Annotated in this window: 60 protein-coding genes and 1 tRNA gene (2 of these 61 running past the window's edge); 11 read left to right on the top strand and 50 right to left on the bottom strand. The window is 64.8% G+C overall.

What is annotated here, in order from left to right; translation table 11 throughout:
* From AN401_RS04620 to AN401_RS04390, 47 genes are all read right to left on the bottom strand, one after another.
* Positions 1-277: the start of a ParA family protein gene (locus tag AN401_RS04620; protein ID WP_096778658.1), read on the bottom strand. The gene continues 509 nt to the left of window position 1, outside the view; only the first 277 of its 786 coding nucleotides appear in the window; its start codon is at positions 275-277; its stop codon lies beyond the left edge, outside the window.
* 3 nt (positions 278-280) lie between these two features.
* Positions 281-1162 (bottom strand): flagellar motor protein MotB, encoded by an 882-nt coding sequence (locus AN401_RS04615; RefSeq protein WP_096778657.1) that lies wholly within the window; start codon positions 1160-1162, stop codon positions 281-283.
* Positions 1159-1902, bottom strand: a complete 744-nt coding sequence (locus AN401_RS04610) for a flagellar motor protein (protein WP_094039862.1) — start codon at positions 1900-1902, stop codon at positions 1159-1161. Before AN401_RS04610 ends, AN401_RS04615 begins: the two co-directional genes overlap by 4 nt.
* 1 nt (position 1903) lies before the next feature.
* Positions 1904-3007, bottom strand: a complete 1104-nt coding sequence (locus AN401_RS04605; protein WP_096778656.1) for a protein-glutamate methylesterase/protein-glutamine glutaminase — start codon at positions 3005-3007, stop codon at positions 1904-1906.
* Positions 3008-3041: 34 nt separating this feature from the next.
* Positions 3042-5099 carry a chemotaxis protein CheA gene (locus tag AN401_RS04600; RefSeq protein ID WP_096778655.1) on the bottom strand — a complete coding sequence of 686 codons (2058 nt, stop codon included), beginning with the start codon at positions 5097-5099 and terminating at the stop codon, positions 3042-3044.
* Between the two features lie 9 nt (positions 5100-5108).
* A complete protein-coding gene (locus AN401_RS04595) occupies positions 5109-5858 on the bottom strand; it encodes a protein phosphatase CheZ (RefSeq protein ID WP_096778654.1) in 750 nt (249 codons plus the stop codon).
* 12 nt (positions 5859-5870) lie between these two features.
* Positions 5871-6242 carry a chemotaxis response regulator CheY gene (gene cheY, locus AN401_RS04590; RefSeq protein ID WP_438273035.1) on the bottom strand — a complete coding sequence of 124 codons (372 nt, stop codon included), beginning with the start codon at positions 6240-6242 and terminating at the stop codon, positions 5871-5873.
* A 138-nt stretch (positions 6243-6380) separates the two neighbouring features.
* Positions 6381-7106: an RNA polymerase sigma factor FliA gene (locus AN401_RS04585; RefSeq protein ID WP_094039867.1), complete on the bottom strand. Its 726-nt coding sequence runs from the start codon at positions 7104-7106 to the stop codon at positions 6381-6383.
* Positions 7090-7977, bottom strand: a complete 888-nt coding sequence (locus AN401_RS04580) for a MinD/ParA family protein (protein WP_094039868.1) — start codon at positions 7975-7977, stop codon at positions 7090-7092. Before AN401_RS04580 ends, AN401_RS04585 begins: the two co-directional genes overlap by 17 nt.
* Positions 7970-9337 (bottom strand): flagellar biosynthesis protein FlhF, encoded by a 1368-nt coding sequence (gene flhF, locus AN401_RS04575; RefSeq protein ID WP_094039869.1) that lies wholly within the window; start codon positions 9335-9337, stop codon positions 7970-7972. Before flhF ends, AN401_RS04580 begins: the two co-directional genes overlap by 8 nt.
* A gap of 14 nt (positions 9338-9351) precedes the next feature.
* Positions 9352-11454: a flagellar biosynthesis protein FlhA gene (gene flhA / locus AN401_RS04570; RefSeq protein ID WP_094039870.1), complete on the bottom strand. Its 2103-nt coding sequence runs from the start codon at positions 11452-11454 to the stop codon at positions 9352-9354.
* A 175-nt stretch (positions 11455-11629) separates the two neighbouring features.
* Positions 11630-12763 (bottom strand): flagellar biosynthesis protein FlhB, encoded by a 1134-nt coding sequence (flhB, locus tag AN401_RS04565; RefSeq protein WP_096778653.1) that lies wholly within the window; start codon positions 12761-12763, stop codon positions 11630-11632.
* A complete protein-coding gene (gene fliR, locus AN401_RS04560) occupies positions 12764-13552 on the bottom strand; it encodes a flagellar biosynthetic protein FliR (RefSeq protein ID WP_094039872.1) in 789 nt (262 codons plus the stop codon).
* Between the two features lie 221 nt (positions 13553-13773).
* Positions 13774-14043 carry a flagellar biosynthesis protein FliQ gene (gene fliQ, locus AN401_RS04555; protein WP_094039873.1) on the bottom strand — a complete coding sequence of 90 codons (270 nt, stop codon included), beginning with the start codon at positions 14041-14043 and terminating at the stop codon, positions 13774-13776.
* On the bottom strand, positions 14043-14786 hold the full coding sequence (fliP, locus tag AN401_RS04550; protein WP_094039874.1) for a flagellar type III secretion system pore protein FliP: 744 nt from the start codon (positions 14784-14786) through the stop codon (positions 14043-14045). The genes fliQ and fliP overlap by 1 nt, the downstream gene beginning before the upstream one ends.
* Positions 14779-15129 (bottom strand): flagellar biosynthetic protein FliO, encoded by a 351-nt coding sequence (gene fliO, locus AN401_RS04545; protein WP_094039875.1) that lies wholly within the window; start codon positions 15127-15129, stop codon positions 14779-14781. Before fliO ends, fliP begins: the two co-directional genes overlap by 8 nt.
* Positions 15130-15132: 3 nt before the next feature.
* Complete coding sequence (gene fliN / locus AN401_RS04540) at positions 15133-15543, bottom strand: flagellar motor switch protein FliN (protein ID WP_094039876.1); 411 nt, start codon at positions 15541-15543, stop codon at positions 15133-15135.
* Positions 15540-16601: a flagellar motor switch protein FliM gene (fliM, locus tag AN401_RS04535; protein WP_094039877.1), complete on the bottom strand. Its 1062-nt coding sequence runs from the start codon at positions 16599-16601 to the stop codon at positions 15540-15542. Before fliM ends, fliN begins: the two co-directional genes overlap by 4 nt.
* 7 nt (positions 16602-16608) lie before the next feature.
* Complete coding sequence (locus AN401_RS04530; RefSeq protein WP_232513384.1) at positions 16609-17043, bottom strand: flagellar basal body-associated FliL family protein; 435 nt, start codon at positions 17041-17043, stop codon at positions 16609-16611.
* A gap of 89 nt (positions 17044-17132) precedes the next feature.
* Positions 17133-18512, bottom strand: a complete 1380-nt coding sequence (locus AN401_RS04525) for a flagellar hook-length control protein FliK (RefSeq protein WP_096778651.1) — start codon at positions 18510-18512, stop codon at positions 17133-17135.
* A gap of 105 nt (positions 18513-18617) precedes the next feature.
* On the bottom strand, positions 18618-19061 hold the full coding sequence (gene fliJ, locus AN401_RS04520; protein WP_094040916.1) for a flagellar export protein FliJ: 444 nt from the start codon (positions 19059-19061) through the stop codon (positions 18618-18620).
* On the bottom strand, positions 19061-20392 hold the full coding sequence (gene fliI, locus AN401_RS04515; RefSeq protein WP_096778650.1) for a flagellar protein export ATPase FliI: 1332 nt from the start codon (positions 20390-20392) through the stop codon (positions 19061-19063). Before fliI ends, fliJ begins: the two co-directional genes overlap by 1 nt.
* The gene (fliH, locus tag AN401_RS04510; protein ID WP_096778649.1) at positions 20379-21188 is read right to left on the bottom strand and encodes a flagellar assembly protein FliH; all 810 of its coding nucleotides are present in this window, start codon (positions 21186-21188) and stop codon (positions 20379-20381) included. Before fliH ends, fliI begins: the two co-directional genes overlap by 14 nt.
* Positions 21185-22228, bottom strand: coding sequence for a flagellar motor switch protein FliG (fliG, locus tag AN401_RS04505; RefSeq protein WP_094040919.1), 1044 nt, complete (start codon positions 22226-22228; stop codon positions 21185-21187). Before fliG ends, fliH begins: the two co-directional genes overlap by 4 nt.
* Positions 22218-23906 carry a flagellar basal-body MS-ring/collar protein FliF gene (gene fliF / locus AN401_RS04500; RefSeq protein WP_198401877.1) on the bottom strand — a complete coding sequence of 563 codons (1689 nt, stop codon included), beginning with the start codon at positions 23904-23906 and terminating at the stop codon, positions 22218-22220. The genes fliG and fliF overlap by 11 nt, the downstream gene beginning before the upstream one ends.
* A gap of 26 nt (positions 23907-23932) precedes the next feature.
* On the bottom strand, positions 23933-24247 hold the full coding sequence (gene fliE, locus AN401_RS04495; protein ID WP_094040921.1) for a flagellar hook-basal body complex protein FliE: 315 nt from the start codon (positions 24245-24247) through the stop codon (positions 23933-23935).
* A 90-nt stretch (positions 24248-24337) separates the two neighbouring features.
* The gene (locus tag AN401_RS04490; RefSeq protein WP_094040922.1) at positions 24338-25714 is read right to left on the bottom strand and encodes a sigma-54-dependent transcriptional regulator; all 1377 of its coding nucleotides are present in this window, start codon (positions 25712-25714) and stop codon (positions 24338-24340) included.
* Positions 25715-26746, bottom strand: coding sequence for a sensor histidine kinase (locus tag AN401_RS04485; RefSeq protein WP_096778647.1), 1032 nt, complete (start codon positions 26744-26746; stop codon positions 25715-25717). It abuts the gene before it with no gap.
* Between the two features lie 49 nt (positions 26747-26795).
* Complete coding sequence (locus tag AN401_RS04480; RefSeq protein ID WP_096778646.1) at positions 26796-28235, bottom strand: sigma-54 dependent transcriptional regulator; 1440 nt, start codon at positions 28233-28235, stop codon at positions 26796-26798.
* Between the two features lie 509 nt (positions 28236-28744).
* A complete protein-coding gene (fliS, locus tag AN401_RS04475; protein ID WP_096778645.1) occupies positions 28745-29140 on the bottom strand; it encodes a flagellar export chaperone FliS in 396 nt (131 codons plus the stop codon).
* Positions 29141-29142: 2 nt separating this feature from the next.
* Positions 29143-29442, bottom strand: coding sequence for a hypothetical protein (locus tag AN401_RS04470; RefSeq protein WP_096778644.1), 300 nt, complete (start codon positions 29440-29442; stop codon positions 29143-29145).
* Positions 29439-30866, bottom strand: coding sequence for a flagellar filament capping protein FliD (fliD, locus tag AN401_RS04465; protein WP_096778643.1), 1428 nt, complete (start codon positions 30864-30866; stop codon positions 29439-29441). Before fliD ends, AN401_RS04470 begins: the two co-directional genes overlap by 4 nt.
* A 9-nt stretch (positions 30867-30875) precedes the next feature.
* Positions 30876-31247 (bottom strand): flagellar protein FlaG, encoded by a 372-nt coding sequence (locus AN401_RS04460; RefSeq protein WP_094040927.1) that lies wholly within the window; start codon positions 31245-31247, stop codon positions 30876-30878.
* A 132-nt stretch (positions 31248-31379) separates the two neighbouring features.
* Positions 31380-32945, bottom strand: coding sequence for a flagellin (locus tag AN401_RS04455; protein WP_096778642.1), 1566 nt, complete (start codon positions 32943-32945; stop codon positions 31380-31382).
* A 558-nt stretch (positions 32946-33503) separates the two neighbouring features.
* Complete coding sequence (gene flgL, locus AN401_RS04450) at positions 33504-34727, bottom strand: flagellar hook-associated protein FlgL (protein WP_096778641.1); 1224 nt, start codon at positions 34725-34727, stop codon at positions 33504-33506.
* Between the two features lie 9 nt (positions 34728-34736).
* Positions 34737-36662, bottom strand: a complete 1926-nt coding sequence (gene flgK / locus AN401_RS04445) for a flagellar hook-associated protein FlgK (RefSeq protein WP_094041415.1) — start codon at positions 36660-36662, stop codon at positions 34737-34739.
* Positions 36663-36671: 9 nt separating this feature from the next.
* On the bottom strand, positions 36672-37658 hold the full coding sequence (gene flgJ, locus AN401_RS04440; RefSeq protein WP_096778640.1) for a flagellar assembly peptidoglycan hydrolase FlgJ: 987 nt from the start codon (positions 37656-37658) through the stop codon (positions 36672-36674).
* 224 nt (positions 37659-37882) lie between these two features.
* A complete protein-coding gene (locus tag AN401_RS04435) occupies positions 37883-38986 on the bottom strand; it encodes a flagellar basal body P-ring protein FlgI (protein ID WP_408645757.1) in 1104 nt (367 codons plus the stop codon).
* Between the two features lie 159 nt (positions 38987-39145).
* Positions 39146-39820, bottom strand: a complete 675-nt coding sequence (gene flgH, locus AN401_RS04430; RefSeq protein WP_094040599.1) for a flagellar basal body L-ring protein FlgH — start codon at positions 39818-39820, stop codon at positions 39146-39148.
* A 15-nt stretch (positions 39821-39835) separates the two neighbouring features.
* On the bottom strand, positions 39836-40624 hold the full coding sequence (gene flgG / locus AN401_RS04425; protein WP_096778639.1) for a flagellar basal-body rod protein FlgG: 789 nt from the start codon (positions 40622-40624) through the stop codon (positions 39836-39838).
* Between the two features lie 11 nt (positions 40625-40635).
* A complete protein-coding gene (locus tag AN401_RS04420; RefSeq protein WP_094040597.1) occupies positions 40636-41382 on the bottom strand; it encodes a flagellar basal body rod protein FlgF in 747 nt (248 codons plus the stop codon).
* Between the two features lie 283 nt (positions 41383-41665).
* Positions 41666-42916 (bottom strand): flagellar hook protein FlgE, encoded by a 1251-nt coding sequence (flgE, locus tag AN401_RS04415; RefSeq protein ID WP_094040596.1) that lies wholly within the window; start codon positions 42914-42916, stop codon positions 41666-41668.
* 13 nt (positions 42917-42929) lie between these two features.
* Entirely contained in the window at positions 42930-43631 is a 702-nt protein-coding gene (locus tag AN401_RS04410) for a flagellar hook assembly protein FlgD (RefSeq protein ID WP_094040595.1), read from the bottom strand.
* Positions 43632-43637: 6 nt separating this feature from the next.
* Complete coding sequence (gene flgC / locus AN401_RS04405) at positions 43638-44057, bottom strand: flagellar basal body rod protein FlgC (protein WP_094040594.1); 420 nt, start codon at positions 44055-44057, stop codon at positions 43638-43640.
* Complete coding sequence (gene flgB, locus AN401_RS04400; protein ID WP_094040593.1) at positions 44054-44455, bottom strand: flagellar basal body rod protein FlgB; 402 nt, start codon at positions 44453-44455, stop codon at positions 44054-44056. Before flgB ends, flgC begins: the two co-directional genes overlap by 4 nt.
* A gap of 64 nt (positions 44456-44519) precedes the next feature.
* The gene (locus AN401_RS04395; RefSeq protein WP_094040592.1) at positions 44520-45341 is read right to left on the bottom strand and encodes a CheR family methyltransferase; all 822 of its coding nucleotides are present in this window, start codon (positions 45339-45341) and stop codon (positions 44520-44522) included.
* Positions 45342-45361: 20 nt separating this feature from the next.
* Positions 45362-46276, bottom strand: a complete 915-nt coding sequence (locus tag AN401_RS04390; protein ID WP_094040591.1) for a chemotaxis protein CheV — start codon at positions 46274-46276, stop codon at positions 45362-45364.
* Positions 46277-46479: 203 nt separating this feature from the next.
* On the opposite strand from AN401_RS04390, the gene flgA reads away from it, so the two are divergent.
* From flgA to AN401_RS04375, 3 genes are all read left to right on the top strand, one after another.
* Complete coding sequence (gene flgA / locus AN401_RS04385) at positions 46480-47142, top strand: flagellar basal body P-ring formation chaperone FlgA (protein WP_096778638.1); 663 nt, start codon at positions 46480-46482, stop codon at positions 47140-47142.
* Positions 47143-47212: 70 nt separating this feature from the next.
* Entirely contained in the window at positions 47213-47530 is a 318-nt protein-coding gene (gene flgM / locus AN401_RS04380) for a flagellar biosynthesis anti-sigma factor FlgM (RefSeq protein ID WP_094040589.1), read from the top strand.
* Positions 47527-47940, top strand: a complete 414-nt coding sequence (locus tag AN401_RS04375; protein WP_096778637.1) for a flagella synthesis protein FlgN — start codon at positions 47527-47529, stop codon at positions 47938-47940. Before flgM ends, AN401_RS04375 begins: the two co-directional genes overlap by 4 nt.
* A gap of 45 nt (positions 47941-47985) precedes the next feature.
* On the opposite strand, the gene AN401_RS04370 is transcribed toward AN401_RS04375, so the two are convergent.
* Complete coding sequence (locus AN401_RS04370; protein ID WP_094040587.1) at positions 47986-48396, bottom strand: LPP20 family lipoprotein; 411 nt, start codon at positions 48394-48396, stop codon at positions 47986-47988.
* A complete protein-coding gene (locus AN401_RS04365) occupies positions 48386-49126 on the bottom strand; it encodes a FlgO family outer membrane protein (protein WP_094040586.1) in 741 nt (246 codons plus the stop codon). Before AN401_RS04365 ends, AN401_RS04370 begins: the two co-directional genes overlap by 11 nt.
* Positions 49127-49293: 167 nt before the next feature.
* Here AN401_RS04365 and AN401_RS04360 point away from each other — a divergent pair, with 167 nt between their 5' ends.
* From AN401_RS04360 to AN401_RS04350, 3 genes are all read left to right on the top strand, one after another.
* Complete coding sequence (locus AN401_RS04360; protein WP_096778636.1) at positions 49294-50433, top strand: flagellar assembly protein T N-terminal domain-containing protein; 1140 nt, start codon at positions 49294-49296, stop codon at positions 50431-50433.
* 78 nt (positions 50434-50511) lie between these two features.
* A tRNA-Arg gene (locus AN401_RS04355) sits at positions 50512-50587 on the top strand.
* Positions 50588-50668: 81 nt separating this feature from the next.
* On the top strand, positions 50669-51499 hold the full coding sequence (locus AN401_RS04350; protein WP_096778635.1) for an SDR family NAD(P)-dependent oxidoreductase: 831 nt from the start codon (positions 50669-50671) through the stop codon (positions 51497-51499).
* Between the two features lie 172 nt (positions 51500-51671).
* Here the strand turns inward: AN401_RS04350 and AN401_RS04345 are convergent, their stop codons facing one another.
* Positions 51672-52007 carry a DUF1904 domain-containing protein gene (locus tag AN401_RS04345; protein ID WP_094040583.1) on the bottom strand — a complete coding sequence of 112 codons (336 nt, stop codon included), beginning with the start codon at positions 52005-52007 and terminating at the stop codon, positions 51672-51674.
* Between the two features lie 75 nt (positions 52008-52082).
* On the opposite strand from AN401_RS04345, the gene AN401_RS04340 reads away from it, so the two are divergent.
* The 5 genes from AN401_RS04340 to AN401_RS04320 form a co-directional block, all read left to right on the top strand.
* Complete coding sequence (locus AN401_RS04340; RefSeq protein WP_096778634.1) at positions 52083-52940, top strand: TraB/GumN family protein; 858 nt, start codon at positions 52083-52085, stop codon at positions 52938-52940.
* A gap of 70 nt (positions 52941-53010) precedes the next feature.
* A complete protein-coding gene (locus AN401_RS04335; RefSeq protein WP_094040581.1) occupies positions 53011-53151 on the top strand; it encodes a DUF3149 domain-containing protein in 141 nt (46 codons plus the stop codon).
* A gap of 110 nt (positions 53152-53261) precedes the next feature.
* Entirely contained in the window at positions 53262-53843 is a 582-nt protein-coding gene (smrA, locus tag AN401_RS04330) for a DNA endonuclease SmrA (RefSeq protein WP_096778633.1), read from the top strand.
* A 21-nt stretch (positions 53844-53864) separates the two neighbouring features.
* Positions 53865-55340 carry a carboxypeptidase M32 gene (locus tag AN401_RS04325; protein WP_096778632.1) on the top strand — a complete coding sequence of 492 codons (1476 nt, stop codon included), beginning with the start codon at positions 53865-53867 and terminating at the stop codon, positions 55338-55340.
* 62 nt (positions 55341-55402) lie between these two features.
* Positions 55403-55682: the 5' portion of a thiol-disulfide oxidoreductase DCC family protein gene (locus AN401_RS04320; protein WP_232513382.1), read on the top strand. Its footprint extends 101 nt past the window's final position; the window shows 280 of its 381 coding nt (coding positions 1-280); it begins with the start codon at positions 55403-55405; the stop codon falls past the right edge of the window.

Genomic DNA, 55682 nt, shown 5'->3' with positions numbered 1-55682 from the left:
AAATGGAGGCCGGCAACAGGGTGAGGCCCTCAAACCGGGTCTGCAGCGCCACCTGGTGCAACTCCTCGCGGCCGGGGCGCTCCGCCCGGAACAGGTCGAACAGGGTGTGGGACAGCGCGTCGCTGTCATGGTCGAGATAGGCGGTCAGGGAGCCGTGGGGATCGGTGTCGATCAACAGCACCCGCTTGTTGAGTTGCGCCAGCAGGCCGGCCAGGGCCACCACCGTCGTGGTCTTGCCGACACCGCCTTTCTGATTTGCTACCGTCCAAACAATCACTGGCTAGTCCTGTGCTGTGCTGATTCTGATGCCGCCACCGGGCAGCTCGAAGACCCTGAGCCGGCGCTCCGGCGCCGACGTCAGGGGACGGGACGGCAAGGGCGCGGGCGGCTGCCACTGCTCGGTGGAGATGGCGATCTCCACCCGCCGGTTGAGGGCCCGCTCGCCTCGCCCCTGGCCAAGGGGCCGAAATTCGCCGAATGCCTCCAGGGCCAGCCGGGGCGCGGCGATGTCCGCCCGCAGCAGCCATTCCAGCACCGCCCTCGCCCGCTCGGCGGACAGCTGCCAGTTGGAGGCGTAGAGTTCGTTGCTGACCGGGACGCTGTCCGCGTAGCCGCGCACCCGGAGATAACGGTTGTCCTCGGCCAGTACCGGCAACAGGGCGCCCAGCACCGCCTCGCTGTGAGGCCCGAGCAGGGCGCTGCCGCCGGAAAACAGCAGATCGCCCGCAAAGCGCAGGGTCAGCCAGTCCCCCTCCTGCTCGAGTTCGACCAGTTGCCGCTCCAGCAGGGGCGCCAGCTGCCGGTGCAGTTGCCGTTCCAGCGGATCCAGGGTCGAGGGCGGCTCGGCGGAGGCCAGGGGGCCGCCGGCTGGCTCCGCCGCCAGGTTCGGCGATGGCGCCGCGGACGCCCCGGCCGGCGAAAGCGCCGCCGGCTCGTCGGAGTCGGCCCGGATCATCCCCGCCCCGACCTGTTGGCCGCCGAGCCGCACCAGTGCCTGCTGCATGCCGTCGAGCAGGGGCTGCTGCACCTCGCTGCGGCTGGCGTGGATGGCGTAGAGCACCACGAACAGGGCGAACACCAGGGTCATGTAGTCGGCGTAGGACACCAGCCAGCGATCCAGGCCGGCGCTGTGCGGCCGCCGGATGAGCGAGCGCCGCCTCATTGCCGCATCCCCTGGTACTGGCCGAGCTGGCGGCTCACCGCCAGGCTGCCCTCGCCCCGGGCGATGGCCAGCAGGCCGATGGCGGTCAGCTCCCGGTAGCGCAGCTCCAGCCGGTACTGGGCCCGCAGCCGATTGGCCAGGGGCAGCAGCAACAGGTTGGCGAAGCCCACCCCGTAGAGGGTGGCGACAAAGGCCACGGCGATGCCGGCACCCAGCCGGTTGGGATCGTCCAGGTGGCTCATGGCCTGGATAAGCCCCAGCACGGCGCCGACGATGCCGATGGTCGGGCTGTAGCCGCCCATGGCCTCGAACACCCTGGCCTCCAGTTCCTTCTGTTCTTCCAGCCGATCCAGCTCGTTGTCCAGCAGTTGCTCCAGGGCAGCCGGCTCGGTGCCGTCCACCAGCCACTGCAGTCCCTGGCGGGTAAAGGCGTCCAGCTCGCCGTTGGCCAGCCTCGGCTCCAGGGCCAGAAAGCCGGCCTGGCGCGCCTCGTTGGACCAGCGCAACAGGCGGGACGCCTGCTCCTGGAAGGGCCAGTGCGGGTTACGGAACAGCATGGCCGAGGCCCGGAAGGCCGCCCTGCACTGGGGCCAGGGGGTCTGCAGCAGCACCGCGCCCAGGGTACCGCCGAGCACGATCAGCAGCGCCGGCACGTCGAGCAGCCCCCACAGGCTGCCCCCATGCCAGAGCTGGGCCAGGGTGATGCACAGCAGCGCCAGCAGCAGGCCGACCAGGGCCATGTCAGGCTCCCATCTCGCCGACGATGGCCTCGCCGATAAGGGACAGCGGCAGCGATTCACTGGCAATCCCCGCCTTGGCCACCGCCTGGGGCATGCCGTAAACCACGCAGCTTTCCTCGTCCTGGGCCCAGATAGTGGCGCCCTGCTCCTTCAGCAGGCGGGCCCCCTCGCGCCCGTCCGCACCCATGCCGGTCAGCACCACCGCCAGCACGTTGCCGCCATAGGTCTTGGCGGCGGAGGCGAAGGTAATGTCGACGCAGGGCTTGTAGTTGACCTTGTCGTTGCCCTCCATGATGCGCAGGCGCGCGGCCCCCGGCCGCCCCTCAAACAGCATCTGCTTGCCGCCGGGCGCCAGGTAGGCGTGCCCCGGGCGCAGCTGGTCGCCGTCTTCCGCTTCCTTCACCCGGATCTGGCACAGGCCGTCGAGCCGGGCGGCAAAGGCGGTGGTAAAGGTGCCGGGCATATGCTGGATCAGCACGATGGGATGGGGAAAACTGGCCGGCAGCCGGGTCAGCACCCTCTGCAGCGCCACCGGGCCGCCGGTGGAGGTACCGATGGCCAGCAGTTGGTAGCCCTTGCCGCTGCGCCGGGGCGGCGTACGCCTTTCCGTCACCGCCGGTGTCGGGGTACTCCGTTCGGCCAGCAGGGCGCTCGGCGCCGGTCGCTCCCGCAGCGGCGTGGCCAGCGGTCGTGGGCTGGCGAAAGTGCGCCGCCGGGCGATGGCCTTGACCCGCTGTTGCAGCAGCAGGACCGCCTCTTCCTTGCTGCGGGCAATGTCCTCGAAACGCTTGGGCAGGAAGTCCATGGCGCCGGCATCCAGGGCGTCCAGGGTCGCCCTGGCCCCCTCGTGGGTGAGGGAGGAAAACATCAGCACCGGGGTCGGGCTCTGCTGCATGATGGCCCGCACCGCCGAAATGCCGTCCATCACCGGCATCTCTATGTCCATGGTGATGACATCGGGGCGAAGCGACTTCGCCTTTTCCACCGCTTCCTGGCCATTGGCCGCCGTGTCCACCACGGTGAGCAGGGGATCCTGGTTCAGGATCTCGCTCACCCGCCGGCGGAAGAAGCTCGAATCGTCCACCACTAGTACCCGAATAGCCATTTCTGGGATCCCGCTCCTTTATTGTTATGGGTTGTCAGGCGTAACGCCGGGCATAGGCCTTGATCAGGCCGGCGATATCCAGGATCAGGGCGATGCCGCCGTCGCTGGTGATGGTGGCCCCGGCCATGCCCGGGGTGCCGTGCAGCAGCTGGTCGAGGGGCTTGATCACCACCTCTTCCTGGCCGATCAGGCCGTCCACCACGAAGCCCACCTGCTGGTTGCCGATCATCACCAGGACCACATGGCCCTGCTCCTTGCGCACCCGGCCGCCGCCCCGGATCAGCCAGTCCTGCAGGTAGAACAGGGGGATGGCCCGGTTGCGCACCACTATGGTGAGCTGGCCGTCCACCGTGCTGGTCTTGGTCAGATCCAGGTGGAAAATCTCGTTGACGTTGGTCAGCGGCAAGGCGAAAGTCTGCTTGCCCACCAGCACCATCAGGGTCGGCAGTATCGCCAGGGTCAGGGGCACCTTGATCTGCAGCCGGGTGCCCTTGCCCTTCTCGGAGTCGATCAGGATGGAGCCGTTGACCGAGCTGATGCCGGTCTTGACCACGTCCATGCCCACGCCGCGGCCCGACACGTCGGTGATTTCCTTCTTGGTGGAAAAGCCGGGCGCGAAGATCAGGTTGTAGGCCTCGTTGTCGCTCATGCGGGCGGCGCCGTCGGCGTCGAGGATGCCCCGTTCGATGGCGATGCTCTTGAGCTTTTCCGGATCCATGCCGGCACCGTCATCCTCGATGCCAAGCAGGATATGATCCCCCTCCTGGGAGGCGGTCAGACGGATGGTGCCCACCCGCGGCTTGCCGGCGGCTTCGCGCAGCTCCGGCAGCTCGATGCCGTGATCGCAGGAATTGCGCACCAGGTGCACCAGGGGATCGGCCAGGGCCTCGACCAGGTTCTTGTCGAGATCGGTCTCTTCGCCGACCATCTCCAGGTTGATTTCCTTTTTCAGGCTGCGGGCCAGATCGCGCACCACCCGGGGAAAGCGGCCGAACACCTTCTTGATCGGCTGCATCCGGGTCTTCATCACCGCCCCCTGCAGATCGCCGGTCACCGCGTCCAGGTTGGTCACCGCCTTGGTGATCTCCTCGTTTTCGTGGCCCGACTGCAGGCTGAGCAGGCGGTTGCGCACCAGCACCAGCTCGCCCACCATGTTCATGATGTTGTCGAGGGTCCTGGTGTCCACCCGCACCGTGGTGTCAGGCTGGGCGTTCGCCGGCGCCGGCGCGGCCTTGGCGGCCGGCTTGTCGGCCGGGGCTCGCTCCATCACCTTGTCGGCGACCGGTGCCGGCGTCTTGTCGGCGACCGGCGCGGAAAGGGCCGGCGCGGCCGGGGAGACGGCCGTGGGCCCCTTGCCCGCGCCATGCAACTGATCCAGCAGGGCTTCGAATTCGCTGTCGTCGATCAGCTCGTCGGCGCCGGCCTGGGTGGCCGGCGCGGTGGCGGCCGCCACCGGCGCTTCTGCCTGCTGGGGCACACCGCCGTGCTTGCCGGCCCCGTGCAGCTGATCCAGCAGGGCCTCGAACTCGTCGTCGGTGATGTCGTCGCCCTGGCTGTCGGCGGCCGGATCCGGCGCCAGCTCATCCAGCATCTGCCGGTACTCGGTCTCGCTCAGGTCGGCGATGCTGGTTACGGCGGCGGGCTCGGTCGGCACGGCCGCCGTGACGGCCGCGGGAATCGCCACCACCGGTTCTTCCTCGCCGGCGGGCTGGCAGTAACGCCCCAGCTCTTTGAGCAGGTCGGGATCGGCCGGGGTCGGCTCGCACCGGCTCTGGATCTCGGCAAACATGCCGTTGACGGTGTCCAGGGCGCGCAGTATCACGTCCATCAGCTCGGCGGTGACCCGGCGCTGGCCGGTGCGAAGAATATCGAAGACGTTTTCGGCCTTGTGGCAGGTTTCCACCAGGGCGGTCAGCGACAAAAAGCCGGCGCCGCCCTTGACGGTATGAAAGCCGCGGAAAATCGCGTTAAGCAAATCCTTGTCGTCCGGCTGCCGCTCCAGCGTGACCAGCTGTTCCGACAGCTGCTCCAGGATCTCCGATGCCTCCACCAGAAAATCCTGCAGAATATCCTCGTCTACCTCAAAGCCCATGCTCTCTCCTTAGAATCCCAGACTGGACAGAAGATCGTCGACCTCGTCCTGATCGGAGACCACGTCGTTACGCTGCTCTTTGTTGATGATCGGACCTTCGGCCGCGATGGCCGAGGCCGGGGCGCTCTGCGGCGCGGTCTTTATCTCGCTCATGCCGGGCAGACGGCCGAACACCGACAGTATCTCGACCAGCTTGGCCTCCACCTCGTGCACCAGGTTGATCACCTTGCGGATCATCTGGCCGGTCAGGTCCTGGAAGTCCTGGGCCATCAGGATTTCGGTCAGCAGCTGGCGCAGCTTGTCCGCATCCTGTTCCGAGCTGTGGAGAAAATCGTCGAGCTGGAAACACAGCTCCTTGAAGCGGTTCAGCTCCAGCTGGCGGCTCATCAGCTCGCGCCAGCCAGGCATCACCTGCTGGATGCGGTCGTTGAGCCGGTCGGCGATCGGCAGGCTGGCCTCCACCGCGTCCATGGTGCGGTTGGCGGCCTTGTCGGTCATGTCGATGACGTAGTTCAGGCGCTCCTTGGCATCGGGGATCTCGCTTTCCGTCAGCTCCGGCAGACGGGGATCGTTACGGAACTCCTGCAGGGCGTCGTGCAGCTGCCGGGTCAGATGCCCGACCTGCTCCAGCAACTCCTTGGCCTGGGGCATGCAAACGTCGGCGAGATAGCGGTCGGCTCCGTCCTGATCGCCACGCTCGAGCAAAGCGACCAGCTCCCGGGCCTGCTCCAGGCTTATCATTCCTTTCTGTTCTGCCATAGGGGGTGCCTTTTATCCGATGCGCTCGAAGACCTTCTCGAGTTTTTCCTTGAGGGTGGCGGCGGTAAAGGGCTTTACCACATAGCCGTTCACGCCGGCCTGGGCGGCGGCGATGATCTGCTCGCGCTTGGCTTCGGCGGTCACCATCAGCACCGGCAGGTGCTTGAGCTTGTCGTCGGCGCGGATGGCGCGCAGCAGGTCGATGCCCTGCATGCCGGGCATGTTCCAGTCGGTGACCACGAAGTCGAACTCGCCGTTCTTCAGCATGGGCAGCGCCGTGGTGCCATCGTCGGCTTCGTGGGTGTTGTTGAAGCCGAGATCCCTGAGTAGGTTTTTAATGATCCTGCGCATGGTGGAAAAATCGTCCACGATGAGGATTTTCATGTTCTTGTCCAAGCATTTCCTCCTATCAGCCGAACCAACAGCCGCTGAACATGACAAGTATTCTGTTATATGTCGGCCCCGAGTGCCGAAACTTGAGCAGGATAACCCATTAACCGGACAATAACCTATTGCCCCCACTCAATTTTGCCAATCCCGCAGCCGGGATTTCAGCCGCAGCATCGCCTGGCTGTGGATCTGGCTGACCCGGGATTCGCTCACTTCCAGCACCTGGCCGATCTCCTTGAGGTTGAGTTCCTCGTCGTAGTAGAGGGACAGCACCAGGGCTTCCCGCTCCGGCAGGGTCTTGATGCTGTCGGCCAGTACCCGCAGAAAGCGCTCCCGGGCCATGCCCTCGAAGGGGCCGGCCGGATGCTGGGAGATATCGGCCTGGGCGTCGATACCCGACTCGAACTCTTCGATCTCGAGGATCCGGCCGTTGCTGACGTCCGCCAGCATGGCATGGTACTGCTCCAGGCTGACCCCCAGTTCCGCCGCCACTTCCCGATCCTGGGCATGACGCCCTTCCCGCCGCTGCACCGCGGCCATGGCCTCGGCGATCTGGCGGCCGTTCCTGTGTACCGAGCGGGGCACCCAGTCGCCCCGGCGGATCTCGTCGAGCATGGCCCCCCGGATGCGGATACCGGCGAAGGTTTCGAAACTGGCGCCCTTGGACCCGTCGAAGTTACGCGCCGCCTCCAGCAACCCCACCATGCCCGATTGCACCAGATCGTCCAGCAGCACGCTGTCCGGCAGTCTTGCCAGCAGGTGCTGGGCGATGCGGCGCACCAGGCCGGCATGGCGCTCCACCAGTTGATGGGATCCCTGCTGCCTGGTATAGGCCAGGGCTTTATTTACTCCAGACATCCTGCTCCAGTGTCGGATGGTTCAACAACTTCTCGATAAAAAACTGCAGATGCCCTTCGGCCTGCTGTGGCAAGGGCCAGCTCAGGGCCTTGGCCGCCAGGGATTTAAGCGCCAGCGAAGCGGGCGACTGGGGATACTGGTTGACCACCAGCGCCTGCCGCCGCACCGCCAGGCGCAGGTTGCCGTCGAAGGGCACGGAGGCCACCAGCTCCAGGTTGGCCTCCAGGAAGCGGTCGGTCACCCGGGTCAGCTTGGCGAACAGCTCCTGCCCTTCCCGCTGGCTGCGCACCATGTTGGCCACTATCTTGAAGCGGGACACCCCGTGATCCCGGGACAATATCTTGATCAGGGCATAGGCATCGGTGATCGAGGTGGGCTCGTCGCACACCACCATAAGCACCTCCTGGGCGGCGCGGGCAAAACTCAGCACCATGTCGGAAATACCGGCGGCGGTATCCACCAGCAGCACATCCAGGGGGGTGGACATCTCGCCGAAGGCCCGGATCAGGCTGACATGCTCCAGGGGCGACAGTTCGGCCATCGACTGATTTCCCGAGGTGGCCGGCACTATCTTGATGCCCTGGGGGCCTTCCACCAGGATGTCGTCCAGGCTGCATTCGCCGCGCAGCACATGGGACAGGTTGCGGGTCACCCGGATGCCCAGCAGTACGTCGACATTGGCCAGCCCCAGATCGCCGTCCAGCACCATTACCCGCTTGCCGAGCGCCGTCATGGCCGAAGCCAGGTTGAGGGTAATATTGGTCTTGCCGACCCCGCCCTTGCCCCCGGTGACGGCAATCACCTGTATTCTGTTATTTGTCTTCTGCATAAGCCGCAGTCCGCTCGCCTGGTCTTGAAACCAATTATTCATCAAAGTCTGCCCCCTCCAGATCGGACTCGGAGGTATCCCAAAAATAGGGTTCTTCCCGGTGCTGCTCTATGCTGCCCAGCGCCTGGCGTACCAGCTCGGCCGGATCCGCCAGCCGCAGATCCTCCGGTACCCGCTGCCCGTCCGTTACATAGCTTATCGGCAGGCTGTTCTGAATACTGATATCGATAACGTCACCCAGGGACAGACTTTCGTCGAGCTTGGTCAGGATGCAGCCCGCCAGGGGGATACGCCGGAAGTGCGCCACCGTTTCCTGCAGCACCCGGCGCTGGGCCGTGGCCGGCAGCACCAGGTAATTGCGGATCTTGATCTGCCGGTCGCCCACCAGGGTGTCGAGCTGCTCGTTCAGGCGCAGATCCCGTTGCCCCATGCCGGCGGTATCCACCAGCACCAGGCGGCGATGACGCAGCTGATAGAGGGCCTGGGCCAGCTCCTGGTAGGTGCGCGCCTGCTTGACCACCACGCCCATGATGCGGCCGTAGGTCTGCAGCTGTTCATGGGCGCCGATGCGATAGTGATCCGTGGTGATCAGCGCCACCTGATCCGCCCCGTAACGGGCAGCGAAGCGGGCGGCCAGCTTGGCGATGGTGGTGGTCTTGCCGACCCCGGTGGGTCCCAGCAGGGAAATGGCACCGCCCTGGCGCAGTATGTCGTCTTCACCGCTCGTCAGTTGTTCGGTGAGCGAACGGGCTATCTGCTCCCAGGCTTCGTAGGGGGCCGAACCGGGAATGACCCGCGATGCCAGCTGATCCGCCAGGCCGTCGCTGAAGCCGAGCTCCCGCAACTGGCGGATCACCATGGCCCGGACCGGCTCGCTGCGCTCCACCTCCTGCCACATCAGGCCGGACAACTGGTGCTCCAGCAGGCGGCGGATGCTGGCCACTTCCTGCCGGACCTCGTTCAGGCCCTTGTCCTTGCCGCTTTCCCGCTCCCTCGCCCGTTCCCGCCGGCGCGACGACGAGGGCGCCGGCTCGGCCGCCGACTGCCAAAAGGTCGACGCCTGGCCCAGCACCGGCTCCCGCCGCTCTTCCGGCTCCGCCTTGTTCCGGCCGGCGTCGGCGGCACCGGAACGCATCAACAGGGCTTGCAGGCTTTCCGCCTGGGCCTTGCCGTCCAGGGGCATGGCGAACTGGCGGGCATGCGACGAAATTCTGACGTTGTCCTCGCTGAGGTGGCGCGAGTTGCCGACGGGCGCCAAATCTTCATCATCGACCGCCGCCACTATCTCGATGCCGCCGGAGACCTTCTTGTTGGACATGATCACCGCCTCGGGCCCGAGCACGTCCTTGACCTCGGCCAGGGCGGTACGCATGTCCTTGGCAAAAAACCGTTTAATCTTCATTCAGTTCCCCACTGCTACTGCTGGCCAACGGATGCCACGATGCGGATTTGACGGTCATCAGGCACTTCCTGATAGGACAACACCCGCAGGCTGGGAATGGTGTGTTTGACAAAGCGTGCCAGGGTGGTACGCAACATGCCGGAAGTCAGCAGTATCGCCGGCTGGCCTTCCAGCTCCTGGTTGGCGGCCGCCTGGGCAAGGGACTGCTGCATGCGTTCGGCCAGGCCGGGCTCGATACCGCTGCCCTGGGCGCCGCCTGCCTGCAAGGAGTTCTGCAAAATTTGTTCCAACTCCGGAGCCAGGGTGATTACCGGCAGTTCCCGCTCGGTGCCGGCGATTTCCTGGACCATGAAACGGCGCAGGGCGATACGGCAGGCGGCGGTGAGCACTTCCGGATCCTGGCTCTTGGGCGCGTACTCGGTCAGGGTCTGCAGTATGGTGCGCATGTCGCGGATGGTGACCCCTTCGTGCAGCAGGCTCTGCAGCACCTTGGTCACCAGCGCCAGGCCGATGGTGTTGGGCACCAGCCCCTCCACCAGCTTGGGCTGGCTGCGGCCGACCTGATCGATCAGGTTCTGCACCTCTTCATGACCCAGCAGCACGGAAGCGTGGTTGGTGAGCAACTGGCTGAGGTGGGTGGCCACCACGGTGGCGGCGTCCACCACCGTGTAGCCCAGGCTCTGGGCGTATTCCACCTGGTCCTTGGCGATCCAGGTCGCCTCCAGGCCGAAGGCCGGATCCCGGGTATCGATGCCGGCAACAGTGCCGAACACCTGGCCCGGGTTGATGGCCAGCTCCCGTTCCGGGTAGATGTCGGCCTCCCCCGAGCTGACGCCCATCAGGGTGATGCGGTACTGGTTGGGCCCCAGTTCCAGGTTGTCGCGGATATGCACCGCCGGGATCAGGAAGCCCAGCTCCTGGGACAGCTTTCTGCGCACCCCCTTGATCCGGCTCAGCAGCTCGCCGCCCTGGGCCTGATCCACCAGGCTTATCAGCCGGTAGCCCACCTCCAGGCCGATGGTGTCGACCTGGGCCACGTCGTCCCAGCTCAGATCCTTTTGCTCCAGGCTCCGGCTCGCCACCGGGGACTGCTGGGTCTGCTCTTCCGCCTGCTCCTCGCGCAGGCGGTTGCGCTTGTGCAGCCACCAGGCGCCCAGGGCCGAGAGGCCGCCCAGCAGCAGGAAGGCGAAGTGGGGCATGCCCGGCACCAGGCCCATGGTGATCAGGATACCGGCGGCGATGGACAGGGACTTGGGGTTGTCGAACAGCTGGCCCAGCATGGCCTGGCCCATGTCCTCCCGGGTGTTCTGGCGGGTGACGATGATGGCGGCGGCGATGGACAACAGCAGGGAGGGGATCTGCGCCACCAGGCCGTCGCCGATGGTGAGCAGGGTATAGACCCGGGCCGCCTCGCCGAACGGCAGGCCGTGCTGGGCCATGCCGATGATGAAACCGCCGATGATATTGATGAAGAGGATCATGATGCCGGCGATGGCATCGCCCTTGACGAACTTGGAGGCACCGTCCATGGAGCCGTAGAAGTCGGCCTCACGGGTCACCTCTTCCCGCCGGGTACGGGCCTCGTCCTGGTTGATCAGACCCGCGTTGAGGTCGGCGTCGATGGCCATCTGCTTGCCGGGCATGGCGTCCAGGGTGAAGCGGGCGCTCACTTCCGAGATGCGCCCGGCGCCCTTGGTGACCACCACGAAGTTGATGATCATCAGGATCAGGAAGACGATAAGCCCCACCGCGTAGTTGCCGCCGATCACCACGGAGCCGAAGGCCTCGATCACGTTGCCGGCCGCGTTGCCGCCCTGGTGGCCTTCCAGCAGCACCACCCGGGTCGAGGCCACGTTCAGGGCCAGCCGCAGCAGGGTGGCCACCAGCAGCACCGTCGGAAAAGCGGCGAAATCCAGCGGCCGCTGGGTGTATACCGCCACCAGCAGGATCACCAGCGCCAAAGAAATGTTGAAGGAAAACAGCACATCCAGCAGCAGGGTCGGAATGGGCAGCACCACCATGCCCAGCGCCGCCAGCACCAGCAGGGGCGTCCCCAGGCCCTTGTGAAACCACCGCGACCACTGTCCCGCCTGTAAAAGCCTTGCCCTGAATTCCATGAGTACGTTAATTGCTGCTGAAAACCGATGCGGTTTTAAATGCAAAAAACAAGCCATCAACACCAAAAACTACGCACTGTAGGGTCGAATTCATTCGACCGAACCCCAGCGCCGGTGGCGAAACGGTCCACTGAAGTGGACCCTACGGCGGGCTTCAAGCTTCAAGCTTCCGGCCTCAAGCCCGGTATTCCTCGGGGATCGGCAGATCATCCTTCAGCGGCACCGGCGGGCGGCCCTGGCCCTTGCGCCAGGCGTTGAGCTGGAACACATAGGCCAGCACCTGGGCCACCGCCACGAAGAGCCCTTCGGGTATTTCCCTGTCGAGCTTGGTGGAATGATAGATGGCCCGCGCCAGGGCCGGCGACGAGATCACCGGCACCTCGTACTCCCGGGCGATTTCCCGGATCTTGAGGGCGATCTCGTCCAGTCCCTTGGCCACCACCATCGGCGCCGAACCGGGCCTGTCCTTGTCGTAACGCAGGGCCACCGAATAGTGGCTGGGGTTGACCACCACCACGTCGGCGCTGGGTACCTCCGCCATCATCCGGCGGTTGGCCATCTCCTGCTGCAGGCGGCGGATGCGGCCCTTCACCTCGGGTTTGCCCTCGGTGTTCTTGTATTCGTCCTTGATCTCCTGCAGGGTCATCTTCAGCTGGCGGCTGTGGTTCCAGAGCTGGAAGGGCACGTCGATGGCGACGATGGGCAGCAGCGCCAGGCACAGCACCAGCCCCATCCACAGCAACAGCTCCAGGGCGTCGACCAGGGCCACCGGCAACACCTCGTGGCTGAGCCCCAGTATGTGCTCGAACTGACCCCACAGCAGCCAGGCGGCGAACAGGGCAATAAAGGCCACCTTGGCCACCGACTTCAGCAGCTCGACCGCCGCCTGCACCCCGAACATCCGCTTCAGGCCCTTCATCGGACTCATGCGGCTGAACTTGGGCATCATCGCCTGGGTGCTGAAATTGAAGCCGCCCAGCAGGATATTGCCCAGCAGGGCCGCCACCAGCACGATGGCGAACAGGCCCAGCAGGGGCCAGACCAGGCTGGCGATGGCGTCCGTCAGGGCCGGCATCATGGCCGCGGGATCGAACAGGGTCGCCCGCTCGATGCGAAAGCTCTGCTCGAACACCCGCGACATGGCCCGCCCCAGAGAGCCGCTCAGCAACAGCAGGCCGGCCGCCGCCCCCAGCAGCACCGCCGCCGTGCCCAGCTCCTTGGAGCGGGGGATCTGGCCCTTTTCACGCGCCTGCTTGAGGCGCTGCTCCGTGGGCTTCTCCGTTCGTTCCTGGCCGTCGGACTCCGCCACTCAGCCCTCCTCGCAGCGCAGGTAAAGGGTATCGCACATCACCAGTTGCAGGCGCAGCCACTGGTTTTCGAAATGGTTGAGAAAGCCGCCCAGGGTCAGCCACATGATAAAGAGGCCGCACACCATGCTGACCGCAAAGCCCACGCTGAAGATGTTGAGCTGGGGCGCGGCCCGGGTCATGACCCCGAAGCTGAAATTGATCAGCAGCATGGCGACGATGGCCGCCAGGGCCATGGACACCGCCGCCTGGAACAGCAAGGTCAGCAGGGATGCCAGGCTCTGCCAACTGGCCACCGACAGGCCGCCGGTGGAGACCGGCAGGGTGTCGAAACTGCGGATGATGGCCTCGATCATCACCAGGTGGCCGTCGAGGGCCAGGAACAGCAGGGTACCCAGCATCAGGTAAAACTGGCCGACCACGGGGGCGGACTGGCCGTTCAGGGGATCCACCATGGAGGCGAAGCCCAGGCTGGTCTGCATGGCGATGATCTGGCCGGCGGTCACGAAGGTCTGCACCAGAAACTGGGACAAGAGACCGAGGGTGGCGCCTATCAGCACCTGCTGGGCCGTCACCAGGAAACCGGCGGCGGAAAAGAGGGCGATATCGGGCATGGGCGGCAGCACCGGCGCCACCGCGATGGTAATGGCCAGGGCCAGCAGCAGGCGCACCAGCACGGGCGTCAGCTGGGCACCGAACATGATGATGGTCATCATCAGGCCGCCGATGCGGCACAGGGGCCAGAGGTAGGAAGCCAGCCACAGCAGTATTTGTTCGGTGGTGTAGTTCATCGATTAACTCGGGCTAAAGCCGGAAGCTGGAAGTAGCGGCGACTGAAAGTACACGCCAAAGCGGTAAATACTCTGTTGTCACTCCCGCGAAGGCGGGAGTCCAGTGCAATCTGTCATGGATCTCCGCCTTCGCGGAGATGACCGCCTTCTCTCCTCTCACCCTTCCCCCCACTTCTCACTCCTCACCCTTCACCCTTCAAGCTTCAAGCTTCAAGCCCAGGTTACCCGATCACCTGGGGGATCTGGTGCACCAGCTCGAAGAAGAAGTCCATCAGCATTTCCAGCCCCCAGTGGGCCCCCACCGCCAGCGCCCCCAGGGTCACCAGCAGGCGGGGCAGAAAGCTCAGGGTCTGCTCGTTGATGGAGGTCGCCGCCTGGAACACGGACACCACCAGGCCGATGGCCAGGCTCGGCAAGATCACCGCCGACACCAGCAGGGTGACCAGCCAGAGGGCGCTGCGAAAGATGTCGACAAAGGTTTCCGGGCTCATTATCCCGCCCCCAGGCCGAAGCTGTTGGCCAGGGTGCCCATGATCAGGTTCCAGCCGTCCACCAGCACGAACAGCATCAGCTTGAAGGGCAACGACACCAGCATGGGCGACAGCATCATCATGCCCATGGCCATCAGTATGCTGGCCACCACCAGATCGATCACCAGAAAAGGCAGAAACAGCATAAAGCCTATCTGGAAGGCGGTCTTGAGCTCGCTGGTGACGAAGGCCGGGATCAACACCCGCAGCGGCACTTCCTCTTCGCTGTCGACCTCGACCCCGGCGATGGTCAGGAAGGTATCCAGATCCTTGACCCGGGTCTGGGCCAGCATAAAGTCGCGCACCGGCAGCTCCGCCCGGGCCAGCGCCTCCCGCGAGCCGATGTCCTCCGCCAGGTAGGGCTGCAGGGCCTCGCCGTTCACCCGATCCAGCACCGGCGCCATGATAAAGAAGGACAGGAACAGGCTGATGCCGATCAGCACCTGGTTGGACGGGCTCTGCTGCAACCCCAGGGCCTGCCGCAGTATGGACAGCACCACTATGATGCGGGTGAAGGAGGTCATCATGATGACGATGGCGGGCAGGAAGGACAGGGCCGTCATCAGCGCCAGCACCTGCAGGGTCAGGCTGTATTCCTGGCTGCCGTCCGGATTGGTGGTCACCGTCACCGCCGACATCCCCTCCTGGGCCAGGGCGGGCGCGGCCAGCAGCAGCAGGGGCAACAGCAGCCGCAGGCTATTCATGGCGGGCTCCCGGCGCCGACGGAGGCGGCGTCACCACCAGCGGCTGTTCCAGCCGGCCCAGCTGGGTGATCTGCTGGGCGGTCACGCCCAGCAGGAACTGCTCTTCGCCGGCCTGGACCACCACCACCCGTTCGCGGCTGCCCAGGGCCAGGGTCGCCACCACCCGCAAACGGCGGTTGCCGCCCAGGGTGGCATTCAGGCGGGTCTTGCGCAGCAGCCAGCCCAGCGCCAGGATGGCGGCGATCACCAGCAGGGACGACATGGCCCACCCCTGCCAGTCGATCTCAGGGCCCTGGGCCGCCAGCGGCAAGGGCAACAGTACCAATGGGATCAGCGGTCGCATGGATTATTTGAGCTTCTTGATGCGTTCGGTCTGGCTGATGACGTCGGTCAGGCGGATGCCGAACTTGTCGTTGACCACCACCACCTCGCCATGGGCGATCAGCACGCCGTTGACCATGACGTCCAGCGGCTCGCCGGCCACCCTGTCCAGCTCCACCACCGATCCCTGGTTCAGTTGCAGCAGGTTGCGGATACTGATCTGGCTGCGCCCCACCTCCATCGAAATGGTCACGGGAATATCGAGGATGGTGTCCAGCTTGCGCCGCTCCTCGTTGCTGCCCTGCCTGCCGCCCTCGGGATCCTTGTCAAAATCCTCCAGCTCGGCCTTTTTCACGCCGTCGCCGGCCTGCTCGGCGATGGCCTCGGCCCAGACGTCGTCCAGCTCGTTCTGCTGTTGTTGCTCGTTTTCGCTCATTGCGCATCCTCAATGGTTCTTTCCAGTTCTTCCAGCTCGGCCTCGCCGTCTATCCGCACGCCCCGCCGGGTCACCTCGTGCAGCTCGGTCTTGAAGGACTCGGGGCGCTTGAGTTTTTCGGTGATGCGGATGGCCATGTGCTCCCCCGACTTGCCCAGCCGGGCACGGAAGGTCGGCAGCTCCTCGACGGACACCAGCAGATGCTCCGGCATGTCCACCGGTATGATGTCGCCGGCCTTCAGCTCGACGATGTCGCGCAGCATCAGTTGCTTCTCCAGCAGCTTCACCGACATTTCCACGTTCACGTCCAGGATCTCGTCCCGCAGGGCCTTGCCCCAGCGCAGATCGTTGTCGCCCTTGTCGCTCTGCACACCGGCGTCGAGCAGCTCCCGGATCGGCTCCAGCATGGAATAGGGCATGGTAACGTGAAAGTCGCCGCCGCCGCCGTCGAGTTCGATATGAAAGGAACTCACCACCACCACCTCGGTCGGGCTGACGATATTGGCCATGGTGGGGTTGACCTCGGAGTCCAGGTACTCGAATTCCGCGTCCATCACCGGCGCCCAGGCGTCCTTGTAGTCTTCGAACACCAGCTTGAGCAGCAGCTGGATCACCCGCCGCTCGGTGGGGGTGAACTCGCGGCCCTCGATCTTGGCATAGCGGCCGTCGCCGCCGAAGAAGTTGTCGACCAGGATAAAGACCAGCCTGGCCTCCATGGTGATCAGCGCTATCCCCTTCAGGGGCCGGAAACGAACCATGTTGAGGCTGGTCGGCAGGAACAGGGAGTGCACGTACTCCCCGAACTTCATCATCTGCACGCCGTTGATCGACACCTCCGCCGTTCGGCGCATCATGTTGAACAGGCTGATGCGCATATGGCGGGCGAAGCGCTCGTTCACCATCTCCAGGGTCGGCATCCGCCCGCGGACGATGCGATCCTGGGAGGAAAAATCGAAGGCGGCGATGCCCGTGCGGGTCTCGCCGGCGTTGTCTTCCTCTACGTCGTCCACCCCGTGCAACAGGGCATCGATTTCATCCTGGGATAACAGATCGCTCACATCACACCTACTGCACAACCACGCCGATAAAGAGAACCTGTTCGATCAGCCCCTTTCCGGTCTCTTCGACAAGTATCCGATTGAGCGCATCAAGCGCTTCCGATTTTACGCTGTCCTTGCTTTGCGCGCTCAGGTAGCTGGCGGCGGTCTGGCCGCTCAGCACCGTCAGCAGGGTACTCTCGAGCAAGGGCAGGTGGCGCTTGGCAAGCGTCTCGCTCGCCTCGCCCCGAACCAGCAGCTCGACGCTGACCTGCACCAGGCGATCGCGGCTTCCGCTTCCCGGCACGCTGAAGATAAAGGGACGGGACATCCCCACATAGAGCGCCTGGTTGTCCTGCACCTGCTCGGCCGGCTCGGCGGCGGCCCGGTTCTGGTTCAGGTACCACCAGCCGCCACCGATCCCCAGCAGCACCAACAGCCCCAGCAGCACAAACCAGATCAAGAGCCGCCTGGACCCGGGTTTCCGGGGGATGCTCAAATCATTGCTCATTTATCGCCCTACTCCCATAGCCTTCACCGGCGCGTGCGCCGTCATGCAAAAAAATCGATCCGGCCCGGCGCCAGGGTCGCGAGCCGGGAAGACTCCAGCGTCCCCCAGTCCCCGTCCTCTTCCGCGGCCGGGAGGCCGGTGCCGGCGGGCAGCGGGTTCGCTTCCTGCTGCTGCGCCATTCCCTGCTGCTGCCCCTGTTGCTGGGCAGAGCCACCGACCTGTCCCTGTCCCATGGCCAGGCCCTGCTGGCCCAGCATCTCCCGCAGCCGGGGCAGCGCCTGCTCCAGCAGTTCCCGGGCCTGGGGCTGGGTCGCGGTAAACTGGATATTCACTTCTCCCTGCTCCATCTTGAGCTGGATCCTCAGCCCGCCCAGCTCGGACGGACTGAGGCGGATATCGGCTTCCTGCAGGTTCTGATTGACCATCAGCTGGATCTGCTGGCTCAGTTGCCTGGCGCCCTGCTCCGGCGAGGCCCCCAGATGCAGGGAACGTTCGGCGGCGACCAGGCGCTCCGTCGGCGAGGCCGGCGTGGCGGCGCCCGCATCGGCGGCCGCGGCCGCTGCCGGCACCGGTGACGCCGCATTCGCGGCATCGCCGGCGAGGGAAACGGCGGCCTTCACCAGCGGGGCCGGCTCCTCCCGGCCGGGAGCCACCGGGCTCCTGGCCCTGGGCTCCCGGGAAGCGGCAGCCGCCGGGTCGGGAGGCAACATCTTGCCGCCCTCGCTGCCGCCCTGTACCGACTGCCAGCGCTGGCCCAGCTCTATCTGGGTCAGCCATTCCGGCTTGTCCGCGCCCGGCCGCTCCGGCTGCCGCCGGGGCTCCTGGCCGCGTCGGGCCAAGGCCTCGGCGGGCCCCGCCTCGGCAGACTCGTCCCCCTCCGTCGCCAGGGCATCCTCGTCCGCCCCGGACACTGGGGACGGCTCCGGCTCGCCGGCCACACCGGCATCAGGTCGCCCCGCCTTCCCGGCCTGCTCGCCGACGGCAGGCGCCGGCGCCTGGCCGGCGGTCAGGGGCCGCCCTTCATCGGCCTGGGCGGCCGGCGGCGCGCCGTGGAAAAAACCGAACCCGGATAGCGGCTCCGGCTCGTCGGGCGACGCCACCTCACCGGCCTCGCCCGGCAGGGCTGTCCCTGCCGGCTGCTCGGCCTGGCTCTCGCCGGCCTCGGCCGTGTCGGCGGGATCGCCCTCCAGCCGCGTTTGCGCGGCCGGTTCGTCCCCTGTCTCGCCGGCGGCGCGGGGCCCGGACTCCCGCCCATCGGCCTTGTCGGCCTCAGCGGCTTCCCTGCCGCCGGTTTCCGCCTCGCCGAGCCGGCGCTCGGCGCTCTGCATGGTGTCGGCGAAGTTGCCCCCACCGCCGGCCTGGGCTCCCTGACCGGCGGTAGCCGCCGGTGCCGGGGCGACGGGCTGAATCATCATGTTCATGAACCACCTTCAATATCGGCCTGGGCCGTCGGAACTCGCTGTTCGTCAATGACCGCTGCTGTGCAAACTATCAAGCAGATTATGTTATGCAAATTGTGTGCCTGGCTACGAATGCCGGTGCTTGTGAAACCGGTAGATCGCCATGTTGTCCAGCATCTTCTGTTCGCTGCGCGCCGCCGCCTGCTCCTTGCGCAGCGCCTCCCGCTCCAGCAACCGGGCGATGGCCTGGCGGCGGCTTCTCACCTGCAGCCAGCCGGCCCGGGACTGCTCCACCTGGGCCCGGGCCTGCTGCAGCCCCTCCAGTTGCTGGCGCTGGGCCACCTCCAGCTTGTCGATAAAGCCCTGGAAGTGGCCGTACTGATGGGCGCTCAGCCCCTCTCGGCCCCGGTTCTGGAACTCCTGGCTGTAGTGGCGCTGGTACTGGCTCAGGGTCTGCTGCTGCTGTTGCAGCAACTGCAGTTGCTGCCGGGCCGCGGTCAGTTGGGCCGCCGCCTGGCGCTCCTCGCCGTCCAGCTTGTCCAGCAGCAACAGCAGGGCCTTGCTGCTCATCAGCCGGCCCTCTGCAGCGGCCGGGTCAGCACTTCGAGTTCACCCACGCTGGCTTCCAGGTTGATCACTTCCTTCATGCCCTGGGTCAGGAAACGCTCCAGCCGGGGACGGATATTGATGGCCAGATCCAGGCGCGGATCGGCGCCCTGCTGGTAGGCCCCCAGGTTGATCAGATCGTGGTTCTGCTGGTACAGGGCATAGGCCTGCTTGGCGGCCCGGGCGCAACGCTGGTGCGCCTCCGTGGTCACCGCCGTCATCACCCGGCTGATCGATTTCTCGATGTCGATGGCCGGATAATGACCGCTGTCGGCCAGTTGCCGCGACAGCACTATGTGGCCATCGAGGATGGCCCGGGCGGCGTCGGCGATGGGATCCTGCAGATCGTCCCCCTCGGTCAGCACGGTGAAGAAGGCGGTGATGCTGCCCTGCCCCTCGGCGCCGTTGCCGGCCCGCTCCACCAGCGCCGGTAATTTGGCGAACACCGAGGGCGGATAGCCCTTGCTGGCCGGCGGCTCGCCCACCGCCAGGGCGATCTCCCGCTGGGCCTGGGCATAGCGGGTGAGGGAGTCCATCAGCAGCAGCACATTGAGTCCCTGATCCCGGAAGTATTCCGCCAGGGTCAGGGCGGTTTCGCAGCCCTTGAGCCGCATCAGCGGCGAGGCGTCGGCCGGCGCGGCCACCACCACGGCGCGGGCGCGCCCCTCCTCCCCCAGGATGACGTCGATGAACTCCTTGACCTCCCGGCCCCGCTCGCCGATCAGGCCGACCACCACCACATCGGCCTTGGCGCCCCGGGTCATCATGCCGAGCAGCACGCTCTTGCCCACCCCGGAACCGGCGAACAGGCCCATGCGCTGGCCCTGGCCCACGGTCAGCACCGCGTTGATGGCCCGCACCCCCACGTCCATGGGCTGCTCGATGGGCTTGCGCGCCATGGGATTGAGCCGCTGGGCGCTGAAGTCGGCGGAGGCGGCGGCCTGGATCGGGCCCCGGCCATCCAGGGGCTGGCCGATGCCGTCGATAACCCGGCCGAGGAGGCCCATGCCCACCGGCACCCCGGCCCCTTCCCCCACCGGGGTGACCCGGGCCCCGGGAACCACCCCCTTGAGGGATTCACTCGGCATCAGGAACAGCTTGTCTTCGGCAAAGCCCACCACTTCGGCGTCCATCTCCCCGAACAGGGTCTGGATCCGGCACTGGCTGCCGACCGCCGCGGTGCAGCCCACCGCCTCCAGGGTCAGCCCCACCACCCGGGTCAAGCGGCCGCTGGCCACCATGGCCGGCGCCAGGCCCCGGGTCTGGTAGGCGGCCAGCCGCTCACTCAGGACCATGGAAGCGGCTCCAGTTGGCCTTGATAAAATTCGCCATCAGTTGATCGATGCGCCCGGCCAGGCTGGTATCCAGGGTGGACAGGGCCGTCTTCAGGCGCAGGCTGCCCCGCTCGAAGCCCGGCTCGGGCACCAGCTCCCAGCCCCGGCGGCCGAGGCTCTCCTGATCGTACTGGCGCTGCAGCAGCTCGATATCCTCGGGATGCAGGTAAAGGGTGATCTGGCCATCCTGCCCCGGCAGGGCGGCCACCGCCTCCTGCACCGTGGCCAGCAGCAGGCGGGGCGAGGTCTCGGCCTCGGCTTTGAGCAGGTTGCGGGCCAGCTCCAGGGCCAGGGTCACCAGGCTCTGCTCCACCGCCTTGTCGATGGCGGCCAGCGGCCGGCTCAGTTGTTCGAGCAGTTGCTGCCAGCGCGCGGCCAGCTCGTCGATGCGCTCCTGTCCTTCCGTCAGCCCCTGCTCCAGCCCCTGGGCCAGGCCCGCCTCATGGCCCTGCTGCAGGCCGGTCAGCCGTCCTTCCTCCCGGCCCTGTTCAAAGCCCTGTTGCCGGCCTTCCTCGTAGCCTTCGTCGTAGGCGGCCTGGCGGATGGCGTCCAGCGCCTCCGCCGTCAGCGGCTCAGGCTGCTCTTCCGGCTCCAGCTCGACCGCCGGCGCTACGGCCGGCAGGGGCGGCACATAGCCCAGGGCATTGCCGCCGGGCCGGCGCTTGCGCCCGTCCTCGGCCATGTCCGGCCAGGGCCAGCTTTCCACCTTCTGCCCGGCATCGGGGCGCAGGTACTGCCTGATCTTGTCCTTGCTCATACGTAATCGTCACCCGGCCCCTTGGCCAGGGAGATTTCCCCCTCGTCGGCAAGGCGCCGGGCGATGGCCAGGATTTCCTTCTGCGCCAGCTCCACCTCGCTGACCCGTACCGGGCCCATGGCGTCGATATCTTCCTGCAGCATTTCCGCCGCCCGCTTGGACATATTGCGGAAAAACTTCTCCTTGAGCATGTCGTCGGCCCCCTTGAGGGCACGCTGGATCAGTTCGTTGTTCACCTCGCGCAGCAGCATCTGGATGCCCCTGTCGTCCAGATCGATCAGGTTCTCGAACACGAACATCAGATCCTGGATCTTCATGCTCATCTCCTCGTCCTGCTCGCGGATGGAATCCATCAGCACCCCTTCGATGGCGGTATCGAGGTAGTTCATGATGTTGGCCGCCGCCTTCAGGCCGCCCATCTTGGCGGACTGCACCCCGGTCTGGCCGGCGAACTGCTTCTCCATGATGTCGTTCAGCTCCTGCAGGGCGGCCGGCTGCACCTCTTCCAGCTCCGCCACCCGCATGATGAGATCGAGCCGCACCGGCTCGGGGAACTGCTGCAGAATTTCGGCGGACTGCTCCGGCTCCAGGTAGGCCAGCACTATGGTCTGGATCTGGGGATGTTCGTTCTGGATCAGGCTGGCCACCTGGCGGGCGTCCATCCACTTGAGGGAGTCCAGGCCGCGGGAGCCGGTGCCGGCGGCGATCTGATCCACCAGCCGGGTGGCCTTGTCCTCGCCCAGGGCCGCCACCAGGGCGTTGCGCACGAAGTCGTGCACCCCGACCCCGATATTGGTGAAGCGCTGGATATCCTCGATAAAGAGGCGGTGCACCGCCCCCACCTTGTCGGGACTGAAATCGTTGGCGGTGGACATCATCATGCCCAGCCGCCGCACCTGGGTCGGCTCCAGGTGGCGGAAGATCTGGGCGGCGTCGTCTTCCTTCAGGCTCAGCATCAGCAGGGCGGCCTTTTCCACCCCGCTCATCTTGTGCAGCAGCAATCGCTGTTCGTCGTCGATGGTGATCTCGTTAGCGCTCATCGCTCTTTATCCAGTATTTGATGACCTGGGCCGTCAGGTCGGGCTCGTTGGCCACCAGGGCGCGCACCACCCGCAGCAGATCTTCTTCCTTGTGCAGTTCGGGCAGCAGCAGCTTGCCGTCCTGAATGCCGAACATGTCCTCTTCCGCCTGCTGCGCCAGCAGGCTCAGGTTATCCGAGCCGAGCAGGGCGCTTTGGGAGTCCAGATCCACGTCCTCGGGCAGCTTGTCGTCGGCGTTGAGCAGGCGCATCACCATGGGCCTGACCAGGGTCAGCAGCAGCACCACCAGCACCACCACGGCGCCCAGGATGCGCATCAGGTGCCAGAACCAGGGCTGCTCGTAGAAGGGTTCATCCGCCAGGCTGTCGAAGTCGGGCCGGTTGAAGGGCACCGACACCACCTCGATGGCGTCGCCCCGGCTGACGTCGAAGCCCAGGCCGCCGCGCAGCAGCCGGTCGATGCGCTGCAGCTCGTCCTGGCTGAGCGGAACCTTGTCGACCCCACCCTCGGCATTGGGCACCGTCTTGTAGTCCACCGCCACCGACACCGTCAGCCGGCGGATGTCGCCCACCGCGCTTTCGGTGCGGCTGATGGTGGTGTCCAGCTCGAAGTTGCGGGTGGCCTCGCGCCGGTTGCGCTCGTTGCGCGCCTTTTCCTGGGCCAGGCCCTCGGCCTCTTCGGGAATGTCCGACTCCATCGGCGGCTGGTTGGTCAGGGCGCCGGGAATGCCCACCGGGCCCAGGCCCAGGGTGTTGTCCTCCATCACCATTTCCGAGCGCACCGCCGGCATGTCGGGATTGAACGACTTGACGGTCTGCTCCTGGCGGGTGAAGTCGAGGCGCACGTCCACCTCGGCGGTGTAGTTGCCAAGCCCCAGCACCGGGCTCAGGATGGCGTCGATTTTTTGGCGATACTCCGCTTCCTGCTTCTGCTGCAGTTCAAACTCGCGCCGGGTGCGGGCCGCCATGGGATCCTGGGAGCCGGAATTGAGCAGACGGCCGTTCTGATCGGTGACGGTCACCCGTCCCGGGGTCAGATCCGGCACCGCCGAGGCCACCGTATCCACGATGGCGTCCACTTCTTCCTGGCGCAGGGTGCTGCCCCGCCTCAGGTTCAGCACCACGGTGGCGCTGGGCTGGCGCCGGTCGCGCACGAACACGTTCTCGCGGGGAATGGCCAGCAGCACCTGGGCCTGGGCCACGCTGTTGTATTGCTCGATCACCCGCGCCAGCTGGCGCTCGCGGCTGAGGTTGAGCCGCTCCCGCTCCAGCCGCTGGCTGATGCCGAAACCGGGATCCGACAGCAGTATGGCCTCGCCCTCGGGCAGGCTCTGGCTCAACCCCGAGCGGCGCATGCCCAGCTGGATATCCTGGAACTTGTCCGCCCGCACCAGCACCGTATTGCCTTCGACCTTGTAGGGGATCTTCTGGGTGTCCAGGTAGTCGAGGGTTTCGATCAACTCGGCGTTGTCGTAGATGCCGAGCGGGCGCATTTCCGGCTCCTTGCCCCACAGCAGCACGAACACCGCTATGGCCAGGCAGATGGCCAGCACCAGCACCAGCATGATCTGGCGCAGCAGGTCGCTGTTGCTCAGGATGGCGAGGGGGGTGCTTTTCTGCTCATCGGCTTCCAGCCCAGTGCCGTCGCCGTTCGCCAGCGCGTTCTTGTCGGCTTCCACCAGCGGATTATCGGCCACCTGCTACCTCACACCGGCATGTTCATGATGGTCTTGTAGGCGTCCACCAGCTTGTTGCGCACCTGTACCGTGGCCTCGAAGGCGATGCCGGATTTCTGCGCCGCTATCATCACCTGCTCCAGGCTCACCGCCTCGTCGCCCAGCTCGAAGCGGCCGCGCAGCGAGTCCGTGCTTTGCTGCAGCTCGTTGACGTTGTTGATGGCCTTGCTCAGCAAGGCGGAGAAATCCTGATGCAGGCCGGGGGCATTTACCTGATTGGGGGTTCGCATCTCCCCCTGGAGCGCTTGCATTTCATTCAGCAAGGCACTGGCTTTGATGTCCATCGACACGGCTCCTGATCATTCCGTAAATTCGGTATTTTGACGTTGGCGATAATAATGCAATAAACAAGCCAGGGCTAATATTTACTCGCCCTATCCGGGCAGGCTGATGCCCGCGTCCCGCATCCGGGCCAGCTTGTAGCGCAGGGTACGGGGGCTGATGCCCAGCTTTTCCGCCACCAGCCGGCGGCTGCCGGCGCAGGCGTGCAGCGCCTGCAGTATGATCTGGTGCTCCTGGCTTTCCAGCTCCCGCCCCAGGGAATCGGGGGCGGACACCGGGGCGGAAGGCGGATTTCCGGGCGCCGGGCTGCCGGGCGCCGGGATAGCAGGCGCCGGGCTGCCGGGTAGCGGCGCATCCAGCAGGATGTCGCCGGCCTCGACCCTCTCCCCGGCCGCCAGGATCAGCGCCCGCTGGATCACGTTCTCCAGCTCCCGCACATTGCCCGGCCAGTGGTATTGCGCCAGGCGCCGGCAGGCCTGTGCGGACAGCGCCATGCCACCGCGCCCCAGGCTCCTGGCATGGCGGGCCAGCAGGCACTCCGCCAGCGGCAGTATGTCGCCGGGCCGTTCGGCCAGGGCCGGCCAGGCCAGGGGAAAAACGTTGAGCCGGTAGTACAGATCCTCGCGAAAGCGGCCCTCGGCCACCGCCTGGCGCAGATCCCGGTTGCTGGTGGCCAGCACCCGCACGTCCAGCGCCAGGGTCTTGCGCCCGCCCAGCCGTTCCACTTCCCGCTCCTGCAGCACCCGCAACAGCTTGGCCTGCAGGCCCAGATCCATTTCGGTCACCTCGTCCAGCAGCAGGGTGCCCTGGTGGGCCTGTTCGAACTTGCCCGGACAGGCCTGCACCGCCCCGGTGAAGGCCCCCTTCTCGTAGCCGAACAGGGTGGCCTCCAGCATGTTGTCGGGAATGGCGGCGCAGTTGATGGCCACGAAGGGTCCCCCGGCCCGGGCCGAACGCCGGTGGATAAAGCGGGCCAGCACCTCCTTGCCGGTGCCGCTGGGGCCCGAGATCATCACGCTGGCGCCGGAGCGGGCCACCCGCTCGGCCAGCTGCAGCAACTGGACGCTGCGGGGGTCCGCCACCACCGGCTCGCCCTCCTCGCCCGGGGCCGGCTCCAGGTAGCGGGCTATCTGGGCCAGCAGGGCGGCGGGCGCGAAGGGCTTGGCCAGGTAGTCCACCGCCCCGGCCCGCATGGCCGCCACCGCGCCCGCCACCTGGGCGTGGGCCGTCATCACCAGTACCGGCAGGCCGGGAAAGCGGCCGCCGATCCACTGCAACAGGGCGATGCCGTCCATGCCGGCCATCTGCACGTCAGTCAGCACCATGTGCACGGCCTGCTCGTTCAACAGCGCCATGGCCTGCTCGGCGCTGGCGGCACAGCAACAGCGATAGCCCGCCAGCAGCAGGGTGTCCTCCAGGGCCTGGCGCAGGCCGCAGTCATCCTCGACGATCAGTATCTGTGCGCTCACCTAGCTTCCCCCTGGTTCCGCCGGCAACAAGGGCAGTTGCAGGCTGAATTCGGTTCCCTGCCCCGGCGCCGACCACAGCCCAATCCGCCCCTGGTGCGCCTGCACCACCGATTGCACCGCCGCCAGCCCCAGGCCGGTGCCCTGGCTGCGGGTGGTGAAGAAGGGCTCGAACACCCTGGCCTGCAGGGCCTCGTCCATGCCCTTGCCGTTGTCCCGGACCCGGATGCAGAGGCCGCCGTCCTGCTCCGCCGCCGTCAGCCGGATACGGCTGGCACCGGCCTCCAGGGCGTTTTCCACCAGGTTCAGCAAGGCGCCGCACAGGCTGTTGCCGTTGCCCAGCAACTGGGCGGCTCCGACCGGATCCAGCACTATCTCGGCCGCCTCCGCCGCCGGCAGGGCCTGGGCCAGCTCCTGCACCTGCCGCAGCAGGGTGTCGACCCGCAGCGGCTCGGCCAGCGGCGCCTGCTCCCGGCGGGCAAACAGCAGTATGTCGCCGATCTGGCGCTCGATGTCGGCAAGCCGTTGTTGCAGGCGCTGGCAGAAGTGTCCGCGCTGCTCGTCGCTCAGGGACGGGCTGGCAAGGTTGGCGCCGTAGAGCATGGCCGCCGACAGGGGAGTGCGGATCTGGTGCGCCAGGGTGGCGGCCATCTTGCCCAGGGCTTCCAGCCGGCGGGCATGCCCCTGGCGCTCGGCCCAGGCACGGGTGGGAGTCATGTCGGTCAGCTGGATCAGCTGCCCCGGGCAGCCGGCCAGATCGGCGATGGCCAGCTGGATCCGCCGGCCGTCGTGCAGCGACACCTGAAAGCCGTCGTCCGGGCGGGGCACGAAGGCCCGCGCCACCACCGCCAGCCAGGGCTGCCCCAGCAGGGGCTCACCCAGCAGGGCCAGGGCGGCCGGGTTGGCCCCGGTGACGATGCCGCGCCCGTCCAGCCACAGCAGGCCGCTGGGCATGGACAGGAGCAACTGCTCCAGTTGTTCGGCTTCCAGCAGGGAAAGCCAGCGGGTATCGGTAATGGAATGGGCATGAGTCATGGTCGGCAAACATTCAATATCCATGCCATCTCATCTGGATCCCTGCCCGTCAATATTCCCGGCTGATGCCGTATTTTTTCATCTTTTCCACCAGGGTGGTACGGCGCATGCCCAGCTGCTCCGCCGCCCGCGCCACCACCCCTTCGTTGACGTCCAGCGCCTGGCTGATCAGCTCGATCTCGATGCCGGCCAGCATCTCCTTGAGGTTGATGCCTTGCGGACCGAGCGGCGGCACCCGGAGCACCTCGCCGCCGGCCTCCTCGTCGGCGCCGAATTCGAAGAAGGCTCCCGCGTCGTCGTCCTCCGCCTCATCCCGGCTGCCGAAGAGGGCCGCCAGGGCGTCCCGCTCGTCTTCCTCACGGCAGGCGGCGGTGCCCTCCCCCGCGCTGCCGCGGTAGCGGGCCGGCAACTGCTCCGGCTCCACCCGGCAACCGGGGTAGAGAATGAACATTCGCTCCACCAGGTTGGACAACTCGCGCACATTGCCGGGCCAGTCGTGTTGCTGCAGGGCGGCCCGGGCCGCCGGCGAAAACGACAGCTCGGCCCCGTGGTGCTGGCGATGACGCTGGATCAGCTCCTCCAGCAGCAGGGGGATATCCTCCCGGCGCTCGCGCAAGGGCGGCACCTGGATGGGAAAGACGTTCAGGCGGTAGTAGAGATCCTCGCGAAAGCGCTGCTCGCGGATCATGGCCTCCAGATCCCGGTGGGTGGCGGCGATGATCCGCACATCGGCCCGGATGGGCCTGGTGCCCCCCACCCGCTCGAAGGTGCGCTCCTGCAGCACCCGCAACAGCTTGACCTGCATCGGCAGGGGCATGTCGCCGATCTCGTCCAGGAAGAGGGTGCCCCCCTCGGCCAGCTCGAAGCGGCCCTTGCGGGCCGACACCGCGCCGGTAAAGGCGCCCTTTTCGTGGCCGAACAGCTCGCTTTCCAGCAGCTCCGCCGGTATGGCGCCGCAGTTGACGGGCACGAAGGGGCCCTCGGCCCGCTGGGACAGGGCGTGGATGGCCTGGGCGATCACCTCCTTGCCGGTGCCGGACTCGCCCAGCAGCAGCACATTGGCCTGCTTGTCGGCCACCTGCCGCAGCAGCGCCTTCACCTCCTCCATGGCCGCACAGCGGCCGACCACCTGGCGGTGCAGCCGCTGCTCCTGCCCGGCCGGCGCCAGGTAGCGCCTGGCCTGCTCCAGCAGGGGGGTGAGTTCGTGATAGGTCAGCTCGTCCAGCCGGCCGACCAGGTTGGCCGCCGTGACCGGCAGGGCGCCCAGGCTGATAAAGGCATGGCGGGGAAAGGCCGCGATCAGTTCCGGCGCCTGGGGCGAGTCGCCCAGCAGCACGCAGATCGGCGCTCCGGCCTGGCCGAGCAGGCCGGTGGCGTTGTCGCCCGTGCAGCTGCGCCAGTGAAGCTGCATAAAGGAAAGAATGGCTTCGAGACGTGTACGACGGACATCGTCGCTATCGATAATCAGTACACTTCCGTAAGATCCCATAGGATGGAACAATCCTTACACTCAGAACATGCTTATGTCGTGGGAGACAGGGGACCATCCCGATCCCCTCCCGGCTCGTTGTTTTCGGTGCCCGCGGGCACCTCTTTTGATTAGGCTGACTCTGTTGCTCCGGCGTCAGCAAGCCGGCACAGGGCAGGATAAAACAGGACCCATTAAGGTACTTCCTGGCCAAGCATGCTGCCGGGATTCTGACACAGGCGTCAAAAAAACTCGACATCGAACTATTACTTTTAGGCGATAAGTTGATCTCGATCAAGCAAGCGTCCGTTACCACGCCCATAGACATTTGAATCCATTCCGCTCGTCGTTCCCCTCTTCCCCGTCCCTGCCGCCTTTTTGACAGCGGTGGCGACGCCCCATCGTCAGGGCCGGTATCGGCCCGCCGAAGCAACCGGCAACACGGCCTGGCGCAGGGAACGGCGCACACGCAAAAAAGGCGCCGAAGCGCCTTTTTTAGCCTGCCCGGCTTTCAGCCGGGCCGGAGTGACTTATTCCGGCAGCGCCTGCTGCTCGGGCGGGATGGCGTCCCAGGCTTCCTTGATCTCGCGGATAAGCCGGCTCACGGTTTCGATGCGGTTGCCGTCATTTTCGGCATTGGCCAGCAGCAGCTCGCGCACCGCGTAATCGTAGATGTTGTCGAGGTTGGCGGCGATATCGCCGCCGGCGTCCCGGTCCAGGGCGCCCTGCAGCTCGCTGATGATGCTGATGGCGCTGCCCACCAGCTCGCCCCGGCGGGCGATATCGTTCTGCTCGGCCGCCGCCCTGGCCTTGGCCAGGCGTTCCAGCACGCCCGCCAGCAGCATCTGCACCACCTTGTAGGGGCTGGCCACGTTTTTCTGGCTGTCGACCGCCACGGATTTATAGGCTTTGAGGGAACCGCGCATTATTACTCCTGTTGTTTTACCTGGTTGTAGGCCCGGGCGGAGGCCTGGCCCTTTTTCATGGTGGCCAGCCGCTCGGCGAGCCGTGCCCTGGCCTGCTCGGCGCCCTGCTTGAGCGCCCGGGATCGGTCCACCAGGGCCTGGGCCTGTTCGGGGCTGATATTGGCCTCGGCGATCACCGCCTGCAGCAGGGCGCCGCGCTCTTCAAGGCGGGTGTTGAGCGCCGCCTCGTCCAGCTGCTCGGGCTGCTCGAAGATGGCAAGCAGCTCCTGGTCCAGTTCGAGCAGCCGCGCGAGATGGCTCATTTCTTTCTCCAGCTGTTGAAATCGGGCATGCTCTCGAAGGCGCTGACCACGGAGTTAAGCTGCTGGTTCATCCGCGCCACGGCGATGTCCATGGCGGAAAACTGCTTGTAGGTGCGCGCCTCGAATTCCTCCATGCGCAGGGTAAAGGCGTCCGCCTCCTTCTCCAGCTTTTTCATCTGCTCGCGCAGGGACTTGTCCTTTTCGGTCAGCATGCCTTCCTTGCCGACAAAGCCCTCGAGCAGGTCGTCGAGTTTTTCCGCCACCCCCTTTTCGGAAGCAAACAGCAGCCCCACCTTTTCGAAGTTTTCGTCCACCTGCTTCTTGAGCAGGGCGGCGTCCAGCTCTATGGTGCCGTCCTGCTTGGTGGTAATGCCGAGGTCGGTCAGGCTCTTCACCGGCGACACCGCCCCTTCCACCGCCTCGCTCAGCAGGGCGCGGATCTGGGCGGTGATGGCCCGGGCGCTGCCGTCGCCGTTGAGCGGCCCCGCCTTCTGGGTCTCGGCGTTGTAGGCGGTAAGCTGCTTGATGGTGCTCATCACCTTGTTGAAGGACTCGACAAAGCCCTTGAGGTTGGTTTCCACCGACGTCTTGTCGTAGCCGATGGTCAGGGTGGTGGCCTTGCGCTCGGTCTTGCTGTCGTCGGTCCAGTCGCTGACCTTGCTGGCGGTCAGGGTCAGGCCGGTGACCGCGTCCTTGAACTCGTTGGTGGCGCTGGTAATGGTGGCGCCATCCAGCTTGATACGGGCATCCTGCGCCGCTTGCAGGGTATCAAAATTGCCCAGCAGCGCCAGGCTGGCCGGGTTGCCGTTATGGTCGTCACCGTCGCCATTGCCGCTAACAGACAGGCTGACTTCATTGGCCACACCGGTTTTTTCGGCAAAGAGCACCAGTCGGGAGCCCAGATCGTCGGTCACCACCGTGGCGCGTACGCCCTTGTTGTCCTCGGCATTGTTGATGGCCTCGGCGATGTCCGCCAGGCTGCTTTTGTCCCTGGCGATATCGACGCTAAAGCTCTCGCCGTTGCTGGTCAGTTCCAGGGTGCCCGAGCCCAGCTGCAGGGATTTGGCGTTTTCACCCGTAATATAGTCGGAGCCGATTTTGTGGGCCTCGGCCAGCTGCTCCACCACCAGGCTGTAGCTGCCCGCCACCGCGCTCTTGTCGGCCTTGGCGGTGAGAAAACCGGACTCGCTGAAGCGCGCCGAGCGCTTCTGAAAAGCCTCTTCGTCGCCCAGCTTTTTGAGCGCGGTTTTAAATTCGTCCAGCACGCTTTTAAGCCCGCCATAGGCGGACAGCTGCACCTCAATGCTGTTGGCGCGCCGCGCCAGCTGTTGCTCCTTGGGGGTGCGCTCGGCGCTGACCACCGCGTCCACAAAGCTCTGGATGGGAAAGCCCGAGCCCACCCCGGGCAGTTTAAGACCGGACATTGGGCCTCCTTATACCTTTACGTCTATCAGGCCGCCGCTGGCCTCGGCCAGGCGGGCGATAATGTCGAGCAGCTCTTCGGTGGGGATCTGGCGGATGGTTTCGCCACTGGTTTTGTCCACCACCGTGACCACCTGGCGGCCCGAGTCTTCGTCCACGCTGAATCTAAGCCCCCGGTTAAAGCTGCCGGCCAGCTCCTCCATCCGCGCCGCCAGCTCTTTCAGTTGCTCGCGCTCCAGGGCCCCTCTCTCGGCCTTGGCCGCCTCGGGCACGGCCTGGGCGGTTTGCGCCGCCTCGCCCACCTTGGGGGCCAGCTCTTTGGCCTTGAAGGCGGTGTCGGCGGTGGTGGTCATGGTTTTTTGGGTCAGCGGTTGAGTGTCCATAAATGCTCCTGCTGTCAGCCAGGCCTTAAGCTGAAGGCTGGTTCGCCCTGCGTTCCAGCCTTCAGCTTAAGGCTCGCCGTCACTTAAAAAGGGGCGTTGCCGCCCCTTGAGAGTGTATCAAACCCGGTCGCCTTAACCCAGCAGGGACAGCGCCGCCTGAGGCAGTTGCTTGGCCTGGGCCAGCACGGAGGTACCGGCCTGCTGCAGGATTTGCTGCTTGGTCAGGTTGACGGTTTCTTCCGCAAAATCCACTTCCTTGATCCGCGCCATACCGGCGGCGGCGTTTTCACGGATATTGGCCAGGTTATTGATGGTGCTGCTCATCCGGTTCTGGAAGGCACCCAGATCGGAGCGCTGATCGTCAATCGCAGCAATAGCAGAGTCTATGACATCGATAGCTGACTGTGCACCACCAAAGGTACCAATATCCAAGTCGGCAATGGTAGTCTTCGTTGTGGTCGTTGCAACAGTAGCATTGCCACCACCACCCAAGGCACCGGCACCGGTCAGACTTGCAGTAGCAAAATCAGCTGACATCAGAGCATTGCTCCAATCCAAACGACCGGTTACATCAGCACTAACAGAGTCGGTGGCGTCTGCTGCTACAGTGATTGAACCTTGAAGGGCACCGACCAAGGCACCGGCAGCGCCCTCATTATCAGAATTCCATGCTGTTACCTGGCCACCAGCTGCGCCATCGGTGGCACCGGCAGCAGTTTCGAGCGTAACAGAAACATTTTCACCATTGGCTTTGGTAAAGACCAAAAAGTCATTGGTGCCATTATTGCCTACAGAAACGGAGATACCTTTTTGAGTCAGTGCGTCAGTTGTCGCAGCATCAATAGCTCCATTCAGACCGGCCACAATGGCATCATTATCATTTCCTGCACCACCTGTGTAGCTAATTTGTACACCGTCAACGTTCAGGGTGAATACATCACCACCAGTGGTATCTGTTACAAAGTTGCCTACCGCAACCTCAGTGACTGCCCCAACTCCGTACAGACCTTCAACAGCATTGAGTTCACCAGCCAGATCCGCTGCGCTCATACCGTCGGTCAGTTTAATGCTGCTTTCTTTCCCACCTACGGTCATGGTAAGAGAATCGGCATTGGCAAAAGTCAAACCAGAAGTGCGGGCACCAGTAAAGCCGGTCAAAGCAGCAATTTCAATACCTTTACCTTCCAGGCCAATATCTTTGGCTCCTACACCTGAAAGTTTAAGATCAAGTGTTTCGTTGGAATTGGAGCCAATCTGGAATTTCTTGGAACCAAAACTTCCATCAAGCAGTTTCTGGCCACCAAAGGAAGTGGTTTCGGCGATTCGGGTCAGCTCGGATTGCAGGGAGCTGATTTCTTTCTGCATGGCAGCGCGGTCCTTGTCGGAGTTGGAGCCGTTGGCAGACTGCAGGGCCAGGTCGCGCATCCGTTGCAGAATATTGGTGGACTCCTGCATGGCGCCTTCGGCGGTCTGGGCCATGGAGATACCGTCGTTGGCATTTTTCATTGCGACCCCTAAGCCGCGCACCTGGGAGTTCAGGCGGTTGGAGATCTGCAGGCCGGCGGCATCGTCCTTGGCGGAGTTGATGCGGTTACCGGAAGACAGCCGCTCCATGGAGGTGGCCAGGGCGCTGCTGGAGGCGTTGAGGTTACGCTGGGCAGTCATGGAAGTGACGTTGGTGTTGACATTAATCGCCATATTAAAACTCTCCGTTGAGGATGGTCCCGGCCCTTGCCGGTATTGCTTGCTTGTTCAGGTTATCGGCGGACTCATCAGCGACTTTAGTGATTTTTTCGCCGGGGAGGCTTCCCCTTCCGCCCTTGGGCCTGTGCTGGGGTTATCGGAGCGGCGGGCAAAAGCTTTAACGAAAAAATGACCGAAATGGGTGCCAATGAGATCCGGATCTCGCTGCCAAGCCCTGGCTCCGGGGCCAAAGAAGGTATAAATGGGGCGCGGGCACTCCGGGGGGATATCTGTGGCCACGGAGTGGGGTTGAAGCAAGCGGGTTCCCGCTGCGCGGGAAGGCAGGCGGGCCGCCTGCGCTCCGGGATTATGCCTGTGGCCACGGAGTGGGGTTGAAACAAGCGGGTTCCCGCTACGCGGGAAGGCAGGCGGGCCGCCTGCGCTCCGGGATTATGCCTGTGGCCGCAGAGCGGGGTTGAAGCAAGCGCTCCGGGGGTCGGCGTCCTCACGCCTCACGCCTCACTCCTCACACCTCACGCTTCACCCCTCACGCTTCACCCCCACGCCCTCGGCTCAGATATAGTTGAACAGGCTCATGCCCTGGACCTTGCCGAACATGGTCTGGGTGGCCTGCAGGGCCACCATGGTCTGGTTGAGTTCGCCGATGGCCTGGGCGTAGTCCAGATCCTCCATGCCGCTGCGCACCTTTTCCAGGGTCAGGGTCATGTCCTCGTGGTTGTTTCTCTGGTTGTCCAGCCGCAGCAGCCGGTTGCCGGTGTCGGCCCGCACCCGGGTGAAGTGGCCGGAAATGGCGTCCAGCCCGTCCAGCACCTCGGTCAGCTCGCTCTGGCCGCTGGGGCTGTTGTTGTCCTGCTGCAGCCAGGCCAGGGCGCGATTGAGGGTGTCGAACACCTCGATATGATCCTGGCCGGTGCCGTCGCTCTGGTTCGACGACAGGGTGATCCCGTCCCCGGCCCGGGCCTCGCCGCTCAGCACCAGATCCACCCCGTCCAGGCGGTAGGCCTTGCCCGCCTCGAAGGGCTCGGTCAGGCTGTTGCCGTCGTCGTCGGTAATGGTGATCTCCAGGGTGCCGGCGTTGTCGGCAAAGCTCACCTGGTAGGGATGGCGGTCGCCAAAGGCGGCGGCATCGCCGATGCGGGCGCTTTCCACCCGCAGGTTGTGCTCCCGGCTCTGGTCCGTCAGTGCATAGGCGGCGGTAAAGTCGCCGCGCGGGTTGGCGGCCTGGCCGAACACCAGCCGGCCGTCGTGGTTGATGGCCACCTTGACGCTGTCGCCCACCGCCATCTGGCGCTGGCCGCCATCGCCGTGGTAGCGCACGCTGCCGTCCGGCTGCAGGGAAAAGGGCGGATTGTCGGTCTGGAAGCCGCCGAAGATATACTGGCCGAACTCGTCCCGGCTGTTGGCCAGATCCACCATCTCGCCGATGCGATGCCGGAGTTCGGTGGCATAGGCGTCCCGCTCCTGCTGGGTAAAGGTGCCATTGTTGGCCTTGAGCAGTATCTCCTTGCTCTGCTGCAGCAGGTTTTCACCCACCGTCAGGGCCGATTCTTCCCGGCGCAGGCGGTTTTCCGCCAGATCGATGTTCTTGCTGTACTGGGCTATCTTCTGCAGCTCCTGCTTGTAGTTGAGGATGCTGTTCATGGCCACGGGGTCTTCCCCCGCGGTTTCCACCCGCACCCCGGAAGACAGCTTGTTCATCTGCTGATGCACGGTCGCCGTCTTGCCGGTGATGTTGTTCAGCTGGGACTGGAAAATATTGAATGTCGAAACCCGCATCATGGCTCCTTAGCGAATCTGCAGCAGGGTGTTCATGGTCTCGGAGGCCACGGTGACCACCCGCGCCGAGGCCATGTAGGACTGCTGAAAGCGCAGCAGGTTGGCGGCTTCCTCGTCCAGGTTCACCCCCACCAGAGACTGCACCCGGTTGAAGGACTGATCATAGGCCGCGCTTGCCGTTTCGGCCTTGAGACGCTGATTGTAGGCCTGGGAGCCCACCCGCACCGTGGTCTGATCCAGGCTCTGGCCCAGGGTGGAGCGGCCGCCATTGAGCCACTGCCGGCTTTTCACCTCGGCAAAGACCAGGGCGTTGGCGTTGTTGCCGGAGCCGGCCGCGTATTCAACCTCAAAGCGATCGAGGGGCGCCCCGGCCTGGCCGGACACGGTGATGTCCAGGCCCGCCACCTGGATGACAGGGTCGTTCGGGTCCAGAACCCCGCCCGCCAGCGGCGTGGACGGATCGCTCTTGCGGAACACCTGGTAATTGCCGGCGGCGTCCAGGGTGACCACCAGGGGATCGGTGCGGGTGGGAAAATCGGCGTCGGCCGGGTCGGTCACCGTCAGCGCCAGCCGGCTATTGCCGGGGTTGTCGCCGTTGGCGGTGGCCATCACCAGGCTGGAGGCGGCAATCTGCTTGCCGTCGCCGATGGCCAGGCCCAGCTCGCTGGTGCCCAGCCGGGTGGGCCGCACCAGCATGCGATCCTCGTTGGCGGGGGTGCCGGTCAGGGTGAGGCTGAAGCCGTCCAGGTTAAGCTTGCCGTCGCCATCCGGCGTGACCGTCTCGCTCTTGCCGGTGGTGAGGTTGGTAAAGAGGTAGTTCCCGCCCTGGTAACGCAGCTCGTACTCGTCGCCGGTCAGGGCGCCGGTGTCGGTGATCGCCACGGCGCCGGCCACGCCGGCGTTGCTGGTGAGAAAGCGGCTGGCCTGGGCCTGGGGGCTGTTGATGTCGTTGAACAGGTTCTGCCCCGGCTGGCCGTTCAGATCCACGCCCTGGGCCTGGATCTGGTTGAACACGTCGGCAACGGCCACCGCCGCCTTGCCCATGTCGCTCAGGGTCTGGGGCAGCACCTGGTCGCGAAAGCGGAACACGGCGCCCAGCTCACCGCCCAGGCTGGCGCCGTCCAGCCGGGTGGCGCTATCGGGGCGGGCGGGGTGCTGCAGGTACAGCTCGGTCTGCGTCGGGTCCGGCGAACCGGCCCGCTCCTGCAGCTGGTAGGCCTGGGGCCCGCTCACCAGGGGCTCGCGCCCGCCCAGCAACACGGTGATCATGCCGGTGTTGGCGTCCTTCACCGTGGTGATCTTCACCTCATCGGACAGCTCCTTGATCAGCTTGTCGCGCTTGTCGAGCAGGTCGTTGGGGGTGCCGTTGATGCCGGCCTGCTGGATTTCCTGGTTGAGTGCTGCTATGGCGCCGGTGGTTTCGTTGATGAACTTGACCCGGGAGCCGATCTCCCGGCTGTTGATGTTCATCTCCTGGGTAAGGCTGTCGTACAGCTGGTTGAACTGGCTGGCCAGATCGCCGGCCTTGGCCAGCATGATCTCCCGGTTGCCGAGATCGCCGGGGTTGTCGACGATGGCGTTGATGGCGGCATAGAGGTCGTCCATGCTGGTGGTGATGCCCTTGTTCAGGTTGCTCAGGCTGCTGTCCAGGTAGGACAGGTGCTGGTGCAGCTGCACCGCTTCCGCCTTTTCGGTGTTGTTGACCAGCAGATCCTTGAAGGCGTACTCGTGGTACAGCCGGGTCACGTCCGACAGCTGGGTGCCGGTGCCCAGGTGCAGCCCGCCCTGCAGCAGGGCGGTGCTGGTGATCTGCTCAACCCGCTGGCGATGGTAGCCTTCGGTATTGACGTTGGCGATGTTGTGCCCCGTGGTGGCCAGCTGTGCCTGGGCCGCCATCAGTCCGCTCACACCGGTTTGATACAGATCGATTGCCATGGGGTGTCCTTATGCTTGCGATACCAGTCGGGTGACGGTATTGAAAATCGATGTCAGTTTGTCGGCATACCCGGGGTCGGTGGCATAGCCCGCCTGCTGCAACGCCCTGAAGTACTGGCGCGGCTCGCCGGTCTGCTCCAGCGCCCGGCCGTAGCGCGGGTTGTCGTGCAGAAAGCGCACATAGTCGTTGAAGCTGTCGTTGAAGGAGGCGTAAGACCTGAAAGGCGCCTGTACCTTCACCGCTATCCCCTGCTCGTATTCCAGGGTGTTGACCCAGGTTTTTTCCGCCTGCCAACTCTTATCGGCCTTGATGCCGAAAAGATTATGGCTGGATTCACCATTTTTTCGGCCGATGATCTTCTTGCCCCAGCCGGTTTCCAGTGCCGCCTGGGCGATCATGGCCTCGGGCGCCAGGCCGAGCTTTTTGCCCGCCTCGGTGGCGGCGGGCAGCAGCCGTTTGACAAAGTCCTCCGGCGAGCGGAAGGGCTGGCTGGCGCTGTGAGTCACGCTGTTCGCGGCCGCGGCCGCCACCTCGGCCGCGGCCCTGAGCGGCGGCCGGGCCGGTTCGTCGGCGGCATCGGCGGGCTCCGCCTTGGGCGGGCGCACCACCTTGCCGGACACCCGGCGCACCTCGCTCAGGTCGAAATGCCGGGCCTGGGCCGCGCCGCCGGCTTCATCGCCGCCGCCCAGCTGTTTCACCACCAGATCCGCCAGTCCCAGGCTGCCCCGTTTGCTCAGTTCGGCGGACATCTGCTGATCGTGCATGTCCCGGTAGAATTCGGTGTAGCGGCTGTTCATGGGGCCCTCGGCCTCGAACGCCTTGTTAGCCTCGCGCATCGACTTGAACAGCTGCTGGGTGAACAGGCTTTCGAACTGGCGCGCGGCTTCGTCCAGGGCCTTGCCCCTGTCCTGTTCAAAACCCTGCCGGCGCAGTTGGTCCAGCCCCTGAATATCGTTGGTCAGCAGGCTGTTGTTGAAGGTGTCGATGGGTTTCATACCTTTCAATCCGTTCGTTTGCTTTGGTTAGACCAGGGCCTTTTTGGTCAATTTCAATCGACCAACTCTCTTTGGTCCAATAAATTGGACCCTACGGGCCAGTCCCTTCGTAGGGTCGATTTCAATCGACCGGGCCTTTTTGGTCCAATAAATTGAACCCTACAGGCCAGTCGCGGGCATAAGGTCGTTCATCTCCTCACGCCTTACCCCTCACGCCGTAGGCGTCAGATAATCACCAGCTCGCCCTGGATGGCGCCGGCCTGGCGCAGGGCCTCCAGTATGGCCACCAGATCCCCGGGGGCCACGCCCACCTGGTTCACCGCCCGCACCAGGTCATCCAGGGTGGTGCCGGTGTCCAGCTTGAACATGCGGCCATCCTGCTGCTCCACGTTGATGGTGGAATTGGGCACCACCACGGTTTCCCCGCCCGCCAGCGGGTTGGGCTGGGACACCTGCATGTTTTCGGAGATGGTGATGATAAGGCCGCCGTGGGTGATGGCCGCCGGCTTCAGCTGCACCTGCTGGCCGATCACCACGGTACCGGTACGGGAGTTGATGACGATCTTGGCGGCTTCGTCGGCCACCTCCACGGTCAGGTTTTCCAGGGCGGACAGGAAGCTCACCCGCTGGCCCGGATCCCGGGGGGCATATACCTGCACCGAGGTGGCGTCCAGCGCCTGGGCGCCGTTGGGGCCCACCAGATCGTTGATCACCTCGGCCATGCGCTTGGCGGTGGTAAAGTCGGGCCGGTGCAGATGAAAGGTGATGGTGTCGCCCCGGGCGAAGGAGCTGGGCACCTCCCGCTCCACCATGGCGCCGCCGGGAATGCGGCCCACGGTCGGGGTGTTGATCATGACGGAAGAGCCGTCCGCCCCTTCCACCCCCAGGCCGCCCACCACCAGGCTGCCCTGGGCCAGGGCGTAGACCCGGCCGTCCACCCCCTTGAGGAAGGTCTGCAGCAGGGTACCGCCACGCAGGCTCTTGGCCTCGCCGATGGCGGAGACGGTGATGTCGATGGTCTGGCCCGGCTTGGCGAAGGGCGGCAGCTCGGCATGCACCGCCACCGCCGCCACGTCGTTCATCTTGGGCCTCATGTTTTCCGGCACCGTGATGCCGAAGTTGTTGAGCATGGTGCGGAAGGTCTGCTGGGCAAAGGCGTTGTTGCGCTCGCCGGTGCCGGGCAGGCCCACCACCAGGCCATAGCCCACCAGCTGGTTGGCGCGCACCCCGTCCACCGAGCTGATGTCCTTGATCCGGGCCGCCTGGGCCGGCGGCATCACGGCCGGCAACAACAGCAGGCTCATCAACAAAGCGGTAAATGGTTTCATCAGTTCACCCCAAGGGAGTACGAAAATGTTATCGGCCGAATCAATTCGGCGCTATGCATCGGATACCGAGCCGGCATCCGGTGGTCGAATAAATTCGACCCTACAGCCCCGACCCGCAAGCCCGGTGTTTTTCTTCCAGCTTCAAGCTTCAAGCTGCTGTTAAAACGGAAACCAGGGGCTGTTGAAGAAGCGGGCCAGCCAGCCGCGGCTCTGGGTGTTGGCGAAATCGCCGGTGCCGCCGTAGTAGATGCGGGCATCGGCCACCCGGGTCGACGCCACCCGGTTGTCGGAGCCGATATCCTGGGGCCGGACTATGCCGGTGATACGCACATACTCTTCCCCGGTGTTCAGCATCAGCCATTTTTCCCCCTGCACCGCCAGGTTGCCGTTGGCCAGCACCTGGGCCACGGTGACGGTAATGCTGCCCTGCAGGCTGTTGCTCTGGTTGGTGTTGGCATTGCCGTTGAAGTCGTTGCCGCTCGACATTTCCGCCTCTATCGGGTAGCCGCCTACGGTCACCGGGCGGCCGCCGATGCTGAGCGGGTTGATATTGACGCTGGACTCCTTGCCCTGCTGGGTGGTGGCCCTTTTCTGGGCGCGGGTCGATTCGGTGAGATCGATGGTGATAATGTCCCCCACCCGGTGCGCCTTGATGTCGGAATAGAGGTTGTTGGCGTAAAGATCCTGGTAGATGCCCCCGGTGGGCTCCAGCCTTTCCTGCTGCTGGCTGGGGATCACCGGCGCATAGGCCGGATCGTCCGGCCTGGGCGTATAGGGGGTGGAAACGCATGCCGTCAGCACCAGGGGCAACAGGGCGGCCAGGACGAATCGCATCAGTCTTTCCTCACCTTAGAGCTGCTGGTTCACGTAGGCCAGCATCTGATCCACGGTGGAAATCACCTTGGAGTTCATCTCGTACACCCGCTGGGCCTGGATCAGGTTGACCAGCTCCTCGGTCACGTTGACGTTGGCCGTTTCCAGCATGCCCTGCTTGAGGGTGCCCAGGCCGTCGGCACCGGCAATGCCCTGCAGCGGCGCGCCGCTGGACTGGGTTTCCAGGTAGAGGTTCTCTCCCTTGGGCTGCAGGCCGGCCGGGTTGACGAAATCGGTCACCACTATCTGGCCTATCACCTGGGCCTCGGCCTGGCCGGCCAGCTGCACCGATACCTCGCCGTTGGTGGCCACGCTGATGCTCTGGGCGTTTTCCGGGATCTGCATCTCCGGCTGCAGCGGGTAACCGTTGCCGGGGGTGACGATGACCCCCTCGTCGTTCAGGGCAAACTGGCCGTTGCGGGTGTAGCCGATGGTGCCGTCGGGCAGCTGCACCTCGAAGAAGCCGCGGCCGTCGATCATGATGTCCAGGGCGTTGTCGGTGGTCTGCACGCTGCCCTGGGTAAAGGTCTTCTGGGTGGCCACCACCTTGGAGCCGGCGCCCAGCATCAGGCCGGAGGGCAGATCGGTGTCGGCGGTGGCACGCCCGCCGGGCTGGTGGATGTTCTGGTACAGCAGATCCTCGAAGATGGCCCTGCCCTTCTTGAAGCCGACGGTGCTGGCGTTGGCCAGGTTGTTGGAGGTGACGGAAATGTTGGTCTGCTGGGCGTCGAGGCCGGTCTTGCTAATCCACAATGCGGGGTTCATCTTGTTCTCCTTTAACCAATGCGCAGCAACTGGGCATGGGCTTTGTCATTCTCTTCGGCGTGGTTCATCATCTTGAGCTGGGTTTCGAAACGCCGTTGCAGGTCGATCAGGTGGGTCATCTCGGCGATGGGGTTGACGTTGCTGCCCTCCAGCGCCCCGGCAATCAGCTCCACCTGGGCCGAGGCCGGCTCCACGGCGCCGTCCTTGCGGCGGAACAGGCCATCCAGCCCCTTTTCAATCTCGTCATGGGCCGGCAGCACCGTCTTGATGCGCTGCAATTCCTCGCCGCCGTTGGCCGGCTCGCCTTCCAGGCGGGCAAAGAGGGTGCCGTCCTTGTTGATCTCGAGCTTTTCCAGCGGCAGCGGCAGGAAGATGGGGCCACCGTCGTCATCCAGCACGTTCAGGCCGGTGTTGGTCTGCAGCAGTCCCTGCGGCGATACCCGCAGGCTGCCGAAACGGGTATAGGCCTCGGAGCCGTCCTTCGCTTCCACCGCCAACCAACCGTCGCCGGCGATGGCCACGTCAAGTTCCCGACCAGTGGTCTGAATGGGTCCTGCGGCAAAATCTTGCCCCGGTCTTTCCGCCATGGCAAAGACCCGGGTCGGCAGCCCTTCGCCAAAGGCCTGCATGGACCTGGCCTGCTCCAGATCGGCCCGAAAGCCGGTGGTGTTGGCGTTGGCCAGGTTGTTGGCGCGCAGGGCCACGCTGTTCAGGTTTTCCTTGGCGCCGGACATGGCGATATAAAGCAGGTGATCCATTTCAGCTCCGTTGCGTGTGCCGATCGGTGATGGCGGTTTTAATGCAAAAAAAATGCCAGCTGAAAAGCTGTGGGCGCGGGCGGCTCGCCCGCAAGAAAAGTTGCACGCAAGTTTCCCGCTGCGCGGCAATGCAGGCGGGCCGTCTGCGCTCCAAGTCGTTTTTCATTCCCGCGCTCCGCGTGAGGGCGAAATGAAATGTTGTCAAAGTACCAACGAAAAAAACCCGGAGCCCTTCGGCTCCGGGGTTTTCTTCCAGCTTCTGGCTTCCAGCTTCCGGCTTGTGTTAACGGATTTGCAGTATGGTCTGCTGCAGGGTGCTGTTCACCTCCAGCGCCCGGGAGTTGGCCTGGAAGTTGCGCTGGGCGGTGATCAGGTCCACCAGTTCGGAGGTGAGGTTGGTGTTCGACTGCTCCAGGGCGGCACCGTTGAGCCGGCCGTAGGAGCCGGTGTTGGGCTGACCGCCCACGCCCTCGCCGGACAACAGGGACTGCCGCCACTGGCTGTCGCCGTCCGGGATCAGCCCCTGCTCGTTGGGGAAGGTCGCCAACGCCACTATGCCCAGCTTCTCGGTGCGGCCATTGCTGTAGGTGGCGGCCACCACGCCGTTGGCATCCACGTCCACCTTGGTCAGGCGGCCCACGGTGGAGCCGTTCTGGGACAGCTCGTTCACCTCGAAGGGCGAGGCGTACTGGCTGACGGTGCCCAGGCGGATTTCCATATTGGCGATGGGCTGGGCGCCATTGGCAAAGGTGATGTTGTCCAGGGTCAGGGTCGCCGGCGCGGCCGGGGTCGTCATATTGCCGGAGGCGTCGAACTCGATGGGGGCGGAGTCGTTACCGCCCTGCTGCACCAGGTTGCCGTCCACATAGGTAAAGCTTTGCCACTGCCCATCCGCTTCCTTCACGAAGTACATATTCAGGCTGTGGGGCTCGCCCAGGGAGTCGTAGATGGTGATGGCGGTGGAGGCGTTGTAGGTACGGGAGTCGGTCGGGCTGAAATCGGCCGGATCCATGATGCCCGCGTTGCTCGGCAGGTTAAAGCCGGTGTTTACCGCCGTGGTGGCCCTGGGCTCGCCGGTCTTGTCGGGAATGCGCAGCGGCTTGGTGGCGTTGAGCGCCAGCACCGTGGGGGTGCCGTTTTCATTGGCGTCGAACACCTGCAGGTAGCGGCCCATGCTGTTCACCACATAGCCCTGGTCGTTGAGCTTGAAGGCGCCGGCCCGGGTATAGGTCCGGTCCAGGGTGTCGGTCTCGTTGGCCATCACGAAAAAACCGCTGCCGTTGATGGCCATGTCCAGGGCGTTGTTGGTGAACATCAGGGTGCCCTGGTGGAACTGCTGGGCCACCGCCACCGTCTGCACGCCCTGGCCGTGCTGGGTGCGGGAGTTGGCGAAGATGGAGTTGGCGTAAACGTCGGCGAACTCGGCGCGGGACTCCTTGAAGCCGACGGTGTTGACGTTGGCGATGTTGTTGGCGGTCACGTCCAGATCTTTCTGGGCGGCGTTGACACCACTGAGGGCAATATTGAAAGACATTTACTGATCTCCTTTACACAGCCTTGCGGCCGCCGATTTCCAGAACCTGATTGAGCGGCAGGCCACCCAGGCCGGCCAGGTTGACCATGGTGGGCGTGGTGGCGCTGCCCAGGGTGACGCTGTCGACCCGGGCGAAGGTCAGGGCGTTGAGGTCTTCCCGGGCGGCGCCCACCAGGGCGTTGACCTTGACCGTATAGCGCCCGGTCGGCACCGCCTGGCCCTGTGCGTCCAGGCCGTCCCAGCTGAAGGGCACGTTGCCCTTCTGGACGCCGTCCAGATTGATGGTTCGCACCACCTGGCCCTTGTCGTTCTCGATGCTGATCCTGATGTTGCTGGCACTCTCCCCCGCCACCACTATGCCGTCCAGGCTGTCGCCGGATTCCACATAGCCGACATCACTCGGCAGCAGCACCTTCTGCCCGACCAGGGTCGACGCCTGCAAGGCCTGGTTGGAGGTCATCACTTCGGTCAGGGCGGTAAGCTGGGTGCTCATCTCCGACACCCCTTCCGACATGGCGAACGAGGTCATCTGGGCGATCATCTGGGAGTTGTCGGCCGGCTTGAAGGGATCCTGATAGGCCAGCTGCTGGGTCAGCAGGGAGAAAAAATCCTCCTGTCCCAGCATGTTCTTCTTGGTCTCGGCCGCCTGGGCCGAGTCCGCCGCGCCGCCGGCAAATTGCAGGCCGCTATAGTAGTCATTATTTATCAACGACATGAGATATTACCCCTTGCCCATGCGCAGGGTCTGCTGCAGCATCTGCTTGGCGGCATCGGCTACCTGCACGTTGGTCTGGTAGTTGCGCGACGCGCTCAGCATGTCGGTCATCTCTTCCACCACGTTGACGTTCGGCTTGTAGATAAAGCCGTCCTGATCCGCCATGGGATGGTCGGGGCGGAATTCCTTCTGCAGCGGCTTGTTGGTCTCGACGACCCCCAGTACCTTGACACCGACGCTTTCCTGACGGTCCGACAAGGCCCGGTCCAGATCGGCGGCAAACACCGGCTTGCGGGCCCGGTAGGTTTCGTTGATGCTGGAGCTGACGCTGTCGGCGTTGGCCAGGTTGCTGGCGGTGGTGTTCAGCCGCACCGACTGGGCGCTCATGGCGCTGCCGGAAATATCAAACACTTTAAAAAGGCTCACATCGAGTCTCCTTTTATTGCCTTGAGCAGGCCGCTGATCTTGCCGTTGAGAAACTCCAGGGACGCCTGGTACTGCAGGGCATTTTCCATGTAGTTGTTGCGCTCGGTCTGTACGTCGACGGTATTGCCGTCCCCGGTGTCCGGCTGGTTGGGCACCCGGTACTGCACCGTGCCCGGCGGCGGCAGTTCGACGGCAAAATGTTGCAGGTGGGTGCGGCTCAGGGCGAAATTCTGGCCATTCTGGGCCTGGCTGAGGGCCGCCTGAAAGTCCATGTCCCTGGCCTTGTAGCCCGGCGTGTCGGCATTGGCCAGGTTGCCGGCCAGCAGCTCGGCCCGCCCGGAGCGGGCGACCAGGGCATGCTGGTGGATCCCGAAGGCCTTGTCGAACGAAATTGCCACCCGATACCTCCTGCCTGTTGTGATTCGGTCAATGAACCAAACAAAGGCAAGATATGTGCCAGATTTATTTGAGGCGGTAGATGATGCCCGGGCTGCAGCGGATCATCTCGAACTTGTCGGACAGGCCGGTCAGCGACTCCGAGGCGCCCAGCAACAGGTAGCCGCCCGGATTGAGGGCGCCGGCAAACTGGTTCAGGATCTTGGACTTGTTCTCGGGAGAGAAGTAAATCAAGACGTTACGGCAGAAAATCAGGTCGAACTTGCCCAGCACTCCATAACCGTCGAGCAGGTTGAAGGAGCGGAAACTGACCATGTTGCGCACCCTGGGCTGCAACTGCATCTTGCCGTCGGCCAGGGGCGTAAAGAACTGGCTGCGCCGCTCGGGCGACAGCCCGCGCGCCAGCGACAGGCTGTCGTATACCCCTGCCTTGCACAACTCCAGCATGTTGCTGGAGATGTCGGTGGCAAGAATTTGCAGCCCCGGCAAGGAGCCCGGCCGCCGGGCCTGGTACTCCAGCGCCGTCATGGCGATGGAATAGGGCTCCTGCCCGGAAGAGCAGGCGGCGGACCAGATCTTCAGGCTCTTGCCCGGCCTGGCCAGTTCGGGAAACAGCCGATCGCTCAGCAGGGTGAAGGGATAGACGTCGCGGAACCACAGGGTTTCGTTGGTGGTCATGGCGTCGATCACCGCCGTTTTGAGCTCCCGCTCCCGCACCGACATGGCCCGGTTGAGCAGCTCGCCGAGCGAGTCTATCTGAAAACGGCCCAGCAAGGGCGACAGCCGGCTCTTGACCAGGTACTGCTTGCTGTCGCCCAGCACTATGCCGGTGTTGGCTTCAAGAAACCGGCAAAATGCCTGGTATTGCTCATCGGTGAAGGTTTTCATCCGCGGGGTTCAGGCCTCTATCACAACGCATTTCTGACGGCGGACGCCAGTTCGTCGGGGTGGAACTTGGCGATAAAGTTGTTCGCCCCCACCTTTTCCACCAGCGCCTTGTTGAATACCCCGCTCAGGGAGGTGTGCAGTATCACGTGCAGATCCTTGAGCTTGGGATCGTTGCGGATCTCCGCGGTCAGGGTATAGCCGTCCATTTCCGGCATTTCCACGTCGGAGATCACCATGGCCAGTTGTTCCTGAATGGGGCCGTTGGCCGCCAGTTCCCTGAGCTTGTTCAGGGCCAGCTTGCCGTTTTCGGTGACGATGCACGCCAGCCCCAGGGTTTCCATCGCCCGCTGGATCTGCCTGCGCGCGACCGAGGAGTCGTCGGCGATCAGGATAGGCTTGTGATGGCCGGCATCGAGGTGGGATACCTGCTCCACTATGTCGGCATTTACCCTGGTGTTGGCCGGCGATATTTCGTCGAGGATTTTTTCCACGTCCAGGATTTCCACCAGTTCACCGTCAATTTCGGTGACCGCCGTCATGTAGTTGAAACGGCCCGCGCCCTTGGGCGGCGGCAGTATGGATTCCCAGTTGACGTTGATGATGCGCTCGACGGAGTTCACCAGGAACCCCTGCACCGAACGGTTGTATTCGGAGATGATGGCGAAACAGTTCTGGGTCTGTTCGGTGGGACGGCCGCCCATGGCCTTGCTGAGATCGATGATGGAAATGGTCTGGCCACGGATATTGGCCACCCCCTTGATCACCGGATGACGCTGGGGCAAGGCGGTCAGGGCCGGGCACTGCAGCACTTCCTTGACCTTGAACACATTGATGCCAAATCTTTGACGTCCGTTCAGCTTGAACAGCAGCAATTCCAGCCGGTTCTGGCCGACGAGTTGTGTTCTTTGGTTTACCGAGTCGAGTATCCCCGCCATTCCAGTTTCTCCATCTATACCGTGGCATGGTTTATGCTTACAGTTTTCACCCCGGTTAGCTTAACACCCGGCCGGGGTTGAGCGCCAGTTGTGGCCAGCTTACGTCCTTTATCGGCGATGAGGTAGTAATGTTTAACGGTATTTTCCCGCTCCTCCAGGCATTGTCACATTTTGCGAGAGGGCCGGGCCGCGTCGGGTTTGTCATGATACTGGCCGCTGTCCTGGTCCCGCCGGTGCATGCCCAGTCGGTTCATGACAGCGTGCGCCAGTATGCCGAGGATTATGTGCGTGACTTCGTTCCCCTGGCCGAGGGGGATCGGCTCGAGATCGAAGCCGCCAGTGTGGATACCCGCATGCAGCTGACCGAGTGCCACGGGCTGCTGACCGCCGACATCCGCGGTGCGGGCGAGGTCAGGCGCAATACTCACGTGCATCTGAAATGCCACGAGCAGCCGGGCTGGGAGCTGTTTGTGCCGGTGCGGGTGCGGGTGCTGAAACCCGTGGTCACGGCCGAGGTTCCCATCAGCCGCAATACCCTGCTGCAGGCCCAGCACCTGCGCCTCGACTACCAGGACGAGGTGCTGATACGGGGAGACGTGTTCAGCGATCCCAACCAGCTTATCGGCACCCGCAACAAGCGGGATCTGCGCCCCGGCCAGCCGGTGCTGGGCAGCCAGCTGTGCGTGGTGTGCAAGGGAGACAAGGTGACCATAGTGGCGGAGCAGGGAACCCTGTCGATCCGCACCGAGGGCGTGGCCCAGGAAGACGGCTCCTTCAACGACAGCGTGCGCATTCGCAACCTCAACTCCGGCCGTGAAATCAGCGCCCGGGTCACCGCCTCCGGAATGGTGCGGGTCAATTTGTAATTTCTGCTAAAGTTATTCCGTGTTGCGCCGATACCCGGGCTAGACAGCAGCAAATCAGGATTGGATCATCATGGCTATCGATAAATTACCCCCAGGGCTTGGCAACAGTACCCAGGTGGTGGGCGGCAACAAGTACCCGGCCCCGGCCAAATCCCAGGGCCGGCAAGACACCGCGCCGCCCGCTCAGCAGGACTCCGTGAGCCTGACCCCCGAAGCCCGACAGCTGAACCGGATGCAGCAGTCACTGACCGCGCCGGCCGCCGACAACAGCGCCCGCCTGGAAGCGCTGAAAAAGGCCATCAACGAAGGCAGCTACAAGGTTGACAGCGAGCGCCTGGCGGCGAACATCGCCAACCTGGAACAGGATATAGAGAAACTCTATTCATGACCCTTGATGAGCTGCTGCAACATCAACAGTCCCGCCTTCAGCTCCTGCTCGACCTTACCGGGCAGGAGCTGGAGCTGATCATCCGGCGCCAGGCGCTGGAGCTGCCGGCCCTGGCCCAACGCAAGGAAAGCCTGCTGGCGGAGATACAGCACAGCGACCGGCAGATTGCCTCCCACCCCGAAAGCCCACGGCTGAGCGCCGACCTGGCCGAGCAGGTTGCCGAGCTGCGGCAGCTGCTGCAACACTGCCAGGACAAAACCCGGGTAACAGAGCAGTTGCTGGAGCAGACCCTGGCCAGCAATCGCCGCCTGGCCAACGCCATGAGCCAGCTGCACGAACGCCAGAGCATGACCTACGATCACAAGGGTCATACCAAGGGCATCAACAAAGGCACCGGCTTCAAGGTGTAACCGCGCGGACCGGGGCCAGTCCCCAGTCCCCAGTCCCGGATTATCTCACCGCCCCTGGCGCAGCCGCTGATAAAAGGCCAAATCCAGCTCCAGTTCGGTGACGTACATGTCGCCGTCGGGATAGCTGTTGACCACCCGGGCCCCCCGCACCATGCCCCGGCTGCTGGTGCTGACGGTGCCGTCCTGCAGGACATGGCCGTTCAGCTGGCTGGCGCTGGAAGTCATCACCCCGCTCAACTGCTCGGTCAGCTCCCGGTAGGCGTCGAGCTTGGACGCCCGCATGGCGTAGAGCAGCTTCTGCTGGTAGTCGGCAGGCTGCTGCAGGCTGATGGGGGCGTAGCCCACCGCATAGAGATGGTTCTTTTTGGCCGGCACATCCTGGCTGCCGGCACCGGCCTGGCTGGCGCTGCAACCGGTCAGCGCCAGCAACAGCAGGGCACAGAGTCTATTTCGCATAACGGCTCCTCTGCTCCGGGGTGATCACCACTTCGGGCCCGCGCGCCTTGAGCATGCCGCCCACCAGGTAGTCGGGAATAAACTGCTGGGCGCTGGCCACCAGGCTGTTGTCGCCCATGGAGATCAGGCGCGCATTGACCAGGCGACCGCCCAGGGTCTCGCTGACGGTGCCGTGCACCAGGTAGCGGGCCCCGATCTTGCCGCTTAGCTGGCGATAATCACGGCTGGTGCTGACATCCCCCTCGGGGGTGATGCGGATAAAGGGCAGCGCCTTGAAGTCGACCACCCGCAGGCCGTACTGGTTGAGCTGGAACATCATGGTTTCCGACAGCAGCCGCCCGAACTGATCCTGGCTGCGGTAGTCCTCCTGGCTGACGAAGCCGCTCACCGCTATGCCGGACTGGGCGTCCAGGCCGTGGGCGCTGGACACCAGCCGGTAGGCCAGGGCCGACATATGCTGCTGCAGCTGGGTCTGCCCTCCCACCAGGGAAGGCCCGGCGGAAGGCAGGTGGGCGCTGCGGGTGCCGGCGCTCATGCGCATGGGCACCCCGTCCTGGCTGTGCCGGGGCGAGCTGGCCGGGGCAGGCTGCGGCCCCAGCGGCTTGCGGTTGATATAGTGGGAAGCATGATCATGGGGCAGATAGTGGTTCTGATTGTCAAACTGCTGCCCGCCCGTGCCGGCACAGGCTGACAGCCCCAGCACGGCGACGAGCATCAATGGTCTTGTCATCAACAGGCTCCCGAAAAATAGGACGAAACTGGATCCTTATCGGCCAGGGGTTGCCAAACTTTAACCGCTGTCCTCAAGGTATCGGGCAAGAATTTTGCATAATTCTTGCCAAGAGTTGACCCTGGCCGCATTTTTATTGCCGGCCCTTTGTGACACAGGATCCTATCGTGCCGAAAAACACCTTCATCGCCGCCCTGCTGCTTTCGTTGCTGCCTCTCGCCGCCCAGGCCGACTGGTATCAGGCCGAGGGCTCGGCGCCGCTCAGCCTGGGCGAGGACAGCGCCCGCCAACAGGCCCTGGAGCAGGCCCTGGCCGATGCCCTGCTGCAGGCCGGCGCTTCCCTGACCACGGTGCAGTCGGTCAACAACGGCATGTTTTCCGGCCAGCGGCTGGATATTGCCGCCCAGGGCGAACTGATGGACTACCTGATCCTCGACGAGCGTCGCAGCCAGGGCCGGCTGTGGCTGACGGTGCGGGCCGATATCTGGCCCAACCAGAACGTGCAGCCCCAGTGTGTCGGCCGCTACCGTCCCGGCCTGGCGCTCACCACCCTGCCCCTGCAGCATCCGGAGCAGGGCCAGATTGGCCAGATCTACGAGCTGGGCGGCGCCGTCACCCAACGCCTGGCCCAGCGCCTCGGCGACAGCGTCAATCTTATGACGCAGCTGCCCCATCAACTCACCACGGATCCCCGGCTGCCGCGCAGCCCCGGCCTGCGCCAGGGCGGCGATCTGCTGGCCCGGCAGCAGCAGTCGCGGCTGTTGCTGAGCGGCGTCATCGAAGACATCAGCATGAACGACGGCAACTGGGTGGACTGGCGCTTCCGCGAGCAACCCCGCCAGTTTCGCCTCTCGCTCACCCTGGAGGACGGCCTCACCGGCGAAACCCTGCTGCAGCAGCGCTACCAGGCCCAGTCCCCCTGGACCTTCCAGCGCCACGCCCGGGTCAATGTGCACGAGCAGGGGTTCTGGCAGTCCGCCTATGGCCAGGCGGTGGATCAGCTGCTCGCCCGGGCCGCGCGGGATCTGGTGCAGGCCCAGTCGTGCATGAAGGCGGTAGGCAACATACTGCAGCAGTCGGAAGAAGGCATACTGATGGATCTGGGCCGCCAGTCCGGCATCCAGGTGGGGGATCGCTTCACCCTGGTCCATCGCCGCCAGCTGCAGCCCGGCTACTACAGCGAGATCTCGGCCCGGGCCCAGTTCGTGGTGAGCCAGAGCCACCCGGACTACAGCCTGCTGACCCCGGCGGACGGTGCCGCGCGCCAGGTGCGGGTGGGCCCGGGCGACATCCTCACCCAGCTTTGAGCCCCGATGCCGATTTTATGCGCACTCGCGCAGGCGGCAGGTTCTCATCCCGGGCGGAGTTATATATACTCGCCCCACGCTCTCATAGCTCAACAGGATAGAGCACCCGCCTCCTAAGCGGGCGATCCAGGTTCGAGTCCTGGTGGGGGCGCCATTTCCTGCTTTTCTTTCTTCCCTTGTTGCACCCGACCGGCACAGACGGCAGAGTAATGGCCTCATTACTCAGGAGCCGTTTATGTCCAAAGCTGTTCTGATCACCGGCTGCTCGTCCGGCATCGGCCATTGCGCCGCCCATTATCTGCACCGGCAGGGCTTCAAGATCGTCGCCTCCGCCCGCCGGGCGGAGGACGTGGCACGGCTGAAGGAAGAAGGGCTGGCGGCGGTACGGCTGGATCTGGCCGACGAAGCCAGCATAGAGGAAGGGTTCGAACAGGCGCTGGCCCTCACCGGCGGCACCCTGTACGGCCTGTTCAACAACGGCGCCTACGGCCAGCCGGGGGCGCTGGAGGATCTGCCCACCCAGGCCCTGCGCCGGCAGTTCGACACCAACCTGTTCGGCACCCACCACCTCACCCGGCTGGCGCTGCCGCTGATGCTGGCCGCCGACGAGGGCCGCATCATCCAGAACAGCTCGGTGCTGGGGCTGGTGGCCATGCAGTTTCGCGGCGCCTACAACGCCACCAAGTTCGCGCTGGAGGGCTACACCGACACCCTGCGCCTGGAGCTGGCCGGCACCGGGGTGCATGTCAGCCTGCTGGAGCCCGGCCCCATCGAAACCCGCTTTCGCGCCAATGCCAGGGAGGCCTTTCTGCGCCACGTGGATCCGGAGCAGAGCCGGCACCGGCAAGCCTACCGGCAAACCCTTGCCAGGCTGGAAAAACCCGGCTCCAGTTCCCGCTACAGCCTGCCCCCGGAATCCTGCCTGCCGCCGGTGCTGCACGCCCTGACCAGCGCCAGGCCCAAAACCCGCTATCCGGTCACCCGGGCCACACTGATGATGAGCTGGCTGCGCCGCCTGCTGAGCGACCGGGCGCTGGATCGGATGATGCTGAAGGCAGGCGGCTGACGAAATTGACCAGGATCGAATTTATTCGACCAAATCCCGACACCGATGCTGGGATGTCCCTGTAGGGTCGAATTTATTCGACCAAATCCCGACACCGATGTTGAAAAGGTCCACTGAAGTGGACCCTACAAAGGCTCCAACAAAGGCCCCTACAAAGGATCCTGCAATGCCGTCAGCCGAAATGGCTGCCGTTTTCGTAGTAGTTGCGCCCTTCCAGCCGGGTGAACACCACGCCGATGTCCAGCCCCTCGCCCACCCGGGCCCGCAGCGCCTCGGTGATGGCGGCGGCCACCTTGTCCTGCACCTCCAGCGGGCGCTCGAACCAGAGCACCTCGACGAAGGGATAGCCGTTCACCGCCTGCCCCTGCTGCACGAACTCGGCGGGAATGAATTCCAGGGTAAAATGCTCCTTGGGGCTGCCGGCCAGGGGCGCCAGGGTATCCACCAGGGTCTTGCTGACCTGTTTTACCGTGTCCCGGGCCAGGCCGCGAAAGCGCAGATGAGGCATAAAAACGTCCTTTTTCTAGAATGAATAATTATCCCGGCATCATAATCAAAGCCGGCCAACAAAACAGGGGGCTCCATGAAAATTTTCTGGCACTTGCTACTGTGGCTCTGGTGCGCTCAGGGGCTGGCCGCGCCGGCGCTCTGGTCGGCCAGCAAGGACGGGCAACAACTTTGGCTGTTCGGCTCCATCCATATTGCCGACGAACGCCTGGCCGAACTGCCGCCGGTACTGCTGCGGGCGCTGGACGACAGCCGTCAGCTGCTGCTGGAAGTGGACCCGCAGGAGATCACCCCAGCCGCGCTGGCTCCCTACCTGCGCATGGCGGCCGGGGAAAACTGGCCCAGCCGGCTGGGCGCCCCCCTCTCCGCCGAACTCGACGCCGCCATCAGCCAGGCCGGCCTGGCCCAGCTCAGACCGCTGCCACCCTGGTTCGCCGCCCTGCAACTGACCCAGGCCAGGGCCATGGCCCTGGGCTTTGCCGGCGAGCAGGGAGTGGACATGCAGATACTGGCCGAGGCCCGGGCCCGGCAGATACCGGTGGCCGGGCTGGAATCCCCCAGCACCGTGTTCGGCATGCTGGCCTCCCTGCCGGAACGACGGCTAGAGGCCGACTTCGTGCGCCATACCCTGGATGAGCTGCCCGACATGCAAGGCCACCTGAACCGGTTGCTCGACACCTGGCTCGACGGCGACGAACAGGCCCTGCAGGCGCTGCTGCAGGAAGACACCGGCGAGGAGCTCAAGGCCTTTATCGAGCAGGAACTGCTGCTGTCGCGCAACCGGCTGTGGCTGGAGCGGCTCACGCAGCTGAATCCACCCCGGGCACTGCTGGTGGTGGGCGCCCTGCACCTCTACGGCGAGCAGGGGCTGCTCGCCCTGCTGCGCCAGGATGGCTATACCCTTAAAAAAATAGAGGACAAGATAGTTTATTGATCAGGATCAGCATGGCTCCCTGCCGGCCCGCTAAGATGGCGTTCATAGCGAGACGATAAGGAGATGACTGATGGAATTCTGGCTTGATTTGATGTTTGGCAGCGATGTCGGCTTGATGTCCATGATCGTCATTATCGCCACCGCGCTGCTGATCAGCTTCTACGCGGGCTACTTCATCTACAAGGTGAAAAAGGCTTCTCCCCAGGAATAATACCGGTTTAACAACGGTGGACCCCGACCTCCTCCCCCGGGGTCTGCCGTTTCCCCTTTTGTGCAACTTGCTTATACTGCGGCTATTCCCGTTACCGAGGAGCCGCCGCCATGCCTTCTTCCGAATGGTCATCCTTTATCGGTGAGCTGGAGGGGTTGACCCCGCTCCGGCAAGACACCCTGGCCTCCGTTGCCCGTCCCGGGCAGGACGCCGCCAGCCTGGAGACCAGGCGCGCCGCCGCCGAGGCGGAACAGCGCGCCGCCCCCGCCTGCCTGTCCCTCGAGAACGTCACCCTGCTCAAGCCCGATGATCTGGTGTCCTACAAGAAGGACGGGGTGCAGGAGGGGGTGTTCCGCAAGCTGCGCCTGGGCAAGTATCCCTGCGAGGCCCGCCTCGATCTGCACAACCATACGGTGGCGCAGGCCCGCGCCGCCCTGCTCGGCTTTATCCGCGACTGCCTGCGGCTGGAGCTGCGCTCCGTGGTGGTGGTGCACGGCAAGGGCGAGCGCAGCCGGCCCCAGGCGCTGCTGAAAAGCTACGTTTCCGGCTGGCTGCCGCAACTGCCGGAGGTGCTGGCCTGCCACAGCACCCAACGCGCTCACGGCGGCAGCGGCAGCCTCTATGTGCTGCTGCGCAAGAGCGAGCGGGCCAAGCAGGAAACCCGCGAACGTCACCAGAGCCGCCTCGGCTGAATCAACACAAGGAAAATTTTCATGTCCTACACCAGTCTGGTCGAGCACTTCGAACAACTTCATCACCTGCAGCACCTGGGCGCCATCTGCGGCTGGGATCAGGCCACCATGATGCCCCCGGGCGGCAACGAGGCCAGGGCCGAGGCCCTGGGTACCCTGGCGGTGCTCTGCCACCGCCAGCTGCAGGACGACCGCCTGCCCGACTGGTTCGCCGCCGCCGGGGAAGAGGCGCTGACGCCGGAGCAGGGCGTCAGCCTGCACGAAATGCGCCGGGCCTGGCGCGACGCCAACATGCTGCCGGCCGATCTGGTCCGCGCCCGCTCCCTGGCCGGCTCCCGCTGCGAGCACGCCTGGCGCAGCCTGCGCCCGGCCAACGACTGGGCCGGCTTTCTGCCCCTGTTCGAGGAGGTGCTCAACCTGTCCCGCCAGGCCGCCGCCGCCCGGGCCGATACCCTGGGGCTGTCCCGCTACGACAGCCTGCTGGAGCAGTACGAGCCCGGCATGCGCGGGGCTGAACTCGATCGCCTGTTCGGCGGCCTTAGGGGCTGGCTGCCGGATCTCATCCGGCAAGTGCAGGACAAGCAGCGCCATGAGCAGGTACTGGTGCCCGAGGGCCCCTTCCCCACGGCGCAACAGAAGGCGCTGGGGCTGGAGGTGATGACGATGCTCGGCTTCGACTTCAACCACGGCCGGCTGGACGTGAGCGTGCACCCCTTTTGCGGCGGGGTCAGCGAGGACGTGCGCCTCACCACCCGCTACGACGAGCAGGACGTGACCCAGGCCCTGATGGGCATCATCCACGAAACCGGCCATGCCCGCTACGAGCAGGGCCTGCCGGCGGCCTGGTGCCGGCTGCCGGTGGGCCAGGCCCGATCCATGGGGGTGCACGAGTCCCAGAGCCTGTTCTTCGAGATGCAGCTGGCCCGGCACCCGGCCTTTCTCGCCCGCCTGGCCCCCTTGCTCGAGCGGCACTTTGGCACCCAGCCGGCCTTCGCCCCGGACAACCTGGCCAGGCTCTACACCCGGGTCGAGCCCGGCTTTATCCGGGTGGACGCGGACGAGGTCAGCTACCCGGCCCACATCATGCTGCGCTACGAAATCGAGCGCGACTTGATCGAGGGCCGGATGGAAGCCCGGGAACTGCCCGAGCGCTGGGATCAGCTGATGCGCCAGTACCTGGGGCTGTCGACCCAGGGCAATGACCGGGATGGCTGCCTGCAGGACATCCACTGGACCGACGGCAGCTTCGGCTACTTCCCGAGTTATACCCTGGGCGCCATCTACGCCGCCCAGCAGGCGGCGGCCATGGAGCGGCAGCTGGGCCCGCTGGCGCGGCTGATCGAAGCGGATCTGCCCGCCATCTTCGGCTGGCTGCAACAGCACATCTGGCAAGAGGCCAGCCTGCAGGACACCGCCGGGCTGCTCACCGCGGCGACCGGCCAGGCCCTGGATCCGGCGCCGTTCAGGTCGCACCTGGAACAGAGATATCTGGCCTGAAACGAGCTACGCTTAAGCGACAGGCCCGCACGGAAGCGCGGCCTCGAGCCCAGGAGGGCGACATGATGGACGGAAAAAAGCCCCGCCACCAGCTGGTGGTGTTCTACGACGGCAGCTGCGAGGGCTGCGTGAAGGACAGGGCCCGCTACGAACGCTGGGCCGGCGCCGGCGGCGAGGATATCTACTGGTTCGATATCACCGGTCGGGAAGAGGTGCTGCTGAGCCTGGGGATAAGCCCCGACAAGGCGCTGCGGGAACTGCACGTGCAAACCGCCGACGGCGAGATCTTCTCGGAGCTGGATGCCTATATCCTGCTGATGCAACGGGTGCCCCGGCTCAGGC

Source organism: Zobellella denitrificans (assembly GCF_002407485.1).
Lineage (GTDB): Bacteria > Pseudomonadota > Gammaproteobacteria > Enterobacterales > Aeromonadaceae > Oceanimonas > Oceanimonas denitrificans.
This window is presented reverse-complemented; position numbering and strand designations above follow the sequence as displayed.

Bases quoted from the DNA above. Each gene is read 5' to 3' on its own strand.
- fliG (WP_094040919.1), bottom strand. From the start codon at position 22,228: ATGAGCGCTAACGAGATCACCATCGACGACGAACAGCGATTGCTGCTG.
- flhA (WP_094039870.1), bottom strand. From the start codon at position 11,454: ATGGAATTCAGGGCAAGGCTTTTACAGGCGGGACAGTGGTCGCGGTGG.
- AN401_RS04340 (WP_096778634.1), top strand. From the start codon at position 52,083: ATGAAAATTTTCTGGCACTTGCTACTGTGGCTCTGGTGCGCTCAGGGG.
- AN401_RS04335 (WP_094040581.1), top strand. From the start codon at position 53,011: ATGGAATTCTGGCTTGATTTGATGTTTGGCAGCGATGTCGGCTTGATG.
- fliD (WP_096778643.1), bottom strand. From the start codon at position 30,866: ATGTCCGGTCTTAAACTGCCCGGGGTGGGCTCGGGCTTTCCCATCCAG.
- AN401_RS04420 (WP_094040597.1), bottom strand. From the start codon at position 41,382: ATGGATCACCTGCTTTATATCGCCATGTCCGGCGCCAAGGAAAACCTG.
- AN401_RS04395 (WP_094040592.1), bottom strand. From the start codon at position 45,341: ATGAAAACCTTCACCGATGAGCAATACCAGGCATTTTGCCGGTTTCTT.
- flgK (WP_094041415.1), bottom strand. From the start codon at position 36,662: ATGGCAATCGATCTGTATCAAACCGGTGTGAGCGGACTGATGGCGGCC.
- fliJ (WP_094040916.1), bottom strand. From the start codon at position 19,061: ATGAGCAGCAAGGCCCTGCTGTTGCTGCTGGACAAGCTGGACGGCGAG.
- AN401_RS04455 (WP_096778642.1), bottom strand. From the start codon at position 32,945: ATGGCGATTAATGTCAACACCAACGTCACTTCCATGACTGCCCAGCGT.
- fliH (WP_096778649.1), bottom strand. From the start codon at position 21,188: ATGAGCAAGGACAAGATCAGGCAGTACCTGCGCCCCGATGCCGGGCAG.
- AN401_RS04600 (WP_096778655.1), bottom strand. From the start codon at position 5,099: ATGGGCTTTGAGGTAGACGAGGATATTCTGCAGGATTTTCTGGTGGAG.
- smrA (WP_096778633.1), top strand. From the start codon at position 53,262: ATGCCTTCTTCCGAATGGTCATCCTTTATCGGTGAGCTGGAGGGGTTG.
- AN401_RS04480 (WP_096778646.1), bottom strand. From the start codon at position 28,235: ATGGGATCTTACGGAAGTGTACTGATTATCGATAGCGACGATGTCCGT.
- AN401_RS04375 (WP_096778637.1), top strand. From the start codon at position 47,527: ATGACCCTTGATGAGCTGCTGCAACATCAACAGTCCCGCCTTCAGCTC.
- AN401_RS04370 (WP_094040587.1), bottom strand. From the start codon at position 48,396: ATGCGAAATAGACTCTGTGCCCTGCTGTTGCTGGCGCTGACCGGTTGC.
- flhF (WP_094039869.1), bottom strand. From the start codon at position 9,337: ATGAAGATTAAACGGTTTTTTGCCAAGGACATGCGTACCGCCCTGGCC.
- flgG (WP_096778639.1), bottom strand. From the start codon at position 40,624: ATGAACCCCGCATTGTGGATTAGCAAGACCGGCCTCGACGCCCAGCAG.
- cheY (WP_438273035.1), bottom strand. From the start codon at position 6,242: ATGAAAATCCTCATCGTGGACGATTTTTCCACCATGCGCAGGATCATT.
- flgH (WP_094040599.1), bottom strand. From the start codon at position 39,820: ATGCGATTCGTCCTGGCCGCCCTGTTGCCCCTGGTGCTGACGGCATGC.
- fliN (WP_094039876.1), bottom strand. From the start codon at position 15,543: ATGAGCGAAAACGAGCAACAACAGCAGAACGAGCTGGACGACGTCTGG.
- AN401_RS04610 (WP_094039862.1), bottom strand. From the start codon at position 1,902: ATGGCCCTGGTCGGCCTGCTGCTGGCGCTGCTGTGCATCACCCTGGCC.
- AN401_RS04525 (WP_096778651.1), bottom strand. From the start codon at position 18,512: ATGAACATGATGATTCAGCCCGTCGCCCCGGCACCGGCGGCTACCGCC.
- AN401_RS04615 (WP_096778657.1), bottom strand. From the start codon at position 1,162: ATGAGGCGGCGCTCGCTCATCCGGCGGCCGCACAGCGCCGGCCTGGAT.
- AN401_RS04350 (WP_096778635.1), top strand. From the start codon at position 50,669: ATGTCCAAAGCTGTTCTGATCACCGGCTGCTCGTCCGGCATCGGCCAT.
- AN401_RS04595 (WP_096778654.1), bottom strand. From the start codon at position 5,858: ATGGCAGAACAGAAAGGAATGATAAGCCTGGAGCAGGCCCGGGAGCTG.
- AN401_RS04345 (WP_094040583.1), bottom strand. From the start codon at position 52,007: ATGCCTCATCTGCGCTTTCGCGGCCTGGCCCGGGACACGGTAAAACAG.
- fliQ (WP_094039873.1), bottom strand. From the start codon at position 14,043: ATGAGCCCGGAAACCTTTGTCGACATCTTTCGCAGCGCCCTCTGGCTG.
- flgJ (WP_096778640.1), bottom strand. From the start codon at position 37,658: ATGAAACCCATCGACACCTTCAACAACAGCCTGCTGACCAACGATATT.
- AN401_RS04460 (WP_094040927.1), bottom strand. From the start codon at position 31,247: ATGGACACTCAACCGCTGACCCAAAAAACCATGACCACCACCGCCGAC.
- flgA (WP_096778638.1), top strand. From the start codon at position 46,480: ATGATACTGGCCGCTGTCCTGGTCCCGCCGGTGCATGCCCAGTCGGTT.
- AN401_RS04580 (WP_094039868.1), bottom strand. From the start codon at position 7,977: ATGAATAATTGGTTTCAAGACCAGGCGAGCGGACTGCGGCTTATGCAG.
- AN401_RS04435 (WP_408645757.1), bottom strand. From the start codon at position 38,986: ATGAAACCATTTACCGCTTTGTTGATGAGCCTGCTGTTGTTGCCGGCC.
- flgE (WP_094040596.1), bottom strand. From the start codon at position 42,916: ATGTCTTTCAATATTGCCCTCAGTGGTGTCAACGCCGCCCAGAAAGAT.
- flgM (WP_094040589.1), top strand. From the start codon at position 47,213: ATGGCTATCGATAAATTACCCCCAGGGCTTGGCAACAGTACCCAGGTG.
- fliR (WP_094039872.1), bottom strand. From the start codon at position 13,552: ATGAACTACACCACCGAACAAATACTGCTGTGGCTGGCTTCCTACCTC.
- AN401_RS04365 (WP_094040586.1), bottom strand. From the start codon at position 49,126: ATGACAAGACCATTGATGCTCGTCGCCGTGCTGGGGCTGTCAGCCTGT.
- AN401_RS04325 (WP_096778632.1), top strand. From the start codon at position 53,865: ATGTCCTACACCAGTCTGGTCGAGCACTTCGAACAACTTCATCACCTG.
- fliO (WP_094039875.1), bottom strand. From the start codon at position 15,129: ATGCGACCGCTGATCCCATTGGTACTGTTGCCCTTGCCGCTGGCGGCC.
- AN401_RS04485 (WP_096778647.1), bottom strand. From the start codon at position 26,746: ATGACTCATGCCCATTCCATTACCGATACCCGCTGGCTTTCCCTGCTG.
- AN401_RS04410 (WP_094040595.1), bottom strand. From the start codon at position 43,631: ATGTCGTTGATAAATAATGACTACTATAGCGGCCTGCAATTTGCCGGC.
- AN401_RS04390 (WP_094040591.1), bottom strand. From the start codon at position 46,276: ATGGCGGGGATACTCGACTCGGTAAACCAAAGAACACAACTCGTCGGC.
- AN401_RS04605 (WP_096778656.1), bottom strand. From the start codon at position 3,007: ATGGCTATTCGGGTACTAGTGGTGGACGATTCGAGCTTCTTCCGCCGG.
- AN401_RS04470 (WP_096778644.1), bottom strand. From the start codon at position 29,442: ATGAGCCATCTCGCGCGGCTGCTCGAACTGGACCAGGAGCTGCTTGCC.
- fliS (WP_096778645.1), bottom strand. From the start codon at position 29,140: ATGCGCGGTTCCCTCAAAGCCTATAAATCCGTGGCGGTCGACAGCCAG.
- AN401_RS04585 (WP_094039867.1), bottom strand. From the start codon at position 7,106: ATGTCTGGAGTAAATAAAGCCCTGGCCTATACCAGGCAGCAGGGATCC.
- fliE (WP_094040921.1), bottom strand. From the start codon at position 24,247: ATGGACATCAAAGCCAGTGCCTTGCTGAATGAAATGCAAGCGCTCCAG.
- fliP (WP_094039874.1), bottom strand. From the start codon at position 14,786: ATGAATAGCCTGCGGCTGCTGTTGCCCCTGCTGCTGCTGGCCGCGCCC.
- flgL (WP_096778641.1), bottom strand. From the start codon at position 34,727: ATGCGGGTTTCGACATTCAATATTTTCCAGTCCCAGCTGAACAACATC.
- fliI (WP_096778650.1), bottom strand. From the start codon at position 20,392: ATGGTCCTGAGTGAGCGGCTGGCCGCCTACCAGACCCGGGGCCTGGCG.